Below are 57,671 nucleotides of genomic sequence, written 5' to 3'. Positions count from 1 at the left end.
TGTTCCTCGCTGCCCTCAGAGCGCTGATAGGCCACTATTTTTTCATCGTTACCACCTACGTCCTTCCAGTTGGTGATCTTTCCGCTGTAAATATCCTGGATCTGCTTTAAAGTGAGGCTTTCAACAGGATTGTCCCTGTGGGTGAAAAACACCAGACCGTCGTAGGCTATGGGCTCTGTCACCAGTTCAAGTCCCGCTTTCTCGGCCTTTTCGGCAGAGTCGGCAGGCACGCCCTTCTCGAAGAGGATGTGCTTCTCGTTGTATGTAAGAAAATCAGCGTCGTCCTCTGTTTTGCCTGCATAGGTATAGATAAGGGAAGAAAAGGAATTATAGGTGTACTTCGTGTCAAAAGGTGCCTTTTCCTCTCCGCTGTTGTCAAAGCATTGTCTTTCAAGCTCTGCATACAGCGGAACAGTCGCTTTCGAGCCGCCGACATACTCCATATGTTCTCTTGAGATGCTGAATCCACCCTTATCGAGCTTTTTCCAGTCCGGTAAAGGCGCACATCTGAGCAACAGGTCATCGATCTTGTCACGCTCGATACTGTGATGACCTTCATAGGCAGAATGAGTCTTTGCGCTCATCTGTATCACCAGCAGCAGCGAAGGCAGCAAAAAAAGCAGCGGGATAAGTCTCAGCCGCTTTATCCTGTCATGTTCCATATAATATTCTCCTTCTGCGCAGATATATCAGACTCGGTGATCCGCGCATATGACATCATTATACCACCATAGCATATTAAAATCAACTAAATGCCGTAAATCTTAAATAAGCTGTAAATCAATTGTAACAAAAAAGGACGGCCGGAGACCGTCCTATAATTGCAATTTTCATTGCGATACCCTTATACTGTACCGCTAATGATAAAAGCCGCCATCATCAGCATAGATCAACACGATGATAAACGGCACCTTTATTATAAAAGATTACTCTTATTCCTCATTCATATCATCTTGCGGAATTATTGCTGGATATAAGCCTGTTCAGCTGCAGTGCAGCATCTGCCTTCAGCGAATCCGTGCATATTGCCGATAAGACAGGCAGCAGCGGCAACCAATATGGCAGCGGCAGTTTTAAAGACGTTTTTCATGGTGCAAATTCCCCCTTTAAACGCATTATAGCACATACGATCATGTTTTTCAATACGATAACAGAAAATTAAGAATTTCGTAACAAATAGCGGCAGCATTCCTGCCGCCGCTATGATATGTTATGATACTACGTATGTCTCGCCGTCGATGGTATATACACAGATATACATATAATCGCCCAGTCTCATCTGGAGAGAATAGCTGCCTCCGTCGTCGGGCTTGGCATAGGTACAGTTCACCATATAAACATTCCTCGTGGTTATATTGCAGCCGGGAGAAGCTGTCTCCATGAGCTTGTCATATGTCTCAAAGGCGCTGTCAGTATCATCTTTGAGGCGTCCGTCCACCAGTATATAATCAAAGGTAAAATCAGAGCCTGTGTACTGCTTGATAAGCTCATACTCTGCGTCAAGGAACTCCTGCTCGTTTTCGTAGCTTGAATTCGCAAGACGGTACTTCAGAAGATCGGGATGTACAGCCTTTTTGAGGTACTCGGGGTTTCTTTCGGAAAGAGCATAGAAATAATTTGAAAGAGCATCTGCTTCGGCGTCTGTTACAAATCTCGGATCGTACTCTATGCTGAGAGGCACATCGCTCTCACTGGAGAGCTTCTGAAAATACTCTGCACCATAGGGCATATCCTCAAGCTCCATGCTGGCATTAGCGGGAGGACTACCTCCTGCCAGATTATTGGATTTATCAGACTGTTTCTTCTCGCTGCATGATGCCGCAGAAAAGATCATAGTCAATGCGGCAGCAAGAGCTGCGGCCTTTGTAAACGCTCTTTTCATTATAATCGCTCCTTAGCCGAATGTATAATACTTTCCGTCCTTTACGGCAAATACTATCTCGTATCCGCTTACGATCATCTGTTCTCTGCCGTAAGCGTCCTCGCCCATTACATAGAAGCAGGCATCAACGATCTCATCGCTCTCGCCCTTTACCTGCTCGTAGTAATCCTTGCCGAAAATATCGCTGAGAGACTTGAAATAAGTGTCAAGGTTCTCCTTGTCCTCGGCATACTTGGGTGCGGGTTCGATCTTTATACGTGTAATGCTGTAGTCTCCATACATCTTGTCAGCAATATTTGAGCACTGCTTTGCAAATGATGTCTTGAGATCATACTGATACTCCTTCTGAAGGAATGCATCCATTTCGGTAACATAGCTGGGCATGATACATTTCTGGTATGTATTATAGTCAGCAGCAGAGAATGACATGAAATACTTTGCAAGGGTGAGAACATTCTCTTCCTTGAAGGAAGCGTCGTCAAAATACACCTTGATACCGTCACCTGTTACTCTGTATGCACCGAGCTCAGCGTCCTCTGCGCCCTCCTCGGGAGTAATAACATCCTTCTTTACAGAACCGAGAACGAGTACCTTATCATCCACCTTGGCATTGTTGACCTTTTCAGTTATCTTGTTGTAATAAGCTTCCTTATCGTAATTATCTCCTGAAAGCTCCGTACCGCCTACAACAGGTGCATTTGATGACTTAGCAGATGTTTCTGCATTGACGGGACTGCTGGTGTCTGATTTCTTGCCGCAGCCTGCAAAAGTCTGTATACCTGCTGCTGCAGCAATAATAAGTGCTGCGATTTTTAAATTTTTCATAGCCTTTTTTCCTCTCTTGATCAATAAACCGCATATTTGCCCATAGCGCCTGCCCATTCGGCAGCCGCAGAACCCTCGGGCGCATACACTGTAAGATCGGGCAGCTCTTCGAGCCCCCAGTTTTCGTATTTAAGCTCAGGACTAAGTATAGTAAGGCTCCTCATTCCCGTACAGGCGGTAAAAGCCTGTTTTTGTATACGTGTTACCTGCGCAGGCACGGTAAGCTCGGGAAGAGCGCTGCATCCTGCAAAAGCACCACATTCTATTTCTGTAAGACCTGACGGCAGGTTGATGCTCACAAGAGACTGACAGTCAGCAAAGGCCGCTTCACCTATGACCTTTACGGTCTCGGGAAGCGTCACTGAAGTGAGCCCGTAGTTTGCTTCAAAGGCATAGAAGCCTATTTCAATAACGGGAGAGCCCTCTATCTCGCCGGGTATCTCCACCTCGGTGTCCTTGCCCTTATAACGGGTGATGATGACACCGCCGTCGTAGATCTCGTAATCGAAATCCTCGGCAGAAACGATATTCCTCTCTCTGACCGTAGCCAGCGGAGCATAGGATCCTGCTTCGGTATTTTCCTCGGAAGCTGCTGAAGCATCCGTACTGCTGTTTATGACCTCACTGTTTTTGGCGACCTTATTGCCGCAAGCGGCCAGAAGGAACGCAGCTGCTGCCGCCGCAGCCAGCGATGCCACAATATGTTCTTTCATATTATATCTCCAAAACCTGCAAATTATATGGTCTAATTGTGTTGATTTGATGAAAAAATCAATTCTTTTTTCCTCTGTCCTTAGCTCTCTGTGTATTGCTGAGAACTCTCTTTCTGATACGCAGAGATTCGGGAGTTACCTCGAGGAGCTCGTCATCAGCAAGGAACTCAAGGCAGTCCTCAAGGCTGAGAACTCTCGGAGGAACGAGACGGAGAGCGTCATCGCTTCCGCTTGCGCGGGTATTTGTCAGGTGCTTCTTCTTGCAGACATTTACAACGAGATCTTCTGTCTTCGGTGAAGCTCCCACGATCATACCCTCATATACGGGAGTACCCGATGTGATGAAGAGCTGTCCGCGCTCCTGAGCATTGTAAAGACCGTAGGTAACAGCCTCGCCTGTCTCGAACGAAACGAGAGAGCCTGTGTTTCTGCGCTCGATGTCGCCCTTGTAAGGCTGATAGCCGTCGAATACGTGGCTCATTATACCCTCGCCCTTTGTATCTGTAAGGAATTCGCTCTTATAGCCGAAAAGTCCTCTTGCAGGGATAAGGAACTCGATACGCATACGGCTTCCCTGGGGGTGCATATCCACCATATCGCCCTTACGTGAGCCGATCTTCTCCATTACAGAGCCGACGCAGTCCTCGGGAACGTCAACGACAAGGCGCTCGATAGGCTCCAGCTTTCTGCCGTTCTCATCGTTCTTGAAGAGAACACGGGGAGTTGATACGCCTAGCTCATAGCCCTCGCGGCGCATATTCTCGATGAGTATGGACAGGTGCATCTCGCCTCTGCCTGCTACGCGGAATGCGTCTGTGGAGTCTGTCTCCTCAACGCGGAGAGAAACGTCCTTGAGGAGCTCCTTGAAGAGTCTCTCACGGAGCTGACGTGATGTAACGAACTTACCCTCGCGGCCTGCAAAGGGGCTGTCGTTTACAGAGAATGTCATTTCTACTGTGGGCTCGCTGATCTTTACGAAGGGGAGCGGATCGGGAGCATCTGTTGCACAGATCGTATCACCTATGGTTATGTTCTCGATACCAGAGATCCATACGATGTCGCCCATCTGAGCCTCCTGAACGGGAACACGGTTGAGTCCCTGTATCTGGAGGAGCGAAACTATCTTTGCGTTGTAATTCTTCTTTGAGCCTGTATAATCACAGACAGTAACCTGCTGGTTTACACCTATCTTTCCTCTTACGATACGGCCGATACCGATACGTCCAACGTACTCGTTATAGTCAATAGAGGATATGAGCATCTGGAGAGGATCATTCTCCTCGCCCTTGGGAGGCTCTATATAATTGATGATAGTATCGAAAAGGGGCTTCAGGTCTGTACCTGCCTCGTACTGGCTGAGTGAAGCTGTACCGCTTCTGCCCGAGCAGAAGAGCAGAGGGCTCTCCAGCTGTTCCTCGTTGGCGTCCAGGTCGAGAAGGAGCTCCAGCACCTCATCGCCGATCTCGTCGAGACGAGCGTCAGGACGGTCTATCTTATTTACTACTACTATTATCTTATGTCCCATTTCCAGTGCCTTAGAGAGCACGAAACGAGTCTGCGGCATGGGGCCCTCAGCTGCATCTACCAGCAGGAGAACGCCGTCTACCATTTCCAGTACACGCTCAACCTCTCCGCCGAAGTCAGCATGGCCGGGAGTGTCGATGATGTTGATCTTTGTACCATTGTACATTACCGAGGTATTCTTTGCAAGGATAGTGATACCTCTTTCCCTCTCGATGTCGTTTGAGTCCATTACACGCTCTGCAACTTCCTGATTTTCACGGAAAACGCCGCCCTGCTTGAGCATCTCGTCAACGAGGGTAGTCTTGCCGTGGTCAACGTGTGCGATAATGGCAATGTTTCTCAGATCTTCTCTTATCATATTTTCTTTCCTCCAGATAGTCTTAGACTTTCTTATGTTTATATATGTAAACGGCCTTCGCCGATTTTTCCGCATTATATATACATTTCTGAACATACAGGCTTTATTTCCGTGCAAATCCTCTTTTTTTCCGGGCATAAAAAAGCCCTTGCAGGAATTTGCAAGGTTTACGGCGGGTGAAACAAAAACAGCCCCGATTTTTCGGGGCGTTTCTGGTGGGAGAGGATGGATTCGGACCATCGAAGCTGAAAAGCAACAGATTTACAGTCTGCCCCCTTTGGCCACTCGGGAACTCTCCCATAAAAGATTCTATTCTGTCGCAAGACAAAATAATGGAGCTGGTGGACGGACTCGAACCCCCGACCTGCTGATTACAAATCAGCTGCTCTACCAACTGAGCTACACCAGCGCTAATGCTTAATTATTATATCACATTTGCTTCTGTTTGTCAAGTACTTTTTTCGACTTTTTTATGTCTGGTCGAGGCGACAGGACTCGAACCTGCGGCATCTTGCTCCCAAAGCAAGCACTCTACCAAACTGAGCTACGCCTCGGATTTATTCTTCGGCAAGTCCTTGACGGACAGCTTTTATATTATACCAGAACACTTACTGCTTGTCAAGGGTATAAGCTGCATTTTGTAACATCTCACAATATAATCAATAAGCAGCGACATTTTTTGCTCTCTTTTACAAAACAGCAAAAAAGGGAGCTTACGCTCCCTTGAAAGATCATTAGTCCTTGATGTCGTCGATAATGTCCTCAGCAGCATCCTTAACGTCCTCAACAACGTCCTCTGCCTTGTCCTTTATCTCTTCGGCAGCTTCCTTTACGGAATCATCGTTGATCTCGAAGTCGATGCTCTCGTCTGTGTCAAAGTTATCGAAATCATCGTAATCGTCATCATCATAATCAGAACCTGCGCTCTTATCCTTCAGAGCCTGTGCAGCAACATATCCAACGGCAGCTGCTGCGCCAGCAGCTAAAATAGCAACTAAAAACTTATTCATTTTAATTTCCTCTTTTCTCCGCAAGAAATAGTACTTACCGAACCGCTTGCGATCGGATTACGATAATATATTAATATTATATCATACTTTTTTTTCGATTTCAACTCTTTACATATTATTTGTTAAAAACATCAAAATTGAAAGGGCTGTTATTGGTGCAGTTTCACAACGCAGTATTCTTTGGCCCAACCAGACCTGCTGAGCACCCGCCGAAACCATTGCCTCAGCCTCTTCTCTGTCGAAGCCGCCCTCGCTTCCGATGACAAGCCCGATCGTCCTTATATTGCTGAGATCAGCCTCTCCGAAGCTCACTCCTCCCTTTTCTTCATAGAGGAGGATATTCCTGTCCAGCTCCTTCATCATGTCGATACTCTCCCTGAGGCTCACCATGGGAGTGACCTCGGGTATCATGCCTCTTCCCGACTGCTTTGCAGCCTCCTCGGCTATCTTGCTGAGCCTCGGCAGCTTCTTTCTGGCAAAGTCCTTCTCATCGGGGCGCGACACGCAGCGCCTTGTGAGCACGGGCACAACCCTTGATACTCCCAGCTCAACGCTTTTCTGTATGATGAATTCCAGCTTGTCCAGCTTCGGCACTGCCTGAAAAAGCGTCACCTCCACATTCGGTTCCGCAGCACATCTGTGCTTCTCCACAAGATCGAGATACACGGCATCGGCGGTTATGCTGCTGATATTGCAGCGGTAGTCTGTGCCGTTGCAGCACACGGTGATCTCCTCACCTGTTCTCATGCGCAGGGAACGCCCTATATGATTGGCGTCGCTGCCTGTCAGGACGATATTGTTCTCATCTATCTCATTTCTGAAAAATCTCGGCATAAAATCTCAGCTCATTTCCGTAAAAAGTCTGTTTCCGCAAAATAAATATATCATACTCCCTGCCCCCGTGTCAAGGCTGCGCAAATAAAAAAAGCCCTGTCTTCCGCGACAGGGACGTTTATCAATTGTATTCGGATTTGATATTGAAGTATTCTTCAAGGCACTGTCCGCTCTTGTAGAGCTTATTTGCCAGCTTTGAGCCTACATATCTTATATGCCACGGCTCGTACTGATAGCCCGTGATAGACTCCTTGCCCTGGGGATAGCGGATTATAAAGCCGTATTCGTGGGCGTGCTCTGCAAGCCATGCCGCCTCACGTGTAGAACCGAAAGCGTCGTCAACTGTATTGACGTCTATGACAAGTCCCGTCTGATGCTCGGAAAAACCCGGGCGTGCGGAATAGGTATCCGCCTTGTCCTTTCCATCCTCCTTGACGTAGTTTTCATAGATTATCTCCTGATCGTGATAGGAACGGAACCCCGAATTGAGATATATGCTCAGTCCCTCCTTGGAGGCTGCTCCCGAAAGCGCCTGAAACTGCTGATAGCATATGGGCTCCAGACCGGGTTCAAAGGTAGCGGGCAGACTGTAGGACTTGTTCGCTATCAAAACCCCCTCCATATAAGTAAGCCCCTCTGTATCATACACAGGGGGCTCGGGAGCCTCAGCCGTATTCGACTGAGGCGTTGCATTACTTGTTGCTTCTGTAGATCCGTCTCCGCGGACTGTTACCTTGATCATTACTTCCTGAGTAGGATCGGAAGCAGATCTGAGAGTAACGTAGCACACACCAGGCTTTATGCCTGTGATGTTGCCTATATTATCGACTGTGGCGATGGTAGCATCGCCTGAAGACCAGCGCTCGTCAGCTTCGCCCATACCATCGGGGTAACCGGTTACTCTGGGCATATCCGTCTCGCCGACCTCAAGTATGATAGTCTGTCTGTCGAGTTTGAAATCGCTCTTGTTAACGGGATCTGTAAGTGTCGCCGTAGTAGTGACAGCAGTTGTTGTTATTGCGGGATCCGTAGTAGTTGTAGGAGTAGTTATCGTAGTAGTGGGCGTTGAATTCTTGCCGCCGCTCTTCTTTTTGCCATCTCCCGAACAGGCATGAGCCGCAAGGAGAACAAGCAGCAGTACCAGAAATGCTATTACCGCAAGAGCTGCAAGGCGTCTGTTCCTGAGTGTCTTACGGGATACTCTCTTACGTGGACGATGTGATTCATATCTATTGTTATCCATTTTTACAAAATCCCTTTCTCTGCAAATTAGGGGAGGATCAACATATTACCTGCCCATATAAACACTTTAACAATATTATATCACAGCTCAAATGAAATGTCACGTAATTTTATAACAATTCCGCATTTTTTTAACAACTTGACATATAACAGGCGGTATTTTTGGAGCTTTTTAACAAAGATAATGCAAACTCGCCCCGCCTCAATGGAAATAACCACTGTTTTTACAGCCTTTTCCCGTAATATCATATTCCTTGACACAGAACAGAAGAACGAGTATAATATTATTGACTCTTACCGCAGAAACAAATGCGGTATCCGAAAGGAGCATAACATATAATGTTGAATACAAAGAGACTGCTCGCTGCCCTTACAGCAGCAGCCGCAGTCCTTACCGCTGCCACATCATGCAGCAGCAAAAAGAAAGACAGCGGAGATACACAGCCCGTCACCGCAGAAAAAAGCTCGGAGACGGCAGATACCACATTCAACGGCGATCCCGCCGAGCCCAGCAGCGATATGGAGATAACCTGGCTGGCGGACTATGACCTCAACCCTCAGGGCGGAGACCAGCGCTCCGCAGCACTGGCTCTCTTCGAGGACGCTTACGGCGGCAGGATAAACTGGGTGCGTACATCAGCAAACGACAAGTTCTCCACCCTTTCCGCAATGCTGGATTCAGGAGAGACTGTGGATATGTTCCCCTTTGACGGAGGAGTGTTCCCCGGCGGCGTTATGTCGGGACAGTTCGCTCCCCTCGACTCCTATTTCGGGGATATGGGCGTTGACGAAGGCCTCTGGTCGGATGTGTCGTCACTGATGGATATGTTCGCATACAACGGACAGCATTACGTGATCCCCTACTCGATATCCGAACCCGTACTGCTCACATACAGCAGAAAGCTCATGAAATCCGAAGGAATAGATGATCCGAGGACTCTGTGGCAGGAGGGCAAATGGGACTGGGACGCAATGAAGTCCATGATCGAGAAGTTCAGATCAAATAATCCCGACGCATACAGATACGGCATAAACGGCTGGTTCGGACAGGCAGCCATCAGCTCAACAGGACGTGCTGTGGTGAGCTACGACGGAAACACGCTGAAAAACTGTATGTACGATCCCGACATCGCAAGAGCAGAGGCTATGATAAACGGCATATGCGCAAACGGCTGGGTGAGCACCCTATGGCGCGATACCTTCCCCGCAGACCTCAATACCCTGTTCTATGCATCAGGCAGCTGGTCGCTGGGAATATCCAACGCCGCAAATCCGGAGTCTGACCTGATGATAGTCCCCTTCCCCAAGGATCCCGAAGCGGACAAAAACTACATCTCCTGCAATTTCAATGCCCGTATGCTCACAAGAGACTCTCAGAAAGGCAAGGCAGTTGCTACATATTTAAAATGCGAACGTCTTGCAGCCTCTGACGAAAACATGAAAAAGGCTGCAAAGGAACAGGCTCTGATACAGGTGAAGAACGCCTCGGGCACATACAGGAGCTTCATCACCGAGGAACAGTACGACGCTTTGCAGGAATATACCGATCTTTCAAAGGTAAGCCCCGTTTACGATTTCGGAAACGGCATGGATACAGCAATGACCGGCTACGGTAATTATACTCCCGATTCAAGGGGCGTTATGTACCGTATCACCGATTCACAGCAGACTAAGGACTGGGAAGCCCTCAAGAGCGCACTTTCACCGGTCATCGACGGCGAAATAGCAAAATACAGCAACTGATACAGGGACGGCGGAAGCCGTCCTTTTTTCATATTGAAAAGACGGGGACGTAAGTTTTCCCCCTCAGATATCGGCATATATCCTCCTTATCATAGTAAAATGCCACAAAGAAAAGGAAGACTTTTTGATACATTCTCCAAATATGTCTCTCATTGTGCGAAATTACACATATTGTTCACAAAACTTGAGCAAAATATGTTATAATAGTAGCATGGAAACTATGGCTTGCATAGACTTCCTGTTTTATCTATTATTTGAGAGGAGAATGGAAAATGAAACACAAAAACACTCTGGCAAAAAAACTATCTGCTGCAGCCGCTTCCGCTGTCATAGCACTGACATCGGCGGTAACCACCGCAGTTCCCGTAACTGCCGACGCAGCAGATCACGACTACTATAAAGCACTGGCTATGTCGCTTTATATGTACGACGCCAACGCCTGCGGCAAAGGCATTACCGACGGCCCTCTTACATGGAGAGGCGACTGCCACACATATGACGATTCCGCTTCCGTAGGAAATCTGGGCGGCTCGGAAAAGGCCGCTGTGGATCCAGACGGCGACGGAAAAGTCGATCTTTCGGGCGGCTTCCACGACGCAGGCGACCACATCAAGTTCAATCTCACTATCGGTTTCGCAATGAGCGCTCTGGCTCTTTCAGAATACCTCAACCCCGGTGTATACGAAAAGGCAGGCTGCAAGGATCATCTTATCTATGAGCTCAGATGGGGCGCCGATTACCTTATGAAGACCACATTCCTTGATAACTCCGGCAATGTTGCGGCTGTTGCACACGTTGTTGCAGACGGCGGCACGGATCACGGCATATGGTCACCTCCGGAAGTACAGACCTATGCAAGGCCTATATTCTGGCTCACATCAAACAGCAACAATTCCTCGGTATGCTGCGAAATGGCAGCAGGACTTGCGGGCACGGCATATGTGCTCAAGGATTCCGATCCCACCTATTCCGCAGAGTGCCTGAAGTACGCAAAGGCTCTGCTGGCATTCGGTCAGCAGCACGTCGGCAACAATACGGGCGGTATAGGCGGCTTCTATGATACAGCCGCTCAGTATCAGGACGAAGAGGCTATGGCTCAGGCATGGCTCTGGGTAAACGACGCAGGAAGCAAGCCTTCACGTGTCGGAAAGAACGGCGACTACGGCAACAGCCAGTACGACGGCTGGGTATTCTCATGGGACAAGGTATGGCAGGGCTATTCCACTCTCATGTACAAGGCTACAGGCGATCAGGTATACGCTGACGAGTTGAAGTACGAACTCCAGAAGCAGGGCGATCTCAGAGTAGGTACATATAACGCAGACGGCTGGGGTGCTTCACGCTACAACTGCGCTAAACAGATGGATGCCCTCGCTATCGCAAACGGCAACAAGGACGCAGATTACGCAAAGGCTGCAAAGTATCAGATGGACCACATCCTCGGAGACAACAGCTTAGGCTATAGTTTTCTCCTCGGATACGGCGACAAGTGGCCCGTACATATCCACCACCGTGCTGCAAATCCCGGAACTGACAGCTCAGGCGCTTCCTCCAATCCCTCCGCCAAGTACACAGCTTACGGTCTCCTCGTAGGCGGTGACGACAAGAGCGGTTATCAGGATCAGACAGACAAATACCAGTACACCGAGGGTGCTCTCGATTATAACGGCTGCTTCGCAATTGCCTGTGCAGGCGTTGCAAACCTCTACGGCGGCGATGCAACATCTATGCCCGCTCTTGCAAAGCAGGTAAGCGAGATAAACGCAGATTTCAAATTCGGCAGCAATGAGATAGTTACTACAACTACCTCCACAACAACGACCACTACTACCACAACAGAGCCAGTTACAACCACAACTACAACTACCGAGGCAAAGCCACTGATAACTATTACAATGAGACCATCATATGATGTCAAGGAGGTAATTTCCTATCCTGCAAAGACACAGTATACCGTAGGCGAGAGTCTCGATCTTTCGGGTATTTCCGTAATGGTACAGTCAAGAACATACTGGCAGGAGGCAGAAGGCGGCAGCAGAGCAGGCATAATCTACGGCGAGCCCTTCCTTGTTGAGAACATCACTCTCGATCCCAAGTACGCCATCATAGGCGGTGAAAACGGCGCTATCTGGAAGGGCGAAATGGCTAACGAGGTGCCCGCTGGCTCATATGCGGTAATGTACAACGGAGATTATTATTATAACGGTGAGAATATATCCTTCGGAAACTTCAAGTACCCCATAGCCGTAAAGGAAGCCGAAGGCATAAAGCCTTATTCCTGCGTTTTCACAGTCAAGGACAAGGATACGGGCGAGCTCATCAACAACGCCACACTGACATTCGCAACACATATCGTCTATGAGATAGACGGACGCGAAGTATTCACAGGTCCGATAGCCAGGTATAATACAGCAGACGCTAACCCTGTGATATACAACTATGCAAAGTACAAGGACGCAAAGAGCTACTCTATCAGCAATATTTATGCAGAGGCTGACGGATATACCTTTGTTGAGGCTAAGGATGACATCAGGGACGGCGGTACTCCGAATGTTACATATATGGACGTACTGATGGTCAAGGGAGATGCCAATATCAAGGGCGACGCCAACTGCGACGGTACGGTAGACCTTGCGGATGCCATACTCATAATGCAGGCTCTTGCCAACCCCAATAAGTACGCAGAGGGCGGCACTGCCGACAAGCCTCTTACAACTCTGGGCAGAAAGAACGCAGATGCAGACGGAAACGGTATGACCAATGACGACGCTATGAATATCCAGAGACTGCTTCTCAAGCTTATCCCTTCCCTCGGATAAAAACACGATATTTACTAACACCACCTTCCATAAGACAGGCACGGGGCTCAGGCTTCGTGCCTGCTTCCTTTTTTTAACCTTTTTCGTACAAAAAGAATAGTGATTATGCACAATGTATGTTGTCGCTTTTTGCACATCATGCTGAAAATATTGTTTCGCAGTTCTATTTCACCATATTGTAATTATTCTGTTACCGTTTTGTTACCAAATTTCAATCCAAACCCTGTATAATGATGGTAAGACATATTATAGGCAGATCATTCAGAAAGAAGTGTGATAACATGAATAAGTTAAACAGGCTGAAATCAGCCATCATTAGCAGCGCAGTAGCCCTTACCTCTATTGCTTCACCGCTCTCTTCAGTGGTGTCTCCCTCTCTTACAGCAACAGCGGCAGACGGCGATAACTACGCTAAACTCCTTCAGTACTCTCTCTATCTCTATGACGCAAATATGTGCGGTGACAACTCGTCCTGCGGTCTCACATGGAGAAGCAACTGCCACATGAACGACGAAGTTCCCGGCGGTTTCCACGATGCCGGCGACCACGTAATGTTCGGTCAGCCTCAGGGCTATGCAGCTTCTACTCTCGGCTGGGCATATTACGAATTCAAGGACGCTTTCGTTGCTACAGGACAGGATGCACACCTCAAAGTTATAACAGACAAATTCTGTAAATTCTTCCGTGACGCTACAGTTCTCAACGGAAACAACGTTTCAAAGGTGCTTATCGAAAAAGGTAACGGTGATATCGACCATAACTACTGGGGCGCTCCCGAGTTACAGGGTGACAGAGGCCGTATGGTATGGACTACCGGCGGCGCTGCAAACATTACTGCTGAGTATGCAGCAGCTCTCGCAGCTAACTATGTAAACTTCGGTAACCCCGATGACCTTACCTATGCTAAGGCACTCTACAACTTCTCAAAGCAGAATACAGGAACATATTCGGTTTCACCATACTATGTAAGCGGTACCAGCGGCTCCGCAGACGAGCTCGCATGGGCAGCAGGCTGGCTCTATAAGGCTACAAATGATTCTCAGTACCTCAACGATCTGGGCACCTGCCCCGAGGGTTGGTGGGTACACTGCTGGGAGAACGTTGGTCTCGGCGCTTCTATCCTCAAGGCTGAGGCTACAAGCAACTGGAGCGCCGTTCACGAGATCGGCGGCGGCAATGAGTACAAGTTCTACGACGAGTGGGGCTCGGCAAGACACAATGCTACAGCTCAGATGGCTACTCTCGTAGCTGCTAAGTACAATCACGGTGATGCAGGCTGGGCTAAGGGCCAGATGCAGTACCTCACAGGCGATAAGGCTTTTGCAAATGGTCAGCGCTACTGCCTCATTGTCGGCTTCAAGGACAACGCTTCCAAAAATCCTCACCACAGAGCAGCTTCACCCGATGCAAACGCAAGCGAGCAGAACGACGGAACACCTAACAAGAATCTTCTTGTAGGCGCTCTCTGCGGCGGTCCTACTGATGCAAGCGGCGCAGGATACCGCGATGTTCGTTCAGATTATAAGGCTAACGAGGTAGCTGTTGACTATAACGCAGGTCTCGTTGGTGCAGCAGCAGGTCTTTACCACTTCTACAATACAGGCTCAACTGTAAGCACTATCCCCGGCGTTTCAAAGATCTACGGCGGCGGCTCATCTCAGCCCGGTACAACTACAACAACTACACAGGTAGATCCTTATAATCCGCCCACAACTACAACAACCACTTACAATCCCGGCGGTCCTTCAACAGGCAGCGGCAAGACTCTCCTTCCTGCTGATATGAAGGTAGGTGTAGAGGACGGAACCGACGGACCTATCAGCGTTGCTGAGTTTGCTCCTCAGGGCGCTAAGAAGGCAACACTTTACTTCAAGATCAATACCAACGATACACAGGCTTCCGGCGGCTTCGGCACATGGACAGGCAAGTGGGAGCAGGTTGATTTTGAAAACGTAAAGGCTGACGCAAACAAGGAAGTTGTAGTAGACTACGATATTCCTTCAAATGTTGGTCAGACTGTAAAGGCTATGATCTGGTGGCCTCAGGGCGACGGTGTTACTATCGAGAAGGTCGTTCTCGACGGCGGAAGCGGCAGTTCAACACCCGGCAATACAACAACTACAACTACTACAACAAGACCTGTTGTAATAACAACAACTACTACAAACACCAATCCCGGCGGTCCTTCAACAGGCGGCGACGGAGTATACAAGGTAGAGTTCAACAAGTCTCTCAAGTTCGATGACGCAGCTGACGACAAGATGATCGGCTTCGACTGGGCTGACTTCAAGATCCCCAGCGGCGAGTACGCTACAAAGATAGAGTTCAATATCTCTGCAAGCGGCAACATCGACAAGTGGGTAGGTAACTTCGGTTCTTCAACCACTGTTTCTCCCGATTACTGGTACATGAACGATGACGATCAGCAGGAAAAATCTATCAACGGCAGCAAGGGTACTATCACATGGACTCCCTCCGCAAGTGCTGCCAAGACTTTCGCTTACAGCGCCGGCGAGCTCAAGTTCGGTACATGGTGGACTAACGTTTCCACTTACAACATGGATTCTATCGTAGTTTATACAGCAAAGGGTACAGCTGCCACAACTACAACTACTACAAAAATCACCACAACAACCACTACAACTACTACAACAGCTCCTACACAGACTAATCCGCCTCAGGATATTCCTGTAACTGTATACGGCGACGCTAACTGCGATCGTAATGTTGACCTTTCCGATGCTATCCTCATCATGCAGGCTCTGGCTAACCCCAACAAGTACGGTGTAGGCGGTACTGATTATCACTGTCTCTCAAGACAGGGTCAGGCTAACGGTGACGTTGACCGCTCAACAAAGGGACTTACAGGCGATGATGCTCTCCGTATCCAGGAGTACCTCATCAAGAAGGTATCTTCACTCGCTTATTGAGTCTGATATTTTATCAAGCTTGAAAGGCTGCACGGCATATGCCGTGCAGCCTTTATTATTGCCTGACTTGTACGATTTCAACAATTTTACCATATTTTTTTCTCTTGCTTTTTCGCCTCAAACACTTGAAATACACTTCGGTCTGTGCTATAATATTATAGCTAATTGAAATATATCGGCTTTTGCCGTAAATAATACTTATTATTCGGAGGTAGTTTTTTATGTCAACTTTAGAAATCATCGGCGGTATCGCTATTCTTATCCTCAGTTTCCTTACTATCGTTATCTGCCTTTCACAGGAGCAGAAATCACAGGACAGCATGACAGCTGCTCTCACAGGTGCAAGCGCTGATTCCTTCTACGGCAAGAACGAGGGAAGAACAAAGGAAGCGATCCTCGCTAAGATCACAAGAGCTATGGCGATAATCCTTTTCGTTATCGTGCTCGCCGTGAATATTATACCGATCTTCACAAAGTAAGAAAAGCTGCCCTGTGACTTAAAGTCATGGGGCTTGATTTTTTTCACGGAAATACAGAAGGAGATAATATGGCAGAAAAAAGCAAAAAGAAACAGTCCGAGAAAAAGAGCAGCTCTGTTGTCTCGGTGGAAAGCTATAAAAACAAAATAGTCACCTTCCTCAAGGCCTACGGCAAGAAAACAATGCCCCTCAGCGAGCTTGAGGCAAAGTGCAGGACAAAAAAATCGGGAAGAGATAACTTCGCCGCAGCCTTTTCACAGCTGCGCAATGAGGGCGTAGTAATGATGAAAAAAGGCATGAAGGCCGCTCTCTGCTCCCGTATTGACGTATTCCCCGGAGCAGTGACACGCCTGAGCAGAACCTTCGGCTTCGCTGTAACGGACGACGGCATTGAATACTTCATACCCGGAAAATGTATGCTGGGCGCCATGCCCGGCGACAGAGTCCTCATATCCCCTATCCCTTCAAGGTCGGGTGAGCCCGAGGGTGAGATACTTGATATACTCGAATTCGGCAGCTCACAGCTCACGGGCAGGATCGAGTTCGACGACGGCAAGCCCTATCTTGTGCCGGATACGGCTTCAAAAAATCACGTTATAATAGTCCGCGAGGAAAGTATCCCCTTTGAAAACGGCGATAAAGTCCTGGCGGAGATAGTTTACCGCGGCCGCCGTCATGCCGAGCACAAGGTCAGGATAACCCTGGTTTTCGGAAGCTCGGAATATGCAGCTTCATCTGCGGCTTCCATACTTGCCGTCCACGGAGCTCCCACGGCCTTCCCGGACGAGGTGCTGAAGGAAGCGCGTAAAATAGCCGAGGGCGGCGTTCAGGAGTACAGCTTCAATAACCGCGAGGATCTGCGCGATATGACCATATTCACCATTGACGGAGCCGAGTCCAAGGATCTGGACGACGCTGTTTCCGTGGAAAAAACACGGAAGGGCTACTGTCTTGGCGTCCATATCGCAGACGTTTCCCACTATGTCAAGGGCAACAGCGCCATCGACAAGGAGGCTCTCCTCCGCGGTACAAGCATATACTACGCAGACAAGGTCATCCCCATGCTGCCGAAGGAGCTTTCAAACGGTATCTGCTCCCTCAATCCCGACGAGGACAGGCTCACGCTCTCTGCATTCATGGAGCTCGACAATGAAGGCAATATGCTCTCATACCGCTTCTGCAAAAGCGTTATCCGCTCCCGCGTAAAGGGCGTATACTCCGAGATAAACCGCATACTGGACGGCACGGAAGCTCCGGAAATCGCAGATAAATATTCCGCTGTCAGAAAGAATATAATGCTTATGAACGAGCTGGCAGACAAACTCATCGCAAAGAAGAAGCTCCGGCACGCTCCCGAGATAGAGACTACGGAAAGCAAGCTGATAATCGACGAAAACGGCGTATGCTGCGACGTCATTCCCCGCGAAAGAGGCAAGGCCGAGCGCATTATCGAGGAATTCATGCTCACTGCCAATGAGGCTGCCGCCAGACTGGCAAAGGATAAGAAGGTGCCCTTCGTTTACCGTATACACGAGGCTCCTCCCGAGGCAAAGGCCGAGGCTCTCCATGAGATACTTCCCAAATACGGCTTCGAGTGCCCTCATTTCAGCGAGTTCAAGCCCGCTCATGCCGCAAAGATACTGGAAAGCGCAAAGGATACAGACAAGTTCGAGGCTGTGAATATGCTTGTGCTCCGCTCTATGGCAAAGGCAAAGTACTCCCATGAGCCTCTCGGACACTTTGGTCTGGTGCTGGATGACTACGCTCACTTCACATCGCCTATACGCCGCTATCCCGATCTTGCCATACACCGCATAATCACCGATATTTTAGCAGGCTATAACGGCGAATGGCTCAGCAAGCGCTACGAGGGCTTTGCGATAAATGCCGCCGACCGCTCGTCAGCCGCGGAGATACGCGCCGTAACCATAGAACGCGAATGCGAGGACTGCTACAAGGCTGAATATATGAAGGCTCATATCGGCGAAAGCTTCACAGCAAGGATCTCGGGAGTTACCGAGTTCGGCTTCTATGTAGAGCTTCCCAACACCGTAGAGGGACTGGTACACATAAGAACTCTCCCCGAGGGCGAATACGACTACTGCGAGCCCGTTTCCCTTACGGAAAAATTCAGCGGCACTACCTATGCTCTCGGTCAGACTGTCCGCGTGATATGCGCCGCAGTAAACGTCAGCGACGGTACTATCGACTTTGTACTCGACGATGAACAGGAGGAAGCGTAATGAAAAAAATATTGTCACTTATGGCTGCCGCTGCTCTTGCAGCAGGAGCTGTTTCATGCAGCGAAAAGAAAACGGAAAAGACTTCCGATACGGAAAAGCCCTCGGCTACCGAGGCTGTCACTACTGAGCAGCCCGTTCCTGCCGACCATTCTCAGATCACCACAGCTTCCTCCACCACTACCGTTACCACAACAACCAAAGCTGCCACAACGGCTGCTGTAACAACTCAGCCCGATCCTATGGGCGGCGGTGTATTTGAATACAACAAGGACGGAGCTGTTGTCTTCACGGCTTCCCCCTCGGAGGCAGATGACACTGCTCTCATCGCTGCAGGTCAGGCACTCTTTGAGTCTGCCTGCCGCACGGAATGGAACTTCACCGTAGGCTGCCCCTATGATATTGATCTTAACTACTTTGTGGAGAACAATCTCGGCTGGCAGTTCTACAAGATCACCGACAGCAGAATAAAGTCCCTGAGCGACGTGGAAAATGACTATCACAAGGTATTCAGCGAAAAGCGGGCAGATCAGCTTTCATCGCTGTATATCGAGAAAAACGGCACCATGTACGCCTTCTGCGGCAACCGCGGCTCTGATATATACTATTCCTCGTCAAAGGTCACTGGAATAAAGTCACGTTCTGACAGTGAGATAGTCTTTACCGTGGATAACTACTACGACGGCAGTGACTTCGGTGATGCAGCTTATTCCACTACCGTTGAGTTCTCCGTTGCCATCGGCAGCGATAATGTATGGAAAGCCGAGAATTTCAGCCTTCCATACTGATTTGCACGGACAACCCCGCAGATGTGATCTCTTACGGTCAATACAAACAGAAAAGCCATAGTTTTCCGACTCTGTGTCAGAAATACTATGGCTTTTTTCATATAAAACAGGGAGGAACCCCTTTTTCAAAGGCTCCTCCCCGATAATGGACTGTTATCCCGCTCAGGCTTTTACGCTGGCCCCGCCAAGACGGCGGAAGTACTCCTCGGCGTACTCGCGGTATTCCTTTCTGAACTCCTCGTCGTTCTCCTTTACATCGTGGAGATAAGCGTGGAGATTGGTCTTTTCGTCTGTCTCGATGAGGCAGCCTGCTATATTTGAACAGTGGTCGGATACTCTCTCAAGATTCGTGAGAACATCCTGGAATATATATCCCAGCTCAACCGTACACTCATCATTCTGAAGTCTGCGGATATGTCTGTTCTTCAGCTCGGTGCTGAGGTTGTCCACAACTTCCTCAAGAGGCTCTACGTGATGAGCTATGCCAAGATCGTTGTTTACGTATGAATCAAATGCCTTATTGATATTCTCCTTTATGGCGTCGGTGATGACATTTATCTCATTGACGCACTCATCCGAGAACATTATTCCCTTTTCGTGCATTTCCTGTGCCGACTCCACAAGGTTTACAGCGTGGTCGGAGATACGCTCGAAGTTGCCTACACAGTGCATCATCTTGGATACACTTCGGCTGTCTGCACCTGTCAGGTTGCTCTTGGCGATCTTTATGAGATAGCTGTTGATCTTGTCCTCAAAGCCGTCGATTATATCCTCATTTTCGATTATGACATCGCAGGTGTCGCCGTCGTAGCTTACCAGCAGATCAAGTGCTTTGACTATGGTCTCTCTTGTGAGCTCAGCCATCTGTACGGAAGCTGAAAGGCAGGTATGTACAGCAACTGCGGGAGTCTTGAGGAGTATATCGTCCAGACCTGTAAGAGTTCTTCTGGGATCTCTTGCCTCTTCCTTGCCGTCCTTTACCAGTATCTTCGAGAGCTTGACCAGCTGCTTGGTAAAAGGCATGAACATTACTGTAGTCGCAACGTTGAATATAGTGTGCATTACAGCTATGCCCACATAACCTACGGTGGACTTCATTATGCCCAGGTCTATAACGTTCTGGAGCAGCATAATTATAGGAAGGAGCACCAGTGTACCTATTATCTTGATGATGATATGTGTCCATGCAACACGCTTTGCGTCCTTGCTTACTCCCACTGTGGCGAGAAGTGCGGTAACGCAGGTACCGATATTACAGCCCATGATTATAGGCAGAGCCATACCGTATGTAAGGCCGCCTGTCTTGGAAAAAGCCTGGAGTATACCGATAGAGCCTGCCGAGCTCTGGATTATACCTGTGAATATAGTTCCTACCGCTACACCGAGTATGGGGTTGTGGAAGGCTGTGAGTATCCTCTGGAAATCAGGCGAGCTTGCCAGCGGATCTACGGAATCCGACATAAGCGTCATACCCGTCATAAGTACCGCAAAGCCCACAAGGATACGTCCTACGTCCTTCTTTTTGTTCTTCTTTGCAAACATGATAAGTATCACACCTGCAAGAGCGATAAGGGGCGAGAAGGAGGAGGGCTTCAGCATTTTCAGCACAAAGCTGATTATACCGCCGCTTCCGTTATCCTTGATACCGTCAAGACAGAGTATCCATGCGGTAAATGTGGTTCCGATATTAGAACCGAAACAAACTCCGATAGTCTGTTCGAGAGTCATTATGCCCGAGTTTACAAATCCTACCAGCATTACTGTCATAGCCGATGAGGACTGTATGGCAACAGTTACGCCCATACCCAGAAGTATGGCCTTGACCTTGTTTTCGGTCATCTTTTTGAGAGCTACCTCAAGCTTTCCGCCTGTGAGCTTTTCAAGTCCTGTGGACATTACATTCATGCCGTAAAGGAAGAAAGCCAGTCCTCCCAAAAGCGTGAAGATGTTAAAAATCGAAAATTCTTCCATAATAGTCTCCTGTTTTTATATTTGCTTCCATATCTATTATAATCATTCGCGGCGTCAAGTCAATGAAATCCGTCATTCTTTAACGTGGATTTAACATTGCGGATACAAAAAAGCACCCCCGGCCCCACGACCGAAGGTGCATGATCATCATTTATTTTTTTCTGCCGTTTTTCTTTACAGCCTTTTTCTCAGCCTTTTCAGCCTCTTCCTCGACTGCCTCGATAACTTCCTCAAGGTCTGTCTCGTCCTCGTCGTCATCATCATCGTCATCATCATCATCGCCGTCGGCAAAAGCCTTTCTGTTGTCCTTCTTGAATGCGGAAACGAAAGCTGCCACAAGGTAGATGAAGAATATGAGTGCCTCAACTACAAAAAGGGGTTTGATGGAATTTATTATAGCGTCCTTGATGCCGGCGCCTACTGATCTTGAAGCGGGGATAAGGATGTTGTATGCGTGTGCGAACTGAACGTTCTCATAGTAATCATCGGCTGTCTTTTCTGTGAGGTCAACGATATTTGCGACCTTCTCGCTGAGGGATGCTATATCGGCCTCTACTCTTTCAACGTTTACCGTTGAGCTGTTCTTGTTGTTCTTCAGATCGTCGCGTCTCTGCTCATAATACTTTATATCCTGCTTTGTCTCTGCAAGCTCGTTCTGAGCGCTGGTCTTCTGTCTGAAGAGCAGGTCGTACTGCTCGGAATGTACTGTAGACTCTGTATTTGTGCCCTCTGTGCCGTTTCCGAAAATGTAGATATGATCCTTTTCGTACTGGCTGATAGAATTGTTGATAGCTTCAAGGCGCTCTGTGTATTCGTCCTTGTCACGCTTGAGGTTCTCTATTTTGAAATCATAGTATGCAAGGGCTTCGTCCTTGTTCTTTGTAACATTGTTTATAGATATATAAGAAGAAATTCTGTCAAGGTCGATACTGCTCACGGTCTTTGCGTACTCGGAAATATCCTTGAAGGAATAGCCCGTAACGCTTGAACGGAAGGTGGTATTGTCATCGTTTGAAAGCTTATTGAGATAGCTTCTGACTTTTCGCAGCGAGTCTCTGAAGAGGTCTATCTGCTGAGCGTAGTCATAGTTCTCATATTCGTTTGCATTTACGGCAGCTCCGAGGGCCTCATTGTATCCGTACTGCTCATAGAAGTAGTCGGTATAGCAGTCCAGCATGGTATTGAGCACCTCAACGCCTGTTTTTCTGTCGAAGCCTGCTTTGCCGAAATCAAAGTATACCGTGAACTGTGTCGGGTAATACTTTGTATCCAGCATTGCCTGCGCTGCGGAAAGGCTTCCTGTGGTAGCCTTGTCCATTACGCTGTAATAAGCGGTGAGCTTATCGTATGCGTCGTCGGGGATCTTTGAATCAAAGCTGACGTTTGATCTTACGTCCTCCAGCTTTTCAAGGTCGATGTCCAGCTTTGTAAGCGCTCTTTCGATGACAACGGGATTTTTCATAGTCTCTATCTCGAATTTGCGTCCTGCGGGATCAAGTCCCTTTTCGATATTCGGGTATGTAAAGCTTACGAGTGCTCTTGCGGGAGTCTTGGAAGAGAAGGTGATTATTGCCGATAAAGCTACACCCAGTACTCCTGCCATAACAGAAGCAGCCAGCCATGTTGCCAGCAGGCGTTTCATCTGTTTGAGGATAGATGAAACGGAAATAACGACCTCGTTATCTGAATCACTCTGATTTTTTATCGTAACGTTAAGGTTACGATCATTATTCTTAGCCATGTTAACCTCCAGTTTTGTTCCTCTCAAATAGAATATGGTGCGATACACCGCAACCATCATTATATCACAAATAAAAATCGCAGTCAATAGGATTTTTCGGATCCCGGGTGCCTGCCCGAGTTCCTGTTTTCGGGGTATTTTAGCCGTATAAAAGCCTGTGACGGGGAAGCTTTCCCTTCATAGGAGAAAGCCCCATGTATAATTTATATATCTATTATTATAATGTATATCCCTTGAGCTTTATCACATTGACTACTCTGTCAACACAGCTGCGGCATACCGCTTCGTCCTGTGCTTCCACCATTACTCTTACCAAAGGCTCTGTACCGCTCTCGCGCACAAGTATCCTTCCTGCGTCGCCCAGCTCGGCAGCTACCTTGTCCACCTCAGCGCGTACATCGCTGTCGTCCTGTGCAGCCTTCTTGTCCTTTACTTTTACGTTTTCCAGCACCTGAGGATATACCTTGAAGGGTGCTGCAAGCTCGCTGAGCTTCTTCTCGCGTGACATTATCACCTGCATGATCTTCAGGCTGGTGAGTATGCCGTCGCCTGTGGAGGCGTACTTCGAGAAGATTATATGTCCCGACTGCTCACCGCCGATGCAGCAGTCATGCTCCTTCATATATTCATATACGTACTTATCGCCTACTGCTGTCTTTGCGTAGTCGATGCCGATCTCGTCGAAGGCTCTATAAAGTCCGAAATTTGACATTACCGTAGTAACAACGGTATTGTTTATGAGCTTTCCGCGCTCCTTCATGTATCTTCCGTAGATATAGAGGATATGGTCACCTGTGATGACCTCGCCCTTTTCGTCCACACAGAGGCAGCGGTCAGCATCGCCGTCATAGGCAAAGCCTGCGTCAAGACCCTTTTCAACTACGAACTTCTGTAAATTCTCGATATGTGTTGAGCCTGCGTTATTGTTTATATTAGTACCAGTGGGCTCGGCATTTATGACATATGTCTCTGCTCCGAGGGCGTCAAATACAGACTTTGCAATGTTCCATGCAGCACCGTTTGCGCAGTCAAGACCTATCTTCATGCCTCTGAAGGAATACATTCCCAGGGAAATAAGATAGCCCACATAGCGGTTCCTGCCCGAGATATAGTCAACGCTCTTGCCTATATTCTCACCGTGAGCAAAGGGGATCTCGCTCCATTCCTGGCCGAAGGCGGTGAGCTTGCCGTCAAGATAAGCCTCAACCAGCTCGATGACATCGTCTTCCATCTTCTCGCCCTGACCGTTTATGAGCTTGATGCCGTTATCGTAGTAGGGATTGTGGCTGGCTGAGATCATTATGCCGCAGTCAAAGCTGTCAACTCTTGATATATATGCCACAGAAGGTGTGGTAGTTACATGGAGAAGGTATGCGTCCGCACCCGAAGCCGTAAGTCCTCCTACCAGGGAGTATTCAAACATATAGCTTGAACGGCGGGTGTCCTTGCCGATAACTATGCGCGGAGCCTCATTGCTGCCGCTGCGCCTTTTGAGCTCTCCGTAGTACCAGCCGAGGAAGCGGCCTACCTTATATGCGTGGTCTGCTGTCAGATTTTCGTTAGCGGTCCCTCTGAAACCGTCAGTTCCAAAATACTTACCCACTATAATTATTCTCCTTATTTTTATATTAATATGTATTGTTCCTGAAAAGCTCAGAACATTTTCATTATAGCACCTTGCACCGTTTTCGTCAATGGTTTTTGAAGATTTTTCACAATTAATAGGATAATATTTTCATTAAAGCGGCACAAAAAACTCTTTCCATACATTATACGTATGACAAAGCCAAAACTCTCAGTAATTTCCGTGAAAATTTTCTGTTTTTTTCCTGCGGCTTTTTCTACGTTTTTTGGTATTGCAAATCATTTATTTTTGTAGTATAATAATGAATAGTATAAAATCGGGAACTATGTCTTATCGTCCCGACACAAAGGAGGAACAAAATTGGCTAAGTCAAAAGCTACGGGCACTGCAACAAAAAACACTGCTGCCCGCAAAAAGATCGGCAGCACCAGGCCTGCCGTTACTGCCGCAGACATTATAGCCGAAAAGAGAGGGAAAAAAATCAAGCCTTTATACTATATAGCGGCTTTCCTCATCCCTTTCCTGCTTACGCTCATTGCGTACATCGGCTTTGACGTCTACCCCTTCGGTGAGCGTTCGGTACTCACCCTCGACCTTAACGGTCAGTACATCTACTACTTTGAAGCTCTCAGAAGAGACTTCTGGGGAGGCGGAAGTGCATTCTACAGCTGGAGCCGAAACCTTTCGGGCGGCTTCATGGGTGTCATAGGCTACTATCTCGCAAGTCCCTTCACCCTTATAATCATGCTCCTGCCAAGGAAGATGATACTCGAAAGCATGATGCTCATGCAGATGACAAAGGTAGGCTCGGCAGGTCTCACCTTCTGCATATACGCACAGAAATCCAAGAACCTGAAGCCGCTTCAGTCCATTATGTTCTCTACTATGTACGCTATGATGGCTTACGTAGTTATACAGCTCATAGATCCCATGTGGATAGACGGTCCCGTATTCCTGCCGCTGATAATCCTCGGCGTGGAATATCTGGTCGATGACGGAAGAAAGCTGAATTACATCATACCCACAGCGATAATGTTCGTTGCCAACTTCTATATCGGCTTCATGATAGCAATATTCATCGCCCTGTACTTCCTCTACTATGTATTCTTCGGCACAAAGAGAAAATTCAAGGGCATAGAGGAATTCGGAAAGACTCTCGGCACCATGATAATCTCAACAGTCGTAGTGCTCATGTGCAGCTTGTTTATGATACTTCCCGTATACAATGCGCTTGCACTGGGTAAATTCGACTTCTCAGTCCCCGATTACAGCTACAAGGCAATGTTCAATCCCCTTGAGCTGGTGCCCTGTCTGCTCCCCAACCAGTACTACTCGGTTAACGTTGATGAAGGTACACGCTTCTACGGACGCCCCGAGATATACTGCGGCGTTCTCACCTTCGTGCTTATCCCTCTGTTCTTCATGAACAAGAAGATCAAGCGCAACAAAAAGATCGGCTACGGTATCCTTGCATTCATACTGCTCTTCAGTATGTACGTAAAGCCCATCAATATGATGTGGCACGGCGGTCAGGATCCTAACTGGCTCCCTTACAGATACTCATTCCTGCTCTCATTCGTGCTGGTATCTATGGCAGCCGATATATTCTCCCATCTGGACGGCTACAAGCTGTCGCTGCCCAGCATCGGCATATCCGCAGTCACCGTGGGCGGCCTTACCGCTGCGTTCTGCGCGATGATGAAGAAATTCGATTACAACGAGGAAAAATACAAGTACGTCGCCATCCTGCCCTATAAGGACAAGATGAACCGTGGAAGCGAAAGCTGGGACGAGCTCTGGCTGGGCACTGTTGCCTTCGGTCTCATACTTGGCGCTATCTACCTTATCGGCGTATATATGTACAGCCACTCCAAGACCAAAAAGGCAAAGACAGCACTTACAGTGCTCATGTCCGTTTTCATTTTATTTGAAACAGGCTACAACTGCTTCGACTCATTCAGGAAGATATTCAAGGAGGTAGGCAACTCAGACAAGAGCACCTACACCGAGATAATGACAGCTCCCGACGTTGTAAAGCAGCTGGAAGAATACGACGGAGGCTTCTACCGTGCGGAAAAGACCTATGACCGTATGGTAAACGATCCTCTGGCCTACGGACTGAAGGGTATATCCCACTCCAGCTCCGTAATGAACGCAAGAGCTATCAAATTCATTGAGACTATGGGTTACTTCACCCAGAGCTTCGAATCAAAGTATCAGGGAAGCAACCCAGTTGCTGACTCTATCCTCGGCATCAAGTACGTGCTTGACGATCCGGAGAGAAACGGCGCAGGCAAAAATCTCCTTGACGCTTCTTATAAGTGGATATTCGATTCCTCCTACAAGAAGGATAATGACGTTCCCGCTCATATCGATGTATACGAGAACCCCAACGCTCTCAATATCGGATATATGGCAAACGCCGACATCACAAGGCTGGTAGGTCTCGGAAACGACAACCCCTTCAACAGCCTCAACAACTTCCTCAGCGCTATGGCAGGAAGCACAACGGATTTTGCAAACCTCAATCCCAGACAGTACTACGTTCCCTTTGATTGCAGCATCAACTACGATGATACAAAGGTATATCTCCACGATTACTTCAACGATCCCGACGGAGACGGCGTAGGTACTATGCACGACTGCTACGAAGCCTTCGCAGGCGTTAACGACGCGGTTGTAAACGTTGACGTTACCGTTCCCAAGGACGGCGACATCTATATGCACCTTGGCTCGGAAATGAGAAAGCAGTGTAACGTATGGGTAGCCGTAAAGGGCGAAGACGGAGTATACAGAGGTCAGAAGACAGGCACCGAGGCTTATGACGGCTACGGTCAGTACTTCACCACCAACTCCTCACCTATCGTAAGAATGGGTCCCTTCAAGGAGGGCGACCAGGTAGAGATCAGACTCACTATCCCGCCTACAGGCTCGGGAGGTCAGTACACAGGAAGCAATGAGTACATCATGGTAAGAAAGAACGCAGGCTTCAACTTCTACTACCTCGATCAGGCTGCTTTTGAAGAGGATATCGCAAAGCTCAAGGAAAATCAGTGGAATCTGGATATGTCCAAAACCAACGACCGTCACCTTGTAGGTGATGTTGATGTCAAGGAAAATCAGATACTCATGACAACTATCCCCTACGAGCCCGGCTGGGAGGTAAAGGTGGATGGAAAGACCATCGACAACCTCATTGTTGAAGAGACAAACGCAGACGGCACAAAGGTACTCAAGAACGCCGCAGGCAGCGAAGGACAGATCATTGTACTCGGTACGATGATAGGTATAAGGCTCCCTGTGGGACATCATACAGTATCCATGAAGTATACTCCTCCCGGCTTCAATATGGGTGTATTCACACTCATACTCGGCATAGCTATCCTTATTATGTTCCGTAAGTACGACAAGAAGCACAATAAGGTCCTCATCGAGGAAAAGAAGAGAAAGGATCTCTTCAAGAACAAGACCGTAGATGAGATCGTCGAGGAGCTCAATAAGGAAAGAGAAGCTTCTGCTGTAAAGAAGAAAAACAAGAAAAAAACCGATCAGGAGAAGTCAAAGAACGCTCCTGCCGCAGAAAAGACGGACAAAAAGACCGATAAGGCTAAAAAGTCCGAAAAAACCGAGGAAGCTGAGATACTGGTGGAAACACCGGATGAGGAGCCCGAGGAAGAGTTCGAGAACGACGCCGAGAGATTCATCAGGAACGCTGATGCCTCACTTAAAGAGGGAATCTCAAAGGCTGAGGACAATGCCGAGGACTTAGCCGACAAGGCTGCCGAGCTCCTGGATGAAGCTGAAGAAAAAGCCGAAGAGGCTGCCGAGGCCATCGAAGACAAGGCAGAAGAGCTTGCGGAAAATGCTGCCGACAAAGCGGAAAAAACCGTAAAAAAAGCAGCTAACAAGAAGAAAAAGAAATAATATCACGCCCCCGCTGATGCGGGGGCTTTTCTTATGTTTTCGGCTGCAAAAAAACCACATGGTAAAATAGCATAAAAAATAGTAATATTCTGTTATCTTTATTAATTGTTTGTTTATATGTTTATTCTATTGTCTTAATTTGAAATAGTATAAACAATACCTTAATAATTTTATATCAAAATAATATTGTTGCAACATTTATCCCTATTTACCGCGATTTGACTATACATATATACTAAATACTTCGCCATAAATTCTATGCTTCTTTTGTTGCATTTTGCACAAACCGTCTTGACTTTATTCTGTAATTATGCTAAACTTTAGTTGTAAAAGAACTTCAGAGTCTTCTGCACTGGACTCTGAAAAATAACAATATTATTATATCAGGGAGGAATATTATGTTCACTAATTCAAAGAACGTGAAGCGTATAATAAGCATATCCGCAGCAGCGGCTTGCCTCTTCTCTTCACTCCGCATTGCTCCCATCGGCGACATCGCTGATGCAGCAGGCAAAACAATGACAGCATTTGAGATCACCGAAAACATGAAAGTAGGCTGGAATCTCGGTAATACTCTTGATGCTTACGCTCAGAAGGCTAATCCCAAAGACCCCTCAAAGCCTATCCCGCTGGACAGCGCCGGTCTTGAGACAGAGACCTGCTGGGGCTGCCCCAAGGCAAGCGAGGCTCTCTTCAAGGCTATCAAGGAAAAGGGCTTCAACACAGTCCGTATCCCTACAACATGGTTCCAGCACCTCGACGCTAACGACAACGTAGATCCTGCATGGATGGCCCGTGTTCACGAGGTAGTTGACTACGCATACAACAACGGTTTGTACGTTATCCTCAACGTCCACCACGAACAGAACTGGATCAACAGAGCCGATCTTGCCACAGCTTATGACGATATCAACCCCAGACTCATGAAGCTCTGGACTCAGATAGCAACAGAATTCAAGGATTACGATCAGCACCTCATCTTCGAGTGCATGAACGAGCCCCGTGCAATGGACACACCCTGGGAATGGTGGTCTGCAACACCTGTCGAGGAAGCAGACGTTATCAACAGACTGGAAGCCAACTTCGTAGAGCTCATCAGAAACATGGACGGCCCTTACGCAAAGACCAGACTTCTTATGCTCCCCGGCTATGTTGCAAGCTCGGACAAGACATTCCTCAACCAGATCGTTCTTCCCGAGAATGACGACTTCATTGCGGTTTCCATCCACGCTTATACTCCTTACAACTTCACAATGAACACAAAGACAGAGGAGGGTGCTTACCACGACACCTTCACAAAGGAGTTCAGCAACGACCTTGCTTACAATCTCCAGAACTTCCGTGATATGTTCATTAATAAGGATGTTCCCGTAGTAATCGGCGAAATGGGTACCTCAGACTTTGGCAACACACAGGCTCGTGTTGAGTGGACAACTCAGTACTTCGAGACTACAAAGAAGTACGGTATCCCCTGCGTACTCTGGGATAACGGACAGCAGAAGGATCCCAGCAACCCCAACCAGAATCCCGGTGAGGTTCACGGTTATATCAACCGCGAGACAGGCGAATGGTACCAGAACAACCTTCCTATCATCAACAAGATGATGGAGATCATGAATGATACCTCCATCGTATGGGGCAGCGAAGGCAAGATGCCTACCTATGATCATCAGGATCTCTCAGCAGGAACATTGCTCCTTGAGAATTCAGATATCGACGTTGCTCTCGCAGAAACATACGGCGACTCAACTCCAGGCAAGGAGATCTCATGGGATGACCTCAAGGGCAAGGAAGTTGCTATCAAGTATACAGGCGATACTCCTGTAGTTGCTGTTTCAGACGCAAAATACGGTAACTGGACAGCAATATCTCCTTACACAGTTGACGAGGAAAACGGAATTGCTTACTACCTTGTAGACAAGCAGGTTCCCAGTTCTTACCCCGCAGATCTTTCTACTCTTAACCACATACAGGCAAAAACTCCGGGCAAGACAACTGTCATAAAGATGGTTACTCTTACAGCTCCCGATGTAACTGTTGAGCTTCCTGTTGACAAGACAAAGAAGACTCCTATCAGCTTTGACAACGCTCAGGCAGGCGACGACCTTATCATCAAGATCAAGGGCGAACCCAATACAGATACAAACGGTTGTGTAGGCTTCAACGGCACAGGTTGGGAGCAGATCAAGTGGGAAGGCAAAACAGATGCTAACGGCGAGCTCACAATCAGAATCCCCGTAAGCCAGTTCCCCGCAGGTCTCCAGAGCGCCGAGGCTCAGATCTGGTATCAGCCGGAGCTCGTTGACTTCGACGGATACAACTTCGGTAAGGCAGAAGTAACCACAACAACTTCTACCACAACCACAACAGAGACAACAACAACCACAACTACTACAACAGCACCTATTTCTTCGTCGACAACATCCACAACTACTTCTACTGTTCCCCAGAAGAAGAGCACAGGAAACGGCGACGCTAACGGCGACGGTGTTGTAGATCTGGCAGACGCTATCTTCATCATGCAGTGTCTTGCTAACCCCAACAAGTACCAGCTCTCAGATGCAGGCCGTGTGGCTGCCGACGTTTACGGTGATGACGGAGTAACAGGTGACGACGCTATGGCTATCCAGCTCCTCCTCATCAAGAAGATCAGCTCCCTTCCCGTTCCATCAGGCACAGTACTCTGATAGCTTTTAAGAAGTTTTTCTTAAATAGACCTCCGAATGCAGCTGCTTTATGCAGCTGCATTTTCGTTATATGGGCATTATATACATAACCAAACAGATGTATAGAATTATAATATATTGTTAAACTTTTGTAACCTATTGACAAAACAATACAACCTGTTATATAATTATAGCAGTATCGCTGCAACGGATATGGTCTGTGCAGCCCATTCAAGAACAGATATTTAACAAAAGCAAAGAAATATATATGCTTTTATCAGTTATAAACCACTATACTCAAGAACAAAAGGATGACAATTGAATATGCTTACTGATTACCATTGCCATATTTTGCCGGGGATCGACGACGGTGCGCAGGATATCGATACCTCTCTCGGTATGATCGAGATAATGAGAGAGCAGGGAGTCGAAAGACTGATCGCTACTCCTCATTTCTACGCCCACGAAGAGCGCTCCCTGTCAGAATACCTTATAAGGCGTGAGCTCGCTTATGAGAGCATCATCGACCTTTCACCGATCCAGAATATACTGCTCGGCGCGGAAGTCGCCATTGAGCACGGTATATCAAAGCTCCACGGTATCGACTGCCTCGCCATAGAGGATACAGGCATGATACTGCTCGAGCTCCCCTTCCGTGATTTCGAGGACTGGATGGCTGAAGAGATAAGCGCGATCTCTTCGGAATACGGTCTTACGGTCATACTCGCTCATATACACAGGTATATGGAGTATTATTCGGAAGAAAACTTTGAAAAGCTGTTGAAGACCGACGCTGTGTTCCAATTCAATAATGAGGCATTCCTCGTGCCTGAAGAAACAAAACTTATGGAACAGCTCTCCGGCGACAAAAAAAGGATAGTTTTCGGCAGCGACGCGCACAATACGGGCTCAAGACGCCCGAACTGGGATATGTTACAGGAGGAATGTGCCCCTGAAATACTTGAAACCTCGAACGGAATGATCCCCTTTGTGGATGATACCATCGGGATTCTTGCCGCTTGCGATACCATAAGCGGATAAAAAAGGGGGAATTTTATCGGTATGCCGCCAAAGGCAGCTGATATGGGGGGAACGATTTGAAAAATTTAATAGGAAAATTCGGTTTCAGAAGAGTGGTCCTGGCTTTTGCCGACGCATTTATCGTCATCGCAGCAGCACTTATATCCAATTTCTTGCTGTCCTTTATCAATTCGGAAGTAAGCCGTTCGGATATGCTGATGAGCTTTTCCATAAGCTCTATAACCTGCTGCGGATGTATGCTGGTATTCGGAGCTTACAGCAAGCTCTGGCGCTTTTTCAATAAGCGCGATTACCTCTCCTGCCTTTACGGAGTCCTCTGCGGCTTCATAATGTCGGCAGGTTCCGTCTATCTTCTCAAGGGAACGATAAATATGAGCTATGTCAGCCTTCATACGCTGATTACTCTCATAGGAGTATGCCTTTTCAGATACCTTTTCAAGGAAAGCTTTGTAAGCTTTGCAAAGACAAGCTCCGAGGACGGAAAGAAACGCACCATGATAGTGGGCGGCGGTCAGACCTGCCGTATGATACTCACCGAGATAGAAAATGCCCAGTGTTCGCACAACGAGGATGTGCAGCTCTCTGCGGCATACAGACCTGTCTGTATCATCGACGACGACAGGAGCAAGATCGGTACCGAGATACAGGGCGTTACTGTTGTCGGTACTACCAACGAGATAATAAAATTCGTGGATCAGCAGCACATCGAGCAGATCATCTTTGCTATCCCTTCCTGCCTCGAGGACGAGCGCAAGAGGATACTGGATATATGCTCCGGCACCAATGTCCCCGTAAAGGTCGTGCCCTTCATCGGAAACCTTATATTCGATGACGAGGACAAGCCTCTGCTCACGCAGATGCACGACATCAAGGTGGAGGACCTTCTCGGACGAGCGGCTGTTAAGTTCGATAACGAGGAAATACGCCGCTTCATCTACGGAAAGGTCTGCATGGTAACGGGCGGCGGCGGTTCCATAGGCTCAGAGTTGGTGCGTCAGATCGCAAAATACAGCCCCGAGCGCATAATCCTTGTGGATATATACGAAAACAACGCCTACGACGTCCAGCAGGAGCTCCTGATGGACTACGGCGACGAGCTTGAGCTGAAAGTGCTTATCGCATCGGTAAGGGATTATTACCGTATGGACAGCATATTCTCGAAATATAAGCCCGATATAGTTTTCCATGCAGCTGCACACAAGCACGTTCCGCTCATGGAAAATTCGCCTATGGAGGCTATCAAGAACAACGTCATAGGCACCTTCAATGTGGCTACTCTCGCGCAGTTCCACAAGGTGCGCAAATTCGTTATGATATCCACCGACAAGGCGGTAAATCCCACCAATGTCATGGGTGCTTCAAAGCGCTGCTGCGAAATGATAATCCAGTACCTTTCCCAGCAGAAGGACGGTATCACCGAATTCGTTACCACACGTTTCGGAAACGTCCTGGGCTCAAACGGCTCTGTTATACCGCTTTTCAGGAAACAGATAGAGTCGGGCAAACCCGTTACGGTAACTCACCCTGATATAATACGCTATTTCATGACGATCCCCGAGGCCGTCAGTCTGGTGCTGGAAGCAGCTGCCATTGCTGAGGGCGGCGAGATATTCGTCCTTGATATGGGCAAGCCCGTCCACATCGTCAAGCTTGCCGAAAATCTTATCCGTATGTACGGAAAGACACCCTATAAAGATGTTGAGATCAAGTTCACAGGCCTCCGTCCCGGCGAAAAGCTGAAGGAAGAGCTGCTTATGGACGAGGAGGGACTCCAGAAGACCTCCAACGAACTCATATTCATAGGCAGGCAGATCCCACTGGATGGCGATGTTTTCATCAGAAAGCTGAGAAAGCTCAGAAATGCCGCCAACGAGAACCTCAATGAGGTAGCTGTGGAGGCTCTCCACGAGATAGTTCCCACCTTTGTTACTCCCGAGGAGTTCAACAGAGCGGAGCTCATAAAGGAACACAAATTCATATTACAGGAAAAAAGGGACTGATTTCAGTCCCTTTGCTTTTGGGAGGATATATGATATACAGAACACCGACATACTGCCGCGATTTCAGATGTATCGCAGGAGAATGCAAGGACAGCTGCTGCAAGGGCTGGGAGATAGATATTGACGCCGAAACTGCGGAATATTACAGCAGAGTGGACGGAGAATTCGGTGAAAGACTCCGCAGCAGCATAAAAAACGGCTCATTTGTGCTTACTGAGGAAGAGCGCTGCCCCTTCCTCAACATGGAAGGACTTTGCGATATCTACACCGAGCTGGGCGAGGAAAACCTCTGCCGCATATGCTCCGACCATCCGCGGTACTACGAGTGGTTCGGCACCGTAAAAGAAGGCGGTACAGGACTGTGCTGCGAGGCTGCGGCGGAGCTCATACTGTCAAGGCCTTTTGCTCTCTGTGAGGAGGAGATACCCTTTGAGGAAGCAGCAGGCAGCTATGATGAAGAGCTCTTCAGCCTTGTATATAACGCCCGCGAAGAGATGTTCGGTATACTTTGCAGTGAGGATATGCCCCTTTCGGAGGCTGTGTGCCGATGTCTGGATATTGCCGCGGAAATACAGCAGAGCATAGATGTTCCCTGCCCCGAGGCCGCAGGCACAGCCGACAGCTCCCATGCTCTCCGTGAGATATTCGGCTGTCTTTACAGCCTTGAACCCATCGACGAAAACTGGCAGCCCTACATAAAAAGCCGTATGGACATTCTCGGCTCCGCTCAGCCCGTGAGCAGGGACTATGAACCGTATCTGCGGAGGCTCATGCTGTACTTTCTCTTCCGCTATCTGCTGAAAAGCGTCTACGACGGCGGAATACTGGGCTATACCAAGTTCGCAGCCCTCAGTATAATCGTTATCGGCACTCTGTACCGCCTGGACGGCTGCAGCTCACTGAAAAGCTGCGCGGAGACCGCAAAGAACTACTCCAAGGAGACCGAATACAGCGTGGAAAACATGGCGGAGCTCCTTGAGGACTTCGGAAAGGAGCCCTTTTTCAGCACCGCTTCACTCAAAGCACTGGCAGAGACAGCTTTTGCCGAAAATATGGACGAAATCTGAAAAATCCCCGCGAAATAAGAAAACTGCGTGAAATGCGTTGCAATATGACGCCTGTTATGCTATAATGTATAAGAATTAACAGCTCTCCGAGCTGCATAAAAAATGAGAGGGTAATATTTATGTTTGACCGTAAAAAAATAGCAGCATTTGCAGCAAGTCTGCTTATCTGCGCTTCCTTTGCGGCTGCGCCTATGGCTTCCCATGCCGACGATCAGCCGGAAGATACAGCTGTTGCCGATGATAACCTTACAGTCAGCGGCGACTTTTCCTATTGGCTCACCCGTGACGACACTGTATGTATAGAGGATTGCAAAGCCATCGGCGAAAAGCTTGTCATTCCCGATACCATCGACGGCAAAAAGGTCACCGAGCTGGGTCCTATGGCCTTCGGAAACGATCCGCTGAGCCTTCCCTTTACATCAATAGAGCTGCCTGCTTCCATAAATTACATATCAGAAGAGAATCCCTTCATGTACTGCCAGCGCCTGAAGGAAATAAAGGTAGCTGACGGCTGCAATGACTTCTGTTCCGAGGACGGCGTGCTCTACACAAAGAAGAAGGACAGGCTCATATGCTATCCCAACTGCAAGGAGGGAGACAGCTTCACTGTTCCCGAGGGCGTTGAGACACTGGGCACAGCCTGCTTCTATAACGCGGATTTCAGCGAGCTCAGCCTCCCAAAGTCACTGAAGACCATTGGACAGTTCAGCATGGGAGATATTACAGGGCTCACAAAGCTCGACCTCAGCTCAACCTCCGTTGAAGAAATAAAGCCCTACGCATTTTCGGGCTGTTCTTCCCTTGAAGAGATAATATTCCCGGAGACTCTCGAAAGCATCAACGGCGGAGCTTTTTCAAGCTGTAAAGCCCTTACAGAGGTCACCTTCCCCGATTCTCTCATGGAGATAGGACAGTACGCCTTTGTAGATACAGGCCTTACCAGCGCGATCATCCCCGACAGCGTCGTATCCATAGGCTACTGCGCCTTTGGCTATGCTTCAGGCCCCAACGGTATCGTAGCCGACGACAGCTTCATCATAGTTGGCTCACAGGGCTCGGCTGCTCAGCTCTATGCAGTAGACTCGGATACTGATTACGACTATAAAAACAACTTTGTATTCATGAGTCCTTCCGAATTTGAAGGACAGAAGGAGCTCCTCTCGCTGGAGAAGATCTCCTCGGGAGATTTTGAATACGCCATCACCTCCGAAGGTGCGGTGCTCACCCTGTGCAAATCTTCAGATGATGCAGTCACAGTTCCCTCTGAACTGGACGGACATACCATTCTCACCATATATCCTGCCTGCTTCAGCGCCTGTCAGGCAAGCGAGATAACCCTCCCCGATACCATTACCGAGATCAGGGAGATGGCTTTCTACAACTGTTCGGCTCTCCGCAGTCTGACTATCCCCGCAAGCGTAAAGAAGATAGGCGACAACGCCTTTGACAGCTGCTCGTCTCTGGAAAGCATCGAGTTCCTCGGTACAGAGACCATAGGCACGGACATACTCAAAAAGTGCAAGGCTCTGAAGACCTTCAAGTCCGCAGCCACCATAAAGGAATGGAACGATTCCAAGCCCTTCGCCGACTGCAAATCTCTTGAAGAGATAACCATAAACGGCAGCGGCGGAATATACAGCTCAGAGGACGGGATACTCTACAACAGCGATAAAACTACTCTTATCGCCTACCCTGCCGCCAGAAAGGGCAGCAGCTTCACACTTCCCAAGAACGTAAAGGAAATAGGTCAGTACGCATTCTACGGCGCAGCAGAGCTTACGGAGGCAGACCTTTCATCGGCCGAGAGTATAATGGACTTCGCCTTTGAGAACTGCGAGAATCTCAAAAAAGTAAAGACATCTTCTGCCCTGAAGACCATAGGCTCAAAGGCTTTCTATAACTGCAAAGCCCTTAAATCACTGCGTCTCGACAAATCCGTCAACGATATCGGCGCCTGTGCATTCGGCTATATATACCAGGAAAAAGTCAACTCCGACGATGCAAGCAAGACCGATACCATCATGGAGGATTTCAGGCTCTATGCTCCAAAGGGCTCTACCGCATACAAGTACGCCGACGCTCTGGGTATGAACGTGGTGGGCGGTACTATGGAGATATTCGGCAAGAATTACGATGTACACCTCATAGGCTTTATCGCAGCTATGCTCCTCCTGTTCATCGGTGTGATCGCAGGCAGGATCATCGGCAAGAAGGTAAAGGCAAAAAAAGCCGAAAAGGAGCTTGCCGAAAGGCGTGAAAGGGCTGCCGAGCGTCTTAAAAAGCGTGCCGAGGAGGCAGCAGGAAACGCTTCTTCCGACGATGACAGCGAAGACGACGAGGACGCAGAATACGAAGAAGACGAGTATGAGGAAGAAGAGGACGAGGAAGCCGATGAGACAGAGGCTGAGGACGAAGAGGAGGAAGAAGAAACAGATGAAGATTGATCTCAGAAAGATTGCTGCTCTGCTTGCTTCGGGAATTACCGCCATATGCTGTATCCCCTTCAGCGCAGCCGCCGACGACCTCAAAGGTCCCAACGACGTTCTCACTGACGGCTCGTTCTATTACGAACTCAACGACGATAAGACATATACCATCACAAGATGCAGCGCGACCATAATCGATGGTATCCCTTCTGTCCGCAACGGTACAGCTATAACGGCTATCGGCGAGGGTGCTTTTGCCAACAGCACTGCCATCTCGGATCTGGTCATTCCCGACTCGATCACGACCATAGGTGCCAATGCCTTTTACGGCTGTACCTCTCTCAGAACAGTCACCCTGCCGAAAAGACTCAGCAGTATGGGAGATCATGCCTTCTTCATGTGCGACAACCTCACGGAAGTAAAGTTTTCGGACAATCTCACCGAGATCGCTCCCTATGCCTTTGCTCTGTGCAGCTCTCTCCAGTCGGCAGATCTTCCCGACAGCATAACCTCTTTAGGTGACTACGCCTTCTATCAGTGCGATAAGATAAGCTCATTCAGGCTCCCCGCTTCTCTTACAAAGATCGGCGACAATGCCCTCGGAAGCTGGACATCGCTGAAAGATATAGACGCTTCGGCAAACAGCGCCTTCGTTTATGAGGATATGATGCTCATGAACAAGGACAAGACAGAAATACACCGTGCTTCCACAGAGATCTCGGGAGAGATCACTATCCCCGGCGGCGTTACGGCTGTACGCTCGGGAGCCTTCTCGATGTGTCCGCAGATAACCTCTGTGCATTTCCCTTCTTCGGTCACTGTCATCAATGACGAGGCCTTCAGCTACTGCTCGGGTCTCAAAAAGGCAGATCTTTCCGAAGGACTTAACAGTATAGGCTTCGGAGCCTTCATGTTCGATATGGCTCTCGAGACCATAGACATCCCTACAACAGTAAAGACCATAGACGAAAAGGCATTTGCATACTGCATGAAGCTCAACAAGGCAATTATCCCTGAGGGAGTAAAGACCATTGGCCCCGACGCCTTTCTGGTCTGCAATGAGCTCAAGCAGGTAAATATCCCCAAGAGCGTGACCTCCATAGGCACGGACGCCTTCGGCGTTACAGTTGAGAATTCACAGAGAACTCCCCTCCAGGGCCTGTCTCTCAGCGTATTCTCGGGCTCGGAAGGCGAAAAATACGCCAAGGGAAAGGGTATAGCCTATACAGTAACCGACAAGAACATCAAAAAGACCGCATTTATCGTCATAATGGCAGGCATACTGCTTGCAGTTATCGTATTTGCTCTCACTCTCATGAAGCGCAGCAGAAAGACAGCTTCAGCAGGTGCGAGAAAAGCAGAAAAGTCCGCAAAGAAGCTTGCAAAGGAAGCTGAAGAGGAGAAGAATTACCGCAAAATAATGGACTCCGAGGACGATGATGAAGACGACTCCGACGACGAAGATGATGAGGATGAGGATGATGAGGAATCCGATGAGGAAGAAGAGGACGATGAAGAGTCCGAACACGATGAGGAAGATGACGAAGAAGAAGAATGATCCGTCTCCGGTATCATAACGATAAAAAAAGCCTGAAAGCATTTTTACTGCTTTCAGGCTTTTATCTTTATTCCTCGGGTTCCTTTATCTCACCCACGATGGGGAGAGGATCAATGCCCTGTCTGGTGTAATAATCGGAAAGAGCCGACCTTACAGCCTGCTCCGCCAGTACGGAACAATGCACCTTTACTGCGGGAAGACCGTCGAGAGCCTCTACCACGGCCTGATTTGTCAGCTTGAGCGCGTCCTCGATGGACTTGCCCTTGATAAGCTCGGTAGCCATAGATGAAGTTGCCACAGCTGCACCGCAGCCGAATGTCTTGAACTTAACGTCGGTAATGATACCGTCATCTATTTTCAGATACATCTTCATTATATCGCCGCACTTTGCGTTGCCAATCTCTCCTACGCCGTCAGCGTCCTCAATCTCACCCACATTTCTCGGATTTGAGAAATGATCCATAACCTTTTCGCTGTATAACATAACCTTACTCCTTTGGTAAAATATTCGCCATTCAGACCTGCTTTTTGATAATATCGTTCCTGCTGATCTGTTTTCTTTCAACGTCCTTGAGCATAAAACCTGCATTTGCTCCTTCGGATACCGAATTACAAACCTTGAGGAATTGTTCAATCCCCACTATCTCTGTTTCAACAGTGCCGCTGTGTCCCCTGTCAATGATAACCCTGTCTCCAACATTGAAAACACCGCCGGTCACTGTACCGACCACAACAGTGCCTCTTCCTGATATGGTGAACACATCGCTTACGACAAATTCAGCATATGTCCCGTCTGCGACTCCGGACTGCGGACGATAGTACTCCTCATATTCGCGGAGCTCTTTTTCGTCGTCAGTAAGCATATCCTGACCGCGTGATTCCTTGTTAAGAAGCTTGCCTTTTAAACTGTCCAGAAATCCCATATTCTCACATCCCTGTTGTTTTTAGTCGTATTTTTCGCCTTTCATCATGCGCTCCCATACAGGAGACATAGAACGAAGTCTTTGCACTACCTTAGAAATCGTTTCGATTATATATTCAACATCTTCATCAGAGACGTCCTCCTCGATGGAAAGTCTCAGCGAGCCGTGAGCCACAGCGTGCTTGAGTCCGATAGAAAGAAGAACGTGTGAAGGATCCAGCGAGCCCGATGTGCAGGCCGATCCAGATGAAGCGCATATACCGTTGAGGTCAAGCATGAGCAGGAGAGATTCTCCCTCTATTCCCTCAAAGGAGATGTTTATATTTCCGGGAAGGCGCTTTTCCCTGTCGCCGTTAAGACGGGTATAGGGTATCTTCAGCAGCTCGTCTATGATACGATTTCTTCTCGGAATGATAATTGCAGCCTTTTCCGCTGTATTGCGTACAGCAGCTTCGATAGCCACACCGAGTCCCACTATTGCGGGGACATTTTCTGTACCTGCGCGTTTTCCGCGCTCCTGTCCGCCGCCGTGGACAAGATTGGGAAGAACTATTCCCTTACGGATATATATGGCACCTATCCCCTTCTGAGCGTGTATCTTATGTCCCGAAAGAGACAGCATATCTATGCCCTGCTTATGAACGTCTATATCAACGTGTCCCACAGCCTGCACAGCGTCGGTATGGAAGAGGACTCCCTTTTCCCTGCATACAGCTGCGATCTCTTCGATAGGCTGTATAGTGCCTATCTCGTTATTTGCATACATTATGGTAACAAGAGCCGTATCCTCTCGGACAGCCTTTCTGACGTCCTCGGGATCTATGAGTCCCTTGTCGTTTACGGGAACGTATGTCACCTCATAGCCGTGCTTTTCAAGGTATTCGCAGGTATGAAGGACAGCATGGTGCTCAAAAACGGAAGTAACTATATGCTTTTTTCCCTTTTTCGCCATGAGCTCCGCGGTGCCCTTTATAGCCCAGTTATCGGACTCGGAGCCGCAGCTTGTAAAGTATATCTCTCTGGGCTCTGCGCCGAGAGCCTTTGCGACCTTTTCACGAGCCAGCTCAACATCTCTCTGGGCGTCGCGTCCGAGCTTATATATACTGGAAGCGTTTCCGTATGCTGTGCGGAAGTATGGCAGCATGGCACTGAGTACCTCCTCCGATACCGCAGTAGTTGCCGCATTATCCGCGTATATGAATCTTTTTTCCAATGGTATGGCCTCCTATTTTGAATGTAGATCCCGCTGCTCCACTGCAAGGCGGTCGCAGCGCTCGTTTTCAGGGTGACCTGCGTGTCCCTTTACCCAGTTGAAGCTCACCTCATGCTTTTCCAGCAGGGGCAGCAGCTGCTCCCAGAGATCAACATTGAGTGCGGGCTTTTTGTCGGACTTTATCCAGCCTTTGGTCTTCCAGCCGTAGACCCAGCCTTTTGTCACGCTGTCCACCACATATTTGCTGTCGGTGGTCAGTATGACCCTGCATGGCTCCTTCAGGGCAGAAAGCCCGGTAATAACGCCGAGGAGCTCCATTCTGTTGTTGGTGGTGGCGCAGTCGCCTCCGGAAAGCTCCTTTTCCACGCCGTTATAGCGCAGCACCACTCCGTAGCCTCCGGGCCCGGGATTGCCGCTGCAGGCGCCGTCCGTAAAGATCTCAACCGTTTTTATAGTCTTCACCTCCGAAAACCGATGGTCAATATTATTCTACACCAAAATATCTACAAAGTCAATAGGTGTTATGCAATAATAACACCTATCTTTTTGATATGATATGATATATAATTCATAAGACTTATACAAATAACGCCTGCATCGTGACAACTCACAAATGCAGGCGTATGTTTTGTTGCATATGGAGAAACAAAAAATCATAAATATGAAATCCAATGGTCTTCCATTGATTTATTTGCGTTTTTGTCCCCTTTAACGGAAGGCGTCCAAGATCCCCTGACGCTCCGTATCAATTATCAATAAGCCTTGCCCCAGTATACCATGTGCTTTGCAGGCTTGCCGCAGCAGATGCACTTATCGCTAAGATTCTCCTGCTCGAAGGGTATACATCTTGAGCCTACGCCTGTCTTTTCCTTTATCTCGTCCTCGCAGGCCTCATCGCCGCACCACATAGCCTTTACGAAGCCGTCGCCCTTTTCTTCGAGAGCCTTTGTGATCTCGTCGAGAGAAGTGCAGGTGTAGGTTCTGTTTGCACGGTTCTCAGCAGCCTTATTGAACATACCCTCAGGTATTTCCTTTTCAAGGAGTGCCTTTACGTATACATCAAGATCACCGAGAGCTACTGTTTTCTTTTCGCCGCTGTAACGAACAGCTATGATACACTGATTTTCCTCGATATCACGAGGGCCTATCTCGATACGAACAGGTACGCCCTTCATTTCGTACTCTGCAAACTTCCAGCCCGGTGAGTTCTCGCTGTCGTCAAGCTTTACTCTGATGCCGGCAGCCTTGAGTTCGTTAAGAAGCTCGTTTGCCTTATCAAGAACGCCCTCCTTGTGCTGTGCGATAGGTACGATAACAGCCTGTATGGGAGCTACAGCAGGCGGAAGCACAAGTCCGCTGTTATCGCCGTGAGTCATGATAACGGCACCGATAAGACGAGTTGTTACGCCCCAGCTTGTCTGATGAGGATTTACTCTCTTGTTTTCCTTGTCTGTATATTCAATGCCGAAAGCCTTTGCAAATCCGTCACCAAAATAGTGTGAAGTACCTGCCTGTAAAGCCTTGCCGTCATGCATGAGAGCTTCGATAGCGTAAGTAGAAACGGCTCCTGCAAACTTGTCGCTCTCTGTCTTTTTGCCCTTTACAACAGGCATAGCAAGTGACTTCTCACAGAAATCTGCGTATACATTGAGCATACGCTCTGTTTCCTCGATAGCCTCCTCAGCTGTAGCGTGGATAGTATGGCCCTCCTGCCACAGGAACTCTCTTGAACGGAGGAAGGGACGTGTTGTCTTTTCCCAGCGTACAACGCTTACCCACTGGTTATAGAGCTTGGGAAGATCACGGTAGGAATGAACTATATTAGCATAATGCTCACAGAAAAGAGTTTCGGAGGTAGGACGTACACAGAGTCTGTCCTCGAGCTTTTCACTGCCGCCGTGAGTTACCCATGCAACCTCGGGAGCAAAGCCCTCAACGTGATCCTTTTCCTTCTGGAGAAGGCTCTCGGGGATAAACATCGGCATACAAACATTCTCGTGTCCCAGTTCCTTGAAAGTAGTATCAAGGATATGCTGGATATTTTCCCATATAGCGTAACCATATGGACGTATTACCATACAGCCCTTAACGCTTGTATATTCGATAAGCTCTGCCTTTTTGCAGATATCGGTATACCACTGAGCGAAATCCTCGTCCATTGAGGTTATCTCAGATACCAGCTTTTTATCTTTTGCCATAAATATGACCTCTTTCTGATGTTTTTTAAATAGATATAATCATTATATCATTTATTATCATTATTGTCAATGGAAAAGCGCCGTTACAAGGCAGCTCTTTATAGTAATCCGCAGCTGTGCTCACGAATACGGGGCATCGCCGGAATTATCCCGAGATACAAAGTACTGTGTGCCTATACACAAAGAGCCGCACAAGCTAAGCTGTGCGGCTCTGAACTTATATTTATCTGGTGCCCGGAACGAGGGTTTCTCTGATATGCAGGAGGTATTCCTGTATATAGACCGCGTCGTTTGCAGTAAGACCTTCCGTAGAACGATCTACGTCACCGTTGAGCTTGCCCTGTGCCGTGAGCGGCTTGGGAGCTGTACCGCCGATACCGTATTTATTGGGATTTGCAAGAGCCTGAAGTATGAGTATAGCGTCTGCAAGATCAACTGTACCGTCACAGTTAACGTCTCCCCATGTGATAGGATCATAAGCGAATGAGGTAGTAGCTGTGGTGGTAGTAGTCGTAGTAGTAGTTGTTGTTGTTGTAGAACCGCCGCCTGAGATAGTTGTCCTTACAGGATCAGCAGCTGTTTTGTCGCCTACGATAGACTTGAATGCGGGCTTAGCCATGAACTCCTTATCGAAGATAAGAGGATTCTGCTTATATCTCCAGCTCTTGGGATCTGTAACGCCCCAGAAGATAACTGCCGAGATATTGTCGCTGTACTTCTCATAGATCTTGAAGAGTCCCTTGTAGTATTCGGCCTGTACATTGAAGTACTTATCGCCTGAATTCTCCTCAACAGTAACGTCGAGCTCTGTGATCTGAACATCAAGGCCTGTGCCGATGAACTGCTTGAGAGCTGTCTCATACATACCCAGTGAGGGGAATGCAGCGTCCATGCTCTGTCTTACGTCAAGGTGAGACTGCATACCGATACCGTCGATATTGCCTGCTGCCTTGAGTCTCTCTGCCATCTTGCAGATAGCGTCCTTCTTGCCCATATACTCATTGAAGTCGTTGTAATAGAGCTTGCAACCTTCGGGAGCATATTTTCTTGCATACTCGAAAGCATAGTCGATGAATGAGTTGTCGCCGAATACAGCTACCCAGTCCGAAGCCTCGTACTGGTTTTCCTGGCTGGGATGACCGGGCTTACGGGGATTGCCGTCGTTGTCGAATGCCTCGTTTACAACGTCGCAGGCATAGAAATTGATATCGGGATAGAGAGCTGTAAGTGTTTCAAAATAACTCTTGATATAGTTTTCCATACGCTTCTTCATCTTTTCGGGAGAAACGTAATCCTTCTTCTCGTCATAGTCCTCCTTGAAGAACCACTCGGGAGTCTGGCTGTACCATACCAGAGTATGTACTCTTACGGGGATACCGTACTTTCTTGCATAGTTGAGAATAGGCTTAGCCTGGCCGAAGCTTATCTGAGGAGTCACGTCGTCGCCTGTCTCCTTGAAGTAATCCAGAGTCTTTGTCTTGTTGAGGACATAGTCGGGCTTCATCTGGTTGCCGACGGTAATGCTCTCGCCGAAGTGCTTCTGTACCAGATCCATAAAGGGCTGAGAAGAAAGATCATCGGGAGTGAGCGCTGTACCTACCTTGAACTTGTCCTTGTATATCTCGCTGAGCGAAGGCAGATCGGACTCTATATCCACATGAGGAGCCTCGGTGATGGTAACATCATCGATATATATAGCCTCCTTGCCGCTCTCGAAGTATACGAATACATCTTCCATGCCTTCAGAGAAGCTTATGGGGATATTCTTGAGCTCTGCCCAGTTGTTTCCGCCTGAGGAAGCCTGTATGTTCTGCCTGAGATTTGAGTATGAAGGCTCTCCGTCAACGCTAAACTGGAAGCTGAGCGTTGTATTTGTGTACCACTGTCCTCTGACAGAGCATGAGAAGTAGTACTGGGTATCGGGCTTGAGGAAATCGTCTATACGAAGTGCGGGGCCGTGCCATGTGTCGCCTCTTTCAGTGGCTGAAAGACCGCTTTTGCCGCTCTTTGCAGCGTCAGCAGAGATAGCGATAACAGTTGTGTCTTCTCCGCCTCTGTTTGACCAGTGTGCAAGATCAGCTTCGCTCTCAAAGCCGCATTCATATACGACCTTGCCCTCTGAAGCGGCTGTCTTGCTGCTTGTGAGCTGTACATCCGCAGGTGCTACTGCGTGAACAGCGGGAACTGTCGATGTGAACGTCATAGCTGCACCCATAACGCCCGCGATCAGTTTTGTGATGTTTTTTCCTTTCATAGTAAATTCCTCCAAAAACAAATTTTTGTGTTTATATTGTAGCATAATTGTGCATATAAGTCAATAAAACAGCAAGTCACAGAGCAATAAATGGCCGATTTTAATATATAAGCACAAAAATTGTAAGGTCTTTGCAGTGAAAGCACCCGGTTTTCAATATTTTTCCTGCCGGACCTGTTTATGCAGTTTTTTCGGACGGATAATATCCGCCCGAAAAAACTACTCAACTGCGGGACGCCGAGTACGGTGTTTTCTACATCAAAATGCACACAATTCGGCGAAATAACTTCTCATTTTTCTACTTCAAAAAGCTGGAATGAAACGTGAGAAAGAGAGAGAAAGAGAGAAAATGCGAGAGATTTAAAGAGATAACGGGATATATATTGAAAAAATTCCGAAAAAGCCCTTGACAGCAGCCTTTTTATCGTGTATAATAATTCTTGCACTGCAAACGGATAAGGCGTTTTTTCGGGAAGCAAGAGGCAGCGGCTTCTGATTTCCCTCAGAGGTTCTGCCTCTTGTTTCCGTACTCGCTTTCCGTTCTGAAATTTATTACAGGAGGAATAATTTATGTCAACTACACTGGCAAAGCCCGCTGAAGTAAGCCGTACTTGGTATATCCTCGATGCTGAGGGTAAGCCCCTCGGTAGAGTTGCTGCTAAGGCTGCTCACATCCTCAGAGGCAAGCATAAGCCCACTTATACTCCCAACGTAGATTGCGGAGACCACGTTATCGTTATCAACTGCGCAAAGGCTGTTCTCACAGGCAGAAAGCTCGAGCAGAAGAAGTACTACTGGCACACAGGCTGGATCGGCGGTCTGAAGTCAATCTCCTATAAGGATATGATGGCTCAGCAGGCTGACAGAGCTATGATGATCGCTGTTAACGGTATGCTTCCCAACAACAGCCTCGGCAGAGCTCAGCTCAAGAGACTCAGAACCTACAAGGACGCTAATCACAAGCAGGAGGCTCAGAAGCCTGTTGCTTACGAGCTTTAATTAGGAGGTGCTTTTAAATGTACGAATCAAAGGTAAAATACTACTACGGCACAGGCAGAAGAAAGCACTCCGTAGCAAGAGTAAGAATCTATCCCGGTTCAGGTAATGTTACTATCAACGGCAGATCTATCGATGATTACTTCGGTCTTGAGACTCTCAAGCTCATCGTTCGTCAGCCTCTCGCTCTTACAGACAACGTTGAGAAGTTCGACGTTATCTGCACTGTTGCAGGCGGCGGCGTTACAGGTCAGGCCGGTGCTATCAGACACGGTATCTCAAGAGCTCTTCTTGAATTCGATGCTGAGCTCCGTCCTACTCTCAAGAAGGCTGGATTCCTCACTCGTGACCCAAGAATGAAGGAAAGAAAGAAGTACGGTCTCAAGGCTGCACGTCGTGCTCCTCAGTTCTCAAAGAGATAATTTTATCCCTACTGGGAGTTTATCAAAAACAACAAGTACCTTTGCTATGCGAAGGTACTTTTCTTTTTGCTGAGAAGCTTCCGGTTTTTTTGAAATTACTATTGCAAAACTTATAATACTCTGGTAGAATGTGTATATAAGCGGTGAAAAACCGCAAATTAATCTGAAGCGAAAGGGATAATTGTTATGAGTAATATGACAGGAAAGAAAAAAGCACCGTTCAGAAAGCTGATATCATCAATAACAGCTGCTCTGACAGCTACCGTTATGCTCACAGGAAATGTGCCCACTGCAGACGCCGCAGTTGATCCTGGACATACTTTATCTGTAAAGGCTCACGTTCAGAATTTAGGATGGATGGAACAAGATATCAGCTATCCGCCTGTATTTGACTTAAGAACAGGCAAGTTGATCGAAGGAGAAGTAGAAAGAGACGTTGAAGCAGGAACAACAGGAAGGGCTCTGAGATTAGAAAGCTTAGAAATAGGCATCGGCTCTATTCCGAAAGAAATGGGTGGTATCATGGTAAACGCTCATGTCTCACATATCGGCTGGCAGGGTTATAAAACTGCTCCTTGCGGCAGTACAGTAACAGTAGGAACTACGGGCCGTGGTCTGGCTATAGAAGCAATTCAGATAAAGCTTTACGGAAAAATAGCAGAACTGTTCTCTATACAATATAAAGTGCATTCAGCATATATTGGGTGGGGCTCAGTGTGCCGCGATGGTCAGACCGCAGGCACAGTAGGAGAGGGACGCCGCGCAGAGGCGATCCGCATAAGAATGGTGCCAAGGAAGAAATAATTTTATCCCTACCGGGAGTTTATCAAAAGCAACAAGTACCTTTGCTATGCAGAGGTACTTTTCTTTTTTGCCGCTTAACGTTCCGAATGCAACTTACCCTCAAAAAAATACAACTTACCTGCATTAAAATCCATCTTACTTAAAATCCGTTGACAAGCCGTGCAATATCAATATATAATTTTGAATAGAACACATACCTTATCAAAATCCGAAAGATATATTATAGCTCCCGCAAACATCTCATCACGTGACCACGCTGTTTCCATCCTCATATGAAAACAGCCCGGTATATAAATTATTTTTAGGAGGACCACCACATGAAACACAGCAAATTCATTACATGGCTTTCCGCCGCACTTTTAGGCATCTCAAGCGCAGCTTTCTCTTCCGGCATGACAGCAAAGGCAGCAGAAAAATACACCTGTACCAAGGACAAAACCCTTTTTTACTACTACAATACCGAAACCCACGAAGCAAGGATCGACAGATACAAAGGCTCCGAGACCGAACTTACTATTCCTTCAAATATTGACGGATATACCGTCACATCTATCGGCCCCAGTGCGTTTTCAGGCTCAGCTGTTACTAAAGTGTCTATTCCGGATACAGTTACCATCATTTGCGGTTCTGCCTTTAAAAACTCATCATTAACGTCTGTTACCATACCTGCAAGTGTTACAAAGGTATTGCAGGATGCTTTTTCCGGTTGTACTTCATTGACTTCTCTTACTGTTCTCGGTGCAACAGAGCTTCAGGCGAGATCATTTAAAGACTGCAAGGAACTATCAGAAGTACAGCTTTCGGACGATTCCAGAACTTCAAGATCATACAAAAACGAAGCCTTTGATAACTGTCCTAATCTCCATACCGTCAATGGTGTAACAGCACTGAATTATAAGACCGACAGCAACGGTATAAAGTATCCTTTCATAGATCCGAGTATTGAGACAACGATACGCAATCACTTCAGCAGAAGCGTCAACGTGGGATTTGTAAATGATTACTGTACAGATCTTTGTGAATACATTTTAAGGACAGAGACCAGTTACGATCCGGAACACCCGGAAAACGACTGGATGAACGACGCCCTGAAGGCTCGTCAGCTTCACGACTGGCTCATACGCCACTGTGAATACGAAGATGGAGATGACGGAGAAACACCGAACGACAATGAAAATCATGTTGCATCCTCGGTATTTCTCAGCTACGCTGTAAATACTCGCGGTGCCGGAGTCGGTGAGACAGTTTGTGACGGCTTTGCCAAAGCATACACAATGCTTCTTTCCAAGGCTGGGATCGAGTCCTACTATATCGGTCATGATATACACGTCTGGAATCTTGTAAAGATCGATGGCAAATTCTATCATGTTGATGTAACAGATGATAACTTTAAGAATTGGACGGATCAGAAAACCCGTTATTGGAGCTTCCTGAAAAAATCGCTTAACGGCGGTGCAAGTCAGATCAACAATACCGATCATCCGCTTCTTATGGTTTACAAAAATAATATAACGAATGAAATCGAAAACTGCCCCGAGGACTATCCAGATAACAATAATGACGGTATTCTGGACTATGACTTTGACCTGGACGGCAAGAGCTTCCAGTACGACTTTGTTGATGACCTGAATGCTTATCAGGGCTTGCTGCGTTTTGCATACGGTTCACTCAGCAGCACTGATCAGATAAACGACCGAATGGCTGATGTGCTTTATAATCTTAATAAAGCACGTAAGGGCTACTGGGATTATTTCAACACTTCAGCTCCTGTAAGCCAGACTGTCCGTGCAGGCGGCACAGCAGAGTTCAGGGTGAGACTGTTCGGAGACGATCTGACCTATCAGTGGCAGTATTACAACAAAAACACCGGTGCATGGGAAAATGCTCCCTATAACGGTGCCAAGAGCGCAACTCTGTATGTTCCCGCAAATTCCACGACCAAGGATATGCAGTTCAAGTGCTTTGTCTATAATAAGGAAAAAAACTATATCTATTCCTATCCCGTTACTCTGACATTAATCTGATAATACCGGCTACTTTTCACAGCAGACGGCTGTATCCTCCGGAAAATAGGAACAGCCGTTCAGATAAAATAATTCCAGGAGGACTCTGATATGAAACACAGCAAATTCATTACATGGCTTTCCGCAGCATTTCTCGGCATTTCCTTTGCAGCTTTCTCACCGTCCGCAGCAGCATCAGCAGAATCTGAAAAAGGCTTCGTATACAGCTGTGACGCAGACACAAAAGAAGCAACGATAACAGGATATGAAGGCTCGGCTTCAGATGTTAAGATCCCCGACAGAATAAACGGTTACAAAGTTACAGCCATCGGCGAAAAAGCTTTTTCCAATAAGCGCATCACCTCCGTTGACATTCCCGCTACAGTCAGGACCATAAATAACAAAGCTTTCGCTTTCTGCCGCTATATGACTTCCGCAGACATCGAGGGAGCAGCAAGAATAGATGAGCTGGCATTCGCCGGCTGCAGCAGTCTGACAGACCTCAGCTTCTCTGATGACGTACCCTATATCGGCGTAGGCGCATTCCTGGAATGTACAGCTCTGGATTCCGTAACTATCCCCGCAGGGGTGACAGTGGTAGACCAGCTGGCATTTAACTCCTGCAGTTCCCTGACCTCCCTGACAGTTCTCGGTGATACAGAGCTGAATGCGAACTCTTTCCGTGACTGTATCTCACTTAGCGAAGTACAGCTTTCCGATGATTCCAGAACAGTCAAACGCCACGGATTCGAAGCTTTCTATAACTGCCCTTCCCTTTATAAGGTCAACGGAGCAGATGCTTTACAGTACAAGACAGACGAAAACGGTATTCAGTATCCCGTTATAAATCCCGCCATCAAGACTGCTGTAACCAATCACTTCTGCCGAAGCATAAAAGTCGGCTTTGTGGATGATTACTGCACAAAGCTCTGTAAATATATCGTAAAGACAGAGACAGGCTACGATTCCGAACACCCGGAAACTAACTGGATGAATGACGGTCTGAAGGCTCGTCAGCTCCATAACTGGCTGATCCGTCACTGTGAATTCGAGGACAGCAAGAACGGCGAATCAAACAGCGATTCCGAAAACCAGATCGCATCCTCAGTATTCCTCAGTTATGCTTTGAACGTCCGCGGCAATGGAGTCGGCGAATCTGTCTGCGCAGGCTACGCAAGAGCATATACCATGCTTCTTGCCACCGCAGGCATCGAGTCATATTATATCCAGAACGACCAGAGAGGCTGGAACATAGTCAAGATCGGAGATAAATTCTATCATACCGATGTGCCGTCCGATGAAGGAGGCAATTCAGGCATCAGATACTCAAGCTTCCTCAAAAGCACTCTCCGCCCCAAAAGCAATGCCAAGCAGTATATCCTCGAAGAGCATACTCTGCTCACCACTTACAAAAATGATATCTCGGACATTATCGAGAACTGCACCGAAAGCTATAAGGACGAAAACGGCGACGGCATACTGGATTATGATTTCGACCTTGACGGCAAGAGCTTCCAGTACGACTTTATTGATGATCTGAATGCTTATCAGGGCCTGCTCAGGTTTGCATTCGGTTCACTCAGCAGTACAGATCAGATAAACGACCGTATGGCAGAGGTGTTCGGCTATCTCTGTAAATACAATATGGATTTCTGGACCTATCTCGATTATTCCTGTCCGAAGCCCCAGACAGTACGTGCAGGCGGCACAGCTGAATTCAGGGTGACACTGTTTGGAGACGATCTGACCTATCAGTGGCAGTATTACAACAAAAACAGCGGGGCATGGGAAAATGCTCCCTATAACGGTGCCACAGGCGCAACTCTGTATGTTCCCGCAAATTCCACGACTGACAAGATGGAATTCAAGTGCTTTGTCTATAATAAGAACCAAAACTACATCTATTCCTATCCCGTTATGCTGAAGGTTGTCTGAACACAGCCCATTATAAAGCTAAAAACGTCGCTGTCTGTGAAATTTCAGATCAGATGACGGCGTGTAATATCCTTTTCAAAGTACCTTTGCTGTGCAGAGGTACTTTTTTTGCGCCTTTTATATTTCCTCAAAGCCGTGCTTTTTACGCTATAGCGCCAAAAAGTCCGATTTTTTCGCATTTTTCGGACAGGACTGTTCTCCCGTTTGCTCCGAAAAAAATGCTTTTCACTCCTTTTTTGTAGAGATTTTTCAGGGGCGGGGCTATAATAAAGACACACTAAGACAAAGGAACACGGAGGTGATACAAAAACAGTTCCACAGCACAGCCCCGCTGAATGAAAAAAGCATCATTCAGTATATCAAACCCTTTAAAATGTACAAAATCGGGTAATTATTCGAAGCCCGGTCAATATTAAAAATTAAAATTCAGAAAGAGGAAATTAAAATGAAAAAGATCAATTTAAGAAGAACAATCACAGGCATCGTCGTTACATCCGCAATGGCTTTCACAGCTATCGCTCCCACAGCTATCAGCTCAACTGTAAACTTCGGACCTACTGCCATCACAGCAGAAGCAGCAAATATCAATATGACACAGGATGAGTACCAGAGAGGCTTACATATCTACAATTACCTCAAATCTCATACAAACTGGAACGACGGCGCTATCTGCGGACTCCTTGCTCATATGTACAAAGAGAGCAGATTCATTTCCACTGCAACAAACAGCACCTCGGGCGCATACGGAGTTGCACAGTGGCTCGGTTCACGTAAAGCAGAGCTTATGAGACGTTCAAATTACTCTAATGTCGATGTTCAGTTAAATTTCCTGATCGACGAAGTATATAACCGCGACTCCTGCGCTTCAGACGATTTCAGAATCTCGAGAGAGGCTATCCTCAATGCTACAAACAACGCACAGGGCGCTTATAATACAGCCTTCAGATTCAGACTCAACTTCGGCTGGGGCGTATCGAATATCAATGGCGGAACATCGGCTCAGCGCGCTGACTGCACCGAAAGAGCAAAGGAAGCAAGAGACTTTTTCTATAACAAGTTCGCAGACGGACCTATCATCAATGACGATTTTACATACACAACTGTAAATTATACCACAAGACTTGAGAAGAATACTCCTATCTACGCAAATCCCGGCGATACAACTCCTACATCCTATATCTCTGTAGCAACATTATATACTATCGTACAGGAGGCTACCAACAGCACATCAAAGTACGGCAAGCTCAAGAGTGGTGCAGGCTGGGTAAAGCTTTCCGGCAGCAACAATAATAACACAGGTATAATAATTGTCGAGCCTTACATCGTTCGTCTTCCCGCCGGAACCAAGATCTACGCAGAACCCGGTTCTTCAACTGTAGTCCAGACACTCAGTACCGGAGGTTCCTTCACTATCATAAAGGAACAGACAGTCAGCGGTGTAAAGTACGGCTACCTCAAGAGCGGTGCAGGCTGGGTAAAGCTCTGATCCGTACAGAACGAAATATCCTTGTAAAATTACCATAACAAAATAATATCCTTTGGAAAAACCGCTGAGAGAATTGTCTCAGCGGTTTTTCTTGACAATACAGCAGCTGTATGCTATAATACATACAGGTACAAATGTGCCTGTATACCAAATTTTCGACACGTAAGAGGCTGATAGTATGTTCTGGAAGATCAGAAATGTACAACTGAAAAAAGGCTATGATTTCCCGTCTGCGGGGATAGTGCGCCCTTTTTCGGCTTTAGTCAGATAAAGTATCGGCTTACAGGTCTGTAAAGGTTTTATAATATGCGCATTATCTCCTTAACTGTCATCAGAATTCAGTTAAAGGAGATTTTTTATGTTTAATATAAGAAAACAGCTTTCAAAATTATATCTGTCATCGGTACTTGGAAATATATCCCTTACAGGAGCATGGGTGGCCATACTCGCTGCACGTGGCTTCAGCCTTGTTGAGATCGGCATTGCCGAAACTGTATTCCACATCACAAGCATTATTTTCGAGCTTCCTTCGGGTGTCATGGCCGATGTGTTCGGCAGAAAGAAAATGCTCACCGTAAGCTGTATAATGCAGCTTCTTGCAAGTATCGCCATGATATTCTCAAATGACCTGTTCATGGTATGCGTATCAATATCTCTCCATGCTCTCTGTTATAACTTCTCATCGGGCACAGGCGACGCTCTTGCCTATGACTCAATGAAGCTGGCAGGTACAGAGGCTGGATTTGAAAAATACGGCTCCAACCAGCTTATGATATACCGCATTTGCAGCGGAATATCCACTCTATGCGCGGGCATTGCCCTTGCCATAGGTTACAGGCTCGCCTACGGTTCAAGTATAATCACCTGCGCTGTGCAGCTCTTCGTTATATCCTCCATGCAGGAGGTAGCGGGAGCTTCTCCGCAGAACGGCACTGTTCTTGAAAGAATAGCCGACTGCGCTAAGGAAAGCCTTTCCTTTCTCGGAAAAGCCCGTAAGGCCATGTGGCTTATGCTCTGCAATTCTCTTGTGGGAGCACTGGATATACTCCTGCTGTTCTTTTTGCAGGCGAAGCTGCCCGAGAGAGGGATACCGAAATGGGCGCTGGGACTTGCGCTGCTGTTAATGGAAACAGGCGGCATAGTCGGCTCAAAGCTGATACTGAAATTCCCGAAGGCGCGGTATAAGGCGGTATTCGCGGCAGCTGCGGGACTTGTGACGGCAGGTCTGCTTGCAGAACATTCCGCAAGCTTTATCATCATGGCACTGGGCGGCTTCATAGCCGCAACAGGCGACGACGCCTTACAGGTACGTACAAACGCAAAGCTCCAGAAGATGTTCCCCTCAGAGCAGAGAGCTACTCTTACATCTGTGGAGTCCTTCAGCTTCTCGGTAATAATGATAGTTCTCTCTCCCCTTGCAGGATTTGTATTCACATACTGGTAAAGCAAAGGGCACTGAACGTCCATGCAAATAATATTCCTGCGCTATACAGATAACAACAGAAAAGCCATAGTATTCCGACTTCCTGTCAGAAATACCATGGCTTTATTTATTTGAGCAGAGTTTATCAGTGCCCCAACGGGTACTTTTCTATCATTTTGGCGTAAAACGGGCCTATCTTTCCGGGATTTGCAACAAAGAATTCTGCCTGTTCCTTTGTAAGGTCACAGGACCACATCGGAGCCGAATCAAAGGGGCTTCCGGATACTGTATCTGATGCCAGCCAGTATTCCTCGCTTGCGGGCCAGTAGCACTTATATATGAAATACTTGGGATTTGTGGCAAGAACCTTGGGATCACCGCCCTGACAGCGCAGCCGTTTCTGCAAAGCTTCGGGAGAAACGTCTATATCCAGAAAGGGCTGACCGACATATCGGGGACTGTCCTTTATCTGTTCTCTGATCCATGCAAAGACCTTTTCGGGATCGCTTATGAGTTCATCTGCCACGGCGTCATCACTTGTCCACATAGCGGGACAGCTGGTATCGCGTAAGCCGACAGGTACGGGAAATTTACATTCAACATAGTATCGGGTGTCCTCGGGATTGCTGAAATGCGCAATACTGTACTGACCGCCGTCATACAGGATCTCGCCGTTATTTTGCAGGATATATCCCTTGTAGCCCCAGTATTTGGGATCACTCATTGTAACAGCCTCCTTTAAAATACATTATCAGACAGCAAAAAGCCTCTCTGTAACTGCATTATAGCACGGAGAGGCTTAAAAGTCAATGTATTCTGCTCATGTAGTTATGGCAGATATGAAATATACAAGGGATGACATGACAGCAAAGGCTGCTGTCAGTACAAAAAGACTTAGACTGACCGCTTTTGCGGGAGGTTTATCGCTTTTGTTCAGTGAGATCTGTGCAAATCCCAGGAAAAGAGCTCCCGTTATGACGGTTGGCATGAGATATCTGAAATTCATGCTGCATACCATGGGATAATTCTTTGAAAGAATATAGAGATTTGCAATAAGTATCAAATGAAAGCTCACCAGGAAAAGCTTATGTACCCTGTCGGCAGCGCATTTTCTGAATATGTATACTATCATCAGCACAAATGCTACGGCAGCCAGTACAGCTGCAAGCCAGAACAGCGCTGTACATACATTAAGCATGAAGCTGTAATCCCTGAAATCGTTTTCGGTTATATGCTCGCTGAAAACCGAGTTCTTCAGTATCGCAATAAGCGGATTATGCTCGTTGAAGCTCCTCGCAGCTCCCGTTTCATCGTACCACAGCCAGTTTTCAAAGACTCTTTCCAGCTGAACGGGAGAAAAATCAGTTATCCTCTCAATGAAGCTTATGCCCTTTATGCTCTGAGGCATCTCGGGGAGCTCCTGTACATAGGTCAGGGGGATATTCCAACGGATATAGCCGCGGAGAGGGAACCACATTCCCAGCGGGAAGCATACTGCCCCGAAAGCAATGAACTGTCCGAGAAGCTTTTTCCATGAGGTCCTGAAGCTTCTGAAAAATACTATAATAAAAACGGCTGCAATAGAGGGGGCAGCAAGAGCGGCGGAGAGCTTTGCCATCATTCCCAGTCCGACGCACAGAGCGATCTTTATGATATTTTTCATGTCTGGGTCCCTGTACCACTTCAGCGTGCAGTAAACAGCTCCCATGACCAGTGCCCAGGCAAGAGGATCATTATTCAGAAGAGCCGAAAGAAAGATAAAGCAGGGATGAAAAGCCGTTATCAGAAGCGGTATGTAAAGTGCCTTGCCGTCAAGGCCGAAATAGCGGAATATCTTGTATGCGGTGATAAGTATCGCCATTGAGTAGAAAAGCGACAGGAACTGCGCAGACTCCGCTCCCTTCTGGATGTCAATATGGAAAAGTACATTCAGCAGTTTAATCCAGACCGCACAAATGGTATGGTGGAGGGGCGGGTGGCAGTATTGCATATATTCCCTGTAATCTCCGTCATACAGATGATGGTTATGGAAAAGATAGGTGATATAGCCCAGATGTCCCGAAAATATATCGTCTCTGCCGCCGAGGTCTCCCACATCGTGCTGCCGGGTGTACATGGATGTGCCCAGAACGTAGATAAGCTTTACCATAAAGCTTATGCCTATTATCAGCAGCGAATTGAAACGGCGCTTAAACTTTGAAGTGAAAAAGGTGAAATACATTCCGAGAATGAAAAGACACCCGAAACAAAAAAGCATTATCAGCTTGTGATGTGTATTCCTGAACCACCATGCAGCTCCCAGACACAAAAATGTTGCAGAAAGAGTCAGGGCAAGACTGATATAAAAGCTTTTCTTATGCTTATTGCAGATGTGATTGATAATAAGTGCCGAAGCACAGCAGGAAAGCAGTCCCAGCACAGCAGGAGTGTACGTCGCCATGTTATCGATGGAACCGAAAAACATCAGTCCCGCTGCAATACAGACTATAAATGCGGAAATATACGGGTGAGCAGCGATGATACCGAGACTTTTTTCTACATATGAGGCCTTTCTCTTTGGATTGGAGCTACTGCCTCCTGATTGAACCATAAACATATTATACTCCTTAAAACAGCTGATAATACATTTTAACATATAGTGCAGTCATT

General features: G+C 47.6%; 40 protein-coding genes and 3 tRNA genes (1 of these 43 running past the window's edge). 20 read left to right on the top strand and 23 right to left on the bottom strand.

The features are described from left to right. The 12 genes from RF007C_RS16540 to RF007C_RS10005 form a co-directional block, all read right to left on the bottom strand. Positions 1-662, bottom strand: the 5' portion of a protein-coding gene (locus tag RF007C_RS16540) for a PstS family phosphate ABC transporter substrate-binding protein (RefSeq protein WP_051456620.1). Its footprint begins 367 nt before the window's first position; only the first 662 of its 1,029 coding nucleotides appear in the window; the start codon lies at positions 660-662; its stop codon lies beyond the left edge, outside the window. A 299-nt stretch (positions 663-961) separates the two neighbouring features. Continuing rightward, a complete protein-coding gene (locus RF007C_RS18195; RefSeq protein WP_019680216.1) occupies positions 962-1,090 on the bottom strand; it encodes a hypothetical protein in 129 nt (42 codons plus the stop codon). Between the two features lie 120 nt (positions 1,091-1,210). After that, positions 1,211-1,882: a hypothetical protein gene (locus RF007C_RS10050; RefSeq protein ID WP_037299543.1), complete on the bottom strand. Its 672-nt coding sequence runs from the start codon at positions 1,880-1,882 to the stop codon at positions 1,211-1,213. 12 nt (positions 1,883-1,894) lie between these two features. After that, positions 1,895-2,707, bottom strand: a complete 813-nt coding sequence (locus RF007C_RS10045; protein WP_019680214.1) for a hypothetical protein — start codon at positions 2,705-2,707, stop codon at positions 1,895-1,897. A gap of 20 nt (positions 2,708-2,727) precedes the next feature. Beyond that, positions 2,728-3,420, bottom strand: coding sequence for a leucine-rich repeat domain-containing protein (locus RF007C_RS10040; RefSeq protein WP_037299541.1), 693 nt, complete (start codon positions 3,418-3,420; stop codon positions 2,728-2,730). 58 nt (positions 3,421-3,478) lie between these two features. Then, complete coding sequence (gene typA, locus RF007C_RS10035) at positions 3,479-5,302, bottom strand: translational GTPase TypA (RefSeq protein WP_026052990.1); 1,824 nt, start codon at positions 5,300-5,302, stop codon at positions 3,479-3,481. Positions 5,303-5,515: 213 nt separating this feature from the next. Next, positions 5,516-5,601 (bottom strand) — tRNA-Tyr (locus RF007C_RS10030). A gap of 34 nt (positions 5,602-5,635) precedes the next feature. After that, a tRNA-Thr gene (locus RF007C_RS10025) sits at positions 5,636-5,711 on the bottom strand. 68 nt (positions 5,712-5,779) lie between these two features. Continuing rightward, a tRNA-Pro gene (locus RF007C_RS10020) sits at positions 5,780-5,856 on the bottom strand. Positions 5,857-6,036: 180 nt separating this feature from the next. After that, on the bottom strand, positions 6,037-6,312 hold the full coding sequence (locus tag RF007C_RS10015) for a hypothetical protein (RefSeq protein WP_019680212.1): 276 nt from the start codon (positions 6,310-6,312) through the stop codon (positions 6,037-6,039). 108 nt (positions 6,313-6,420) lie between these two features. Further along, positions 6,421-7,146 carry an RsmE family RNA methyltransferase gene (locus tag RF007C_RS10010; protein ID WP_019680211.1) on the bottom strand — a complete coding sequence of 242 codons (726 nt, stop codon included), beginning with the start codon at positions 7,144-7,146 and terminating at the stop codon, positions 6,421-6,423. A gap of 121 nt (positions 7,147-7,267) precedes the next feature. Continuing rightward, a complete protein-coding gene (locus RF007C_RS10005) occupies positions 7,268-8,389 on the bottom strand; it encodes a D-alanyl-D-alanine carboxypeptidase family protein (RefSeq protein ID WP_019680210.1) in 1,122 nt (373 codons plus the stop codon). Positions 8,390-8,727: 338 nt separating this feature from the next. Between RF007C_RS10005 and RF007C_RS10000 the strand changes: the two genes are divergently transcribed. The 6 genes from RF007C_RS10000 to RF007C_RS09975 all read left to right on the top strand — a co-directional run bounded on the left by RF007C_RS10000 (position 8,728) and on the right by RF007C_RS09975 (position 19,387). Beyond that, complete coding sequence (locus RF007C_RS10000; protein WP_037299539.1) at positions 8,728-10,131, top strand: ABC transporter substrate-binding protein; 1,404 nt, start codon at positions 8,728-8,730, stop codon at positions 10,129-10,131. A gap of 272 nt (positions 10,132-10,403) precedes the next feature. Next, complete coding sequence (locus tag RF007C_RS16535) at positions 10,404-12,950, top strand: glycoside hydrolase family 9 protein (protein ID WP_051456619.1); 2,547 nt, start codon at positions 10,404-10,406, stop codon at positions 12,948-12,950. Positions 12,951-13,231: 281 nt separating this feature from the next. After that, complete coding sequence (locus tag RF007C_RS09990) at positions 13,232-15,880, top strand: glycoside hydrolase family 9 protein (protein ID WP_037299536.1); 2,649 nt, start codon at positions 13,232-13,234, stop codon at positions 15,878-15,880. 221 nt (positions 15,881-16,101) lie between these two features. Next, positions 16,102-16,359 (top strand): preprotein translocase subunit SecG, encoded by a 258-nt coding sequence (gene secG / locus RF007C_RS09985; protein WP_037299534.1) that lies wholly within the window; start codon positions 16,102-16,104, stop codon positions 16,357-16,359. Between the two features lie 68 nt (positions 16,360-16,427). Further along, positions 16,428-18,602 (top strand): ribonuclease R, encoded by a 2,175-nt coding sequence (gene rnr / locus RF007C_RS09980; protein ID WP_051456618.1) that lies wholly within the window; start codon positions 16,428-16,430, stop codon positions 18,600-18,602. Further along, positions 18,602-19,387 (top strand): hypothetical protein, encoded by a 786-nt coding sequence (locus RF007C_RS09975; RefSeq protein WP_037299533.1) that lies wholly within the window; start codon positions 18,602-18,604, stop codon positions 19,385-19,387. Before rnr ends, RF007C_RS09975 begins: the two co-directional genes overlap by 1 nt. 162 nt (positions 19,388-19,549) lie before the next feature. Here RF007C_RS09975 and RF007C_RS09970 read toward each other — a convergent pair whose 3' ends face one another. The 3 genes from RF007C_RS09970 to glmM all read right to left on the bottom strand — a co-directional run bounded on the left by RF007C_RS09970 (position 19,550) and on the right by glmM (position 24,702). Continuing rightward, positions 19,550-21,358 carry a Na/Pi cotransporter family protein gene (locus RF007C_RS09970; protein ID WP_037299531.1) on the bottom strand — a complete coding sequence of 603 codons (1,809 nt, stop codon included), beginning with the start codon at positions 21,356-21,358 and terminating at the stop codon, positions 19,550-19,552. Positions 21,359-21,509: 151 nt separating this feature from the next. Further along, positions 21,510-23,099, bottom strand: coding sequence for a hypothetical protein (locus RF007C_RS09965; RefSeq protein WP_019680202.1), 1,590 nt, complete (start codon positions 23,097-23,099; stop codon positions 21,510-21,512). A 217-nt stretch (positions 23,100-23,316) separates the two neighbouring features. Further along, positions 23,317-24,702: a phosphoglucosamine mutase gene (gene glmM, locus RF007C_RS09960; RefSeq protein WP_037299529.1), complete on the bottom strand. Its 1,386-nt coding sequence runs from the start codon at positions 24,700-24,702 to the stop codon at positions 23,317-23,319. Between the two features lie 342 nt (positions 24,703-25,044). Between glmM and RF007C_RS09955 the strand changes: the two genes are divergently transcribed. From RF007C_RS09955 to RF007C_RS09925, 7 genes are all read left to right on the top strand, one after another. Beyond that, the gene (locus RF007C_RS09955) at positions 25,045-28,608 is read left to right on the top strand and encodes a YfhO family protein (RefSeq protein ID WP_037299528.1); all 3,564 of its coding nucleotides are present in this window, start codon (positions 25,045-25,047) and stop codon (positions 28,606-28,608) included. Positions 28,609-29,006: 398 nt separating this feature from the next. Continuing rightward, the gene (locus RF007C_RS09950; protein ID WP_037299526.1) at positions 29,007-31,295 is read left to right on the top strand and encodes a cellulase family glycosylhydrolase; all 2,289 of its coding nucleotides are present in this window, start codon (positions 29,007-29,009) and stop codon (positions 31,293-31,295) included. A gap of 303 nt (positions 31,296-31,598) precedes the next feature. Next, positions 31,599-32,315 carry a CpsB/CapC family capsule biosynthesis tyrosine phosphatase gene (locus tag RF007C_RS09945; RefSeq protein WP_193385755.1) on the top strand — a complete coding sequence of 239 codons (717 nt, stop codon included), beginning with the start codon at positions 31,599-31,601 and terminating at the stop codon, positions 32,313-32,315. A gap of 56 nt (positions 32,316-32,371) precedes the next feature. Next, complete coding sequence (locus tag RF007C_RS09940) at positions 32,372-34,315, top strand: polysaccharide biosynthesis protein (RefSeq protein ID WP_051456617.1); 1,944 nt, start codon at positions 32,372-32,374, stop codon at positions 34,313-34,315. Between the two features lie 29 nt (positions 34,316-34,344). Next, positions 34,345-35,382, top strand: coding sequence for a flagellin lysine-N-methylase (fliB, locus tag RF007C_RS09935; protein WP_037299523.1), 1,038 nt, complete (start codon positions 34,345-34,347; stop codon positions 35,380-35,382). A gap of 119 nt (positions 35,383-35,501) precedes the next feature. Next, entirely contained in the window at positions 35,502-37,826 is a 2,325-nt protein-coding gene (locus RF007C_RS17275; RefSeq protein ID WP_037299520.1) for a leucine-rich repeat domain-containing protein, read from the top strand. Next, complete coding sequence (locus RF007C_RS09925; protein ID WP_037299518.1) at positions 37,816-39,366, top strand: leucine-rich repeat domain-containing protein; 1,551 nt, start codon at positions 37,816-37,818, stop codon at positions 39,364-39,366. The genes RF007C_RS17275 and RF007C_RS09925 overlap by 11 nt, the downstream gene beginning before the upstream one ends. Before the next feature lie 67 nt (positions 39,367-39,433). Here the strand turns inward: RF007C_RS09925 and nifU are convergent, their stop codons facing one another. The 6 genes from nifU to RF007C_RS09895 form a co-directional block, all read right to left on the bottom strand. After that, positions 39,434-39,850, bottom strand: a complete 417-nt coding sequence (gene nifU / locus RF007C_RS09920; protein ID WP_037299515.1) for a Fe-S cluster assembly scaffold protein NifU — start codon at positions 39,848-39,850, stop codon at positions 39,434-39,436. A 31-nt stretch (positions 39,851-39,881) separates the two neighbouring features. Continuing rightward, entirely contained in the window at positions 39,882-40,289 is a 408-nt protein-coding gene (locus tag RF007C_RS09915; RefSeq protein WP_019680192.1) for an EF-Tu/IF-2/RF-3 family GTPase, read from the bottom strand. A gap of 21 nt (positions 40,290-40,310) precedes the next feature. Continuing rightward, complete coding sequence (gene nifS / locus RF007C_RS09910) at positions 40,311-41,501, bottom strand: cysteine desulfurase NifS (RefSeq protein WP_037299512.1); 1,191 nt, start codon at positions 41,499-41,501, stop codon at positions 40,311-40,313. Positions 41,502-41,513: 12 nt separating this feature from the next. Continuing rightward, on the bottom strand, positions 41,514-41,954 hold the full coding sequence (gene rnhA, locus RF007C_RS09905) for a ribonuclease HI (protein ID WP_037299755.1): 441 nt from the start codon (positions 41,952-41,954) through the stop codon (positions 41,514-41,516). Positions 41,955-42,253: 299 nt separating this feature from the next. Continuing rightward, positions 42,254-43,699 carry a proline--tRNA ligase gene (gene proS / locus RF007C_RS09900; RefSeq protein WP_037299510.1) on the bottom strand — a complete coding sequence of 482 codons (1,446 nt, stop codon included), beginning with the start codon at positions 43,697-43,699 and terminating at the stop codon, positions 42,254-42,256. A gap of 223 nt (positions 43,700-43,922) precedes the next feature. Then, positions 43,923-45,953: an endo-1,4-beta-xylanase gene (locus RF007C_RS09895; protein ID WP_019680188.1), complete on the bottom strand. Its 2,031-nt coding sequence runs from the start codon at positions 45,951-45,953 to the stop codon at positions 43,923-43,925. A gap of 570 nt (positions 45,954-46,523) precedes the next feature. Between RF007C_RS09895 and rplM the strand changes: the two genes are divergently transcribed. The 7 genes from rplM (at position 46,524) to RF007C_RS09860 (ending at position 55,043) form a co-directional block, all read left to right on the top strand. Beyond that, positions 46,524-46,952 carry a 50S ribosomal protein L13 gene (rplM, locus tag RF007C_RS09890; RefSeq protein ID WP_019680187.1) on the top strand — a complete coding sequence of 143 codons (429 nt, stop codon included), beginning with the start codon at positions 46,524-46,526 and terminating at the stop codon, positions 46,950-46,952. 17 nt (positions 46,953-46,969) lie between these two features. After that, positions 46,970-47,371 carry a 30S ribosomal protein S9 gene (gene rpsI / locus RF007C_RS09885; protein ID WP_019680186.1) on the top strand — a complete coding sequence of 134 codons (402 nt, stop codon included), beginning with the start codon at positions 46,970-46,972 and terminating at the stop codon, positions 47,369-47,371. A gap of 186 nt (positions 47,372-47,557) precedes the next feature. Next, positions 47,558-48,175, top strand: a complete 618-nt coding sequence (locus tag RF007C_RS09880) for an Ig domain-containing protein (protein WP_037299508.1) — start codon at positions 47,558-47,560, stop codon at positions 48,173-48,175. Between the two features lie 317 nt (positions 48,176-48,492). Further along, positions 48,493-50,199, top strand: a complete 1,707-nt coding sequence (locus tag RF007C_RS16530) for a leucine-rich repeat domain-containing protein (RefSeq protein ID WP_051456616.1) — start codon at positions 48,493-48,495, stop codon at positions 50,197-50,199. A gap of 90 nt (positions 50,200-50,289) precedes the next feature. Continuing rightward, complete coding sequence (locus RF007C_RS09870; protein ID WP_037299506.1) at positions 50,290-52,113, top strand: leucine-rich repeat protein; 1,824 nt, start codon at positions 50,290-50,292, stop codon at positions 52,111-52,113. A gap of 445 nt (positions 52,114-52,558) precedes the next feature. Continuing rightward, positions 52,559-53,599, top strand: a complete 1,041-nt coding sequence (locus RF007C_RS09865) for a phage tail tip lysozyme (RefSeq protein WP_037299503.1) — start codon at positions 52,559-52,561, stop codon at positions 53,597-53,599. A 358-nt stretch (positions 53,600-53,957) separates the two neighbouring features. After that, a complete protein-coding gene (locus RF007C_RS09860) occupies positions 53,958-55,043 on the top strand; it encodes an MFS transporter (RefSeq protein ID WP_037299502.1) in 1,086 nt (361 codons plus the stop codon). Positions 55,044-55,167: 124 nt separating this feature from the next. Here the strand turns inward: RF007C_RS09860 and RF007C_RS09855 are convergent, their stop codons facing one another. Together RF007C_RS09855 and RF007C_RS09850 are read right to left on the bottom strand one after the other, a co-directional pair. Further along, entirely contained in the window at positions 55,168-55,746 is a 579-nt protein-coding gene (locus RF007C_RS09855) for a hypothetical protein (RefSeq protein WP_037299500.1), read from the bottom strand. 96 nt (positions 55,747-55,842) lie between these two features. Then, entirely contained in the window at positions 55,843-57,618 is a 1,776-nt protein-coding gene (locus RF007C_RS09850) for a glycosyltransferase family 39 protein (RefSeq protein WP_037299498.1), read from the bottom strand. Between the last annotated feature and the right edge of the window lie 53 nt (positions 57,619-57,671).

Source organism: Ruminococcus flavefaciens 007c (genome assembly GCF_000571935.1).
Lineage (GTDB): Bacteria > Bacillota > Clostridia > Oscillospirales > Ruminococcaceae > Ruminococcus > Ruminococcus flavefaciens_F.
This window is presented reverse-complemented; position numbering and strand designations above follow the sequence as displayed.

What these genes read in the sequence shown, in the direction of transcription:
- RF007C_RS18195 (WP_019680216.1), bottom strand. Translation starts at nt 1,090, where the DNA reads ATGAAAAACGTCTTTAAAACTGCCGCTGCCATATTGGTTGCCGCTGCT.
- RF007C_RS10050 (WP_037299543.1), bottom strand. Translation starts at nt 1,882, where the DNA reads ATGAAAAGAGCGTTTACAAAGGCCGCAGCTCTTGCTGCCGCATTGACT.
- RF007C_RS10045 (WP_019680214.1), bottom strand. Translation starts at nt 2,707, where the DNA reads ATGAAAAATTTAAAAATCGCAGCACTTATTATTGCTGCAGCAGCAGGT.
- RF007C_RS10040 (WP_037299541.1), bottom strand. Translation starts at nt 3,420, where the DNA reads ATGAAAGAACATATTGTGGCATCGCTGGCTGCGGCGGCAGCAGCTGCG.
- typA (WP_026052990.1), bottom strand. Translation starts at nt 5,302, where the DNA reads ATGATAAGAGAAGATCTGAGAAACATTGCCATTATCGCACACGTTGAC.
- RF007C_RS10015 (WP_019680212.1), bottom strand. Translation starts at nt 6,312, where the DNA reads ATGAATAAGTTTTTAGTTGCTATTTTAGCTGCTGGCGCAGCAGCTGCC.
- RF007C_RS10010 (WP_019680211.1), bottom strand. Translation starts at nt 7,146, where the DNA reads ATGCCGAGATTTTTCAGAAATGAGATAGATGAGAACAATATCGTCCTG.
- RF007C_RS10005 (WP_019680210.1), bottom strand. Translation starts at nt 8,389, where the DNA reads ATGGATAACAATAGATATGAATCACATCGTCCACGTAAGAGAGTATCC.
- RF007C_RS10000 (WP_037299539.1), top strand. Translation starts at nt 8,728, where the DNA reads ATGTTGAATACAAAGAGACTGCTCGCTGCCCTTACAGCAGCAGCCGCA.
- RF007C_RS16535 (WP_051456619.1), top strand. Translation starts at nt 10,404, where the DNA reads ATGAAACACAAAAACACTCTGGCAAAAAAACTATCTGCTGCAGCCGCT.
- RF007C_RS09990 (WP_037299536.1), top strand. Translation starts at nt 13,232, where the DNA reads ATGAATAAGTTAAACAGGCTGAAATCAGCCATCATTAGCAGCGCAGTA.
- secG (WP_037299534.1), top strand. Translation starts at nt 16,102, where the DNA reads ATGTCAACTTTAGAAATCATCGGCGGTATCGCTATTCTTATCCTCAGT.
- rnr (WP_051456618.1), top strand. Translation starts at nt 16,428, where the DNA reads ATGGCAGAAAAAAGCAAAAAGAAACAGTCCGAGAAAAAGAGCAGCTCT.
- RF007C_RS09975 (WP_037299533.1), top strand. Translation starts at nt 18,602, where the DNA reads ATGAAAAAAATATTGTCACTTATGGCTGCCGCTGCTCTTGCAGCAGGA.
- RF007C_RS09970 (WP_037299531.1), bottom strand. Translation starts at nt 21,358, where the DNA reads ATGGAAGAATTTTCGATTTTTAACATCTTCACGCTTTTGGGAGGACTG.
- RF007C_RS09965 (WP_019680202.1), bottom strand. Translation starts at nt 23,099, where the DNA reads ATGGCTAAGAATAATGATCGTAACCTTAACGTTACGATAAAAAATCAG.
- RF007C_RS09950 (WP_037299526.1), top strand. Translation starts at nt 29,007, where the DNA reads ATGTTCACTAATTCAAAGAACGTGAAGCGTATAATAAGCATATCCGCA.
- RF007C_RS09945 (WP_193385755.1), top strand. Translation starts at nt 31,599, where the DNA reads ATGCTTACTGATTACCATTGCCATATTTTGCCGGGGATCGACGACGGT.
- fliB (WP_037299523.1), top strand. Translation starts at nt 34,345, where the DNA reads ATGATATACAGAACACCGACATACTGCCGCGATTTCAGATGTATCGCA.
- RF007C_RS17275 (WP_037299520.1), top strand. Translation starts at nt 35,502, where the DNA reads ATGTTTGACCGTAAAAAAATAGCAGCATTTGCAGCAAGTCTGCTTATC.
- RF007C_RS09925 (WP_037299518.1), top strand. Translation starts at nt 37,816, where the DNA reads ATGAAGATTGATCTCAGAAAGATTGCTGCTCTGCTTGCTTCGGGAATT.
- nifU (WP_037299515.1), bottom strand. Translation starts at nt 39,850, where the DNA reads ATGTTATACAGCGAAAAGGTTATGGATCATTTCTCAAATCCGAGAAAT.
- RF007C_RS09915 (WP_019680192.1), bottom strand. Translation starts at nt 40,289, where the DNA reads ATGGGATTTCTGGACAGTTTAAAAGGCAAGCTTCTTAACAAGGAATCA.
- proS (WP_037299510.1), bottom strand. Translation starts at nt 43,699, where the DNA reads ATGGCAAAAGATAAAAAGCTGGTATCTGAGATAACCTCAATGGACGAG.
- RF007C_RS09895 (WP_019680188.1), bottom strand. Translation starts at nt 45,953, where the DNA reads ATGAAAGGAAAAAACATCACAAAACTGATCGCGGGCGTTATGGGTGCA.
- rplM (WP_019680187.1), top strand. Translation starts at nt 46,524, where the DNA reads ATGTCAACTACACTGGCAAAGCCCGCTGAAGTAAGCCGTACTTGGTAT.
- rpsI (WP_019680186.1), top strand. Translation starts at nt 46,970, where the DNA reads ATGTACGAATCAAAGGTAAAATACTACTACGGCACAGGCAGAAGAAAG.
- RF007C_RS09880 (WP_037299508.1), top strand. Translation starts at nt 47,558, where the DNA reads ATGAGTAATATGACAGGAAAGAAAAAAGCACCGTTCAGAAAGCTGATA.
- RF007C_RS16530 (WP_051456616.1), top strand. Translation starts at nt 48,493, where the DNA reads ATGAAACACAGCAAATTCATTACATGGCTTTCCGCCGCACTTTTAGGC.
- RF007C_RS09870 (WP_037299506.1), top strand. Translation starts at nt 50,290, where the DNA reads ATGAAACACAGCAAATTCATTACATGGCTTTCCGCAGCATTTCTCGGC.
- RF007C_RS09865 (WP_037299503.1), top strand. Translation starts at nt 52,559, where the DNA reads ATGAAAAAGATCAATTTAAGAAGAACAATCACAGGCATCGTCGTTACA.
- RF007C_RS09860 (WP_037299502.1), top strand. Translation starts at nt 53,958, where the DNA reads ATGTTTAATATAAGAAAACAGCTTTCAAAATTATATCTGTCATCGGTA.
- RF007C_RS09855 (WP_037299500.1), bottom strand. Translation starts at nt 55,746, where the DNA reads ATGAGTGATCCCAAATACTGGGGCTACAAGGGATATATCCTGCAAAAT.
- RF007C_RS09850 (WP_037299498.1), bottom strand. Translation starts at nt 57,618, where the DNA reads ATGTTTATGGTTCAATCAGGAGGCAGTAGCTCCAATCCAAAGAGAAAG.